Annotated in this window: 56 protein-coding genes; 27 read left to right on the forward strand and 29 right to left on the reverse strand. The window is 44.4% G+C overall.

The genetic code is table 11. From position 1 onward, the window contains the following. The 4 genes from ICN31_RS10280 to ICN31_RS10295 all read right to left on the reverse strand — a co-directional run. Nucleotides 1-568 (reverse strand): glycosyltransferase (locus tag ICN31_RS10280; RefSeq protein ID WP_216261194.1); only part of this gene is annotated, 568 nt, incomplete at its 3' end. Nucleotides 569-723: 155 nt separating this feature from the next. Next, on the reverse strand, nt 724-2,007 hold the full coding sequence (locus ICN31_RS10285) for a lipopolysaccharide biosynthesis protein (RefSeq protein WP_216261195.1): 1,284 nt from the start codon (nt 2,005-2,007) through the stop codon (nt 724-726). A 94-nt stretch (nt 2,008-2,101) separates the two neighbouring features. Next, nucleotides 2,102-3,187 carry an EpsG family protein gene (locus tag ICN31_RS10290; protein WP_216261197.1) on the reverse strand — a complete coding sequence of 362 codons (1,086 nt, stop codon included), beginning with the start codon at nt 3,185-3,187 and terminating at the stop codon, nt 2,102-2,104. Between the two features lie 93 nt (nt 3,188-3,280). Further along, a complete protein-coding gene (locus tag ICN31_RS10295) occupies nt 3,281-4,012 on the reverse strand; it encodes a bifunctional 2-polyprenyl-6-hydroxyphenol methylase/3-demethylubiquinol 3-O-methyltransferase UbiG (protein ID WP_216261199.1) in 732 nt (243 codons plus the stop codon). A gap of 210 nt (nt 4,013-4,222) precedes the next feature. Between ICN31_RS10295 and ICN31_RS10300 the strand changes: the two genes are divergently transcribed. Next, nucleotides 4,223-5,176 carry a UDP-glucuronic acid decarboxylase family protein gene (locus ICN31_RS10300; RefSeq protein ID WP_216261201.1) on the forward strand — a complete coding sequence of 318 codons (954 nt, stop codon included), beginning with the start codon at nt 4,223-4,225 and terminating at the stop codon, nt 5,174-5,176. A 1-nt stretch (nt 5,177) separates the two neighbouring features. Beyond that, the gene (trmB, locus tag ICN31_RS10305; protein WP_216261204.1) at nt 5,178-5,984 is read left to right on the forward strand and encodes a tRNA (guanosine(46)-N7)-methyltransferase TrmB; all 807 of its coding nucleotides are present in this window, start codon (nt 5,178-5,180) and stop codon (nt 5,982-5,984) included. 27 nt (nt 5,985-6,011) lie between these two features. Here trmB and nusB read toward each other — a convergent pair whose 3' ends face one another. The 3 genes from nusB to ribBA are packed head-to-tail and all read right to left on the reverse strand — an operon-like array spanning nt 6,012 to nt 8,219. Then, complete coding sequence (gene nusB, locus ICN31_RS10310) at nt 6,012-6,524, reverse strand: transcription antitermination factor NusB (RefSeq protein WP_216261205.1); 513 nt, start codon at nt 6,522-6,524, stop codon at nt 6,012-6,014. Nucleotides 6,525-6,532: 8 nt separating this feature from the next. Continuing rightward, nucleotides 6,533-7,048: a 6,7-dimethyl-8-ribityllumazine synthase gene (gene ribH / locus ICN31_RS10315; protein ID WP_088525808.1), complete on the reverse strand. Its 516-nt coding sequence runs from the start codon at nt 7,046-7,048 to the stop codon at nt 6,533-6,535. A gap of 31 nt (nt 7,049-7,079) precedes the next feature. Next, on the reverse strand, nt 7,080-8,219 hold the full coding sequence (ribBA, locus tag ICN31_RS10320) for a bifunctional 3,4-dihydroxy-2-butanone-4-phosphate synthase/GTP cyclohydrolase II (protein WP_216261207.1): 1,140 nt from the start codon (nt 8,217-8,219) through the stop codon (nt 7,080-7,082). 123 nt (nt 8,220-8,342) lie between these two features. On the opposite strand from ribBA, the gene ICN31_RS10325 reads away from it, so the two are divergent. From ICN31_RS10325 to ICN31_RS10350, 6 genes are read left to right on the forward strand one after another with little or no spacing between them, the layout of a single operon-like run. Further along, a complete protein-coding gene (locus tag ICN31_RS10325; protein ID WP_216261209.1) occupies nt 8,343-8,684 on the forward strand; it encodes a hypothetical protein in 342 nt (113 codons plus the stop codon). A gap of 1 nt (nt 8,685) precedes the next feature. Beyond that, nucleotides 8,686-9,234 carry a hypothetical protein gene (locus ICN31_RS10330; RefSeq protein ID WP_255531009.1) on the forward strand — a complete coding sequence of 183 codons (549 nt, stop codon included), beginning with the start codon at nt 8,686-8,688 and terminating at the stop codon, nt 9,232-9,234. Beyond that, the gene (locus tag ICN31_RS10335) at nt 9,231-9,560 is read left to right on the forward strand and encodes a hypothetical protein (protein WP_216261213.1); all 330 of its coding nucleotides are present in this window, start codon (nt 9,231-9,233) and stop codon (nt 9,558-9,560) included. The genes ICN31_RS10330 and ICN31_RS10335 overlap by 4 nt, the downstream gene beginning before the upstream one ends. Next, the gene (locus ICN31_RS10340) at nt 9,553-10,116 is read left to right on the forward strand and encodes a GspH/FimT family protein (protein ID WP_255531010.1); all 564 of its coding nucleotides are present in this window, start codon (nt 9,553-9,555) and stop codon (nt 10,114-10,116) included. Before ICN31_RS10335 ends, ICN31_RS10340 begins: the two co-directional genes overlap by 8 nt. Nucleotides 10,117-10,141: 25 nt before the next feature. Beyond that, a complete protein-coding gene (gene ribD, locus ICN31_RS10345) occupies nt 10,142-11,257 on the forward strand; it encodes a bifunctional diaminohydroxyphosphoribosylaminopyrimidine deaminase/5-amino-6-(5-phosphoribosylamino)uracil reductase RibD (RefSeq protein WP_216261285.1) in 1,116 nt (371 codons plus the stop codon). A 9-nt stretch (nt 11,258-11,266) separates the two neighbouring features. Then, nucleotides 11,267-11,878 carry a riboflavin synthase gene (locus ICN31_RS10350; protein ID WP_216261214.1) on the forward strand — a complete coding sequence of 204 codons (612 nt, stop codon included), beginning with the start codon at nt 11,267-11,269 and terminating at the stop codon, nt 11,876-11,878. Here ICN31_RS10350 and ICN31_RS10355 read toward each other — a convergent pair. After that, nucleotides 11,875-12,054, reverse strand: coding sequence for a hypothetical protein (locus ICN31_RS10355; RefSeq protein WP_088525814.1), 180 nt, complete (start codon nt 12,052-12,054; stop codon nt 11,875-11,877). The genes ICN31_RS10350 and ICN31_RS10355 overlap by 4 nt on opposite strands. 136 nt (nt 12,055-12,190) lie before the next feature. On the opposite strand from ICN31_RS10355, the gene ICN31_RS10360 reads away from it, so the two are divergent. Together ICN31_RS10360 and ICN31_RS10365 are read left to right on the forward strand one after the other, a co-directional pair. Then, a complete protein-coding gene (locus ICN31_RS10360) occupies nt 12,191-12,499 on the forward strand; it encodes a type II toxin-antitoxin system HigB family toxin (protein WP_088525905.1) in 309 nt (102 codons plus the stop codon). Then, nucleotides 12,496-12,879, forward strand: coding sequence for a type II toxin-antitoxin system HigA family antitoxin (locus ICN31_RS10365; RefSeq protein ID WP_088525815.1), 384 nt, complete (start codon nt 12,496-12,498; stop codon nt 12,877-12,879). Before ICN31_RS10360 ends, ICN31_RS10365 begins: the two co-directional genes overlap by 4 nt. A 1-nt stretch (nt 12,880) precedes the next feature. Here the strand turns inward: ICN31_RS10365 and queC are convergent, their stop codons facing one another. From queC to tolQ, 7 genes are all read right to left on the reverse strand, one after another. Further along, nucleotides 12,881-13,621, reverse strand: coding sequence for a 7-cyano-7-deazaguanine synthase QueC (gene queC / locus ICN31_RS10370; RefSeq protein ID WP_088525816.1), 741 nt, complete (start codon nt 13,619-13,621; stop codon nt 12,881-12,883). A gap of 13 nt (nt 13,622-13,634) precedes the next feature. Then, nucleotides 13,635-14,366, reverse strand: a complete 732-nt coding sequence (ybgF, locus tag ICN31_RS10375; RefSeq protein ID WP_216261215.1) for a tol-pal system protein YbgF — start codon at nt 14,364-14,366, stop codon at nt 13,635-13,637. After that, entirely contained in the window at nt 14,367-14,879 is a 513-nt protein-coding gene (gene pal / locus ICN31_RS10380; protein ID WP_216261217.1) for a peptidoglycan-associated lipoprotein Pal, read from the reverse strand. A gap of 149 nt (nt 14,880-15,028) precedes the next feature. Continuing rightward, nucleotides 15,029-16,339, reverse strand: coding sequence for a Tol-Pal system beta propeller repeat protein TolB (tolB, locus tag ICN31_RS10385; protein WP_216261219.1), 1,311 nt, complete (start codon nt 16,337-16,339; stop codon nt 15,029-15,031). Between the two features lie 3 nt (nt 16,340-16,342). After that, entirely contained in the window at nt 16,343-17,152 is an 810-nt protein-coding gene (tolA, locus tag ICN31_RS10390; RefSeq protein ID WP_216261222.1) for a cell envelope integrity protein TolA, read from the reverse strand. A 29-nt stretch (nt 17,153-17,181) separates the two neighbouring features. Then, nucleotides 17,182-17,604 carry an ExbD/TolR family protein gene (locus ICN31_RS10395; protein WP_216261223.1) on the reverse strand — a complete coding sequence of 141 codons (423 nt, stop codon included), beginning with the start codon at nt 17,602-17,604 and terminating at the stop codon, nt 17,182-17,184. A 2-nt stretch (nt 17,605-17,606) separates the two neighbouring features. Continuing rightward, nucleotides 17,607-18,263: a protein TolQ gene (gene tolQ / locus ICN31_RS10400; RefSeq protein WP_216261225.1), complete on the reverse strand. Its 657-nt coding sequence runs from the start codon at nt 18,261-18,263 to the stop codon at nt 17,607-17,609. A gap of 76 nt (nt 18,264-18,339) precedes the next feature. Here tolQ and glyA point away from each other — a divergent pair, with 76 nt between their 5' ends. Beyond that, nucleotides 18,340-19,584, forward strand: coding sequence for a serine hydroxymethyltransferase (glyA, locus tag ICN31_RS10405; protein ID WP_216261227.1), 1,245 nt, complete (start codon nt 18,340-18,342; stop codon nt 19,582-19,584). A gap of 28 nt (nt 19,585-19,612) precedes the next feature. Further along, nucleotides 19,613-20,059 (forward strand): transcriptional regulator NrdR, encoded by a 447-nt coding sequence (gene nrdR, locus ICN31_RS10410; RefSeq protein ID WP_216261229.1) that lies wholly within the window; start codon nt 19,613-19,615, stop codon nt 20,057-20,059. Between the two features lie 24 nt (nt 20,060-20,083). Here nrdR and ICN31_RS10415 read toward each other — a convergent pair whose 3' ends face one another. The 7 genes from ICN31_RS10415 to ICN31_RS10445 all read right to left on the reverse strand — a co-directional run bounded on the left by ICN31_RS10415 (nt 20,084) and on the right by ICN31_RS10445 (nt 25,092). After that, nucleotides 20,084-21,055: a GDP-mannose 4,6-dehydratase gene (locus ICN31_RS10415; protein ID WP_216261231.1), complete on the reverse strand. Its 972-nt coding sequence runs from the start codon at nt 21,053-21,055 to the stop codon at nt 20,084-20,086. A 1-nt stretch (nt 21,056) separates the two neighbouring features. Continuing rightward, the gene (adk, locus tag ICN31_RS10420) at nt 21,057-21,722 is read right to left on the reverse strand and encodes an adenylate kinase (protein WP_216261233.1); all 666 of its coding nucleotides are present in this window, start codon (nt 21,720-21,722) and stop codon (nt 21,057-21,059) included. A 120-nt stretch (nt 21,723-21,842) separates the two neighbouring features. Continuing rightward, entirely contained in the window at nt 21,843-22,601 is a 759-nt protein-coding gene (kdsB, locus tag ICN31_RS10425) for a 3-deoxy-manno-octulosonate cytidylyltransferase (protein ID WP_216261235.1), read from the reverse strand. Between the two features lie 24 nt (nt 22,602-22,625). Continuing rightward, nucleotides 22,626-22,805, reverse strand: a complete 180-nt coding sequence (locus tag ICN31_RS10430; protein ID WP_216261238.1) for a Trm112 family protein — start codon at nt 22,803-22,805, stop codon at nt 22,626-22,628. A gap of 87 nt (nt 22,806-22,892) precedes the next feature. After that, entirely contained in the window at nt 22,893-23,975 is a 1,083-nt protein-coding gene (gene lpxK, locus ICN31_RS10435; protein ID WP_216261240.1) for a tetraacyldisaccharide 4'-kinase, read from the reverse strand. A 20-nt stretch (nt 23,976-23,995) separates the two neighbouring features. After that, nucleotides 23,996-24,463 (reverse strand): biopolymer transporter ExbD, encoded by a 468-nt coding sequence (locus ICN31_RS10440; protein WP_216261242.1) that lies wholly within the window; start codon nt 24,461-24,463, stop codon nt 23,996-23,998. Then, nucleotides 24,460-25,092 (reverse strand): MotA/TolQ/ExbB proton channel family protein, encoded by a 633-nt coding sequence (locus ICN31_RS10445; protein WP_216261244.1) that lies wholly within the window; start codon nt 25,090-25,092, stop codon nt 24,460-24,462. Before ICN31_RS10445 ends, ICN31_RS10440 begins: the two co-directional genes overlap by 4 nt. A 314-nt stretch (nt 25,093-25,406) precedes the next feature. Between ICN31_RS10445 and xseA the strand changes: the two genes are divergently transcribed. The 3 genes from xseA to ICN31_RS10460 are packed head-to-tail and all read left to right on the forward strand — an operon-like array spanning nt 25,407 to nt 27,181. Further along, complete coding sequence (xseA, locus tag ICN31_RS10450) at nt 25,407-26,624, forward strand: exodeoxyribonuclease VII large subunit (protein WP_216261246.1); 1,218 nt, start codon at nt 25,407-25,409, stop codon at nt 26,622-26,624. A gap of 54 nt (nt 26,625-26,678) precedes the next feature. Then, on the forward strand, nt 26,679-26,921 hold the full coding sequence (locus tag ICN31_RS10455) for a type II toxin-antitoxin system Phd/YefM family antitoxin (RefSeq protein WP_216261248.1): 243 nt from the start codon (nt 26,679-26,681) through the stop codon (nt 26,919-26,921). Further along, a complete protein-coding gene (locus tag ICN31_RS10460; RefSeq protein WP_216261287.1) occupies nt 26,918-27,181 on the forward strand; it encodes a Txe/YoeB family addiction module toxin in 264 nt (87 codons plus the stop codon). The genes ICN31_RS10455 and ICN31_RS10460 overlap by 4 nt, the downstream gene beginning before the upstream one ends. 4 nt (nt 27,182-27,185) lie before the next feature. Here ICN31_RS10460 and murB read toward each other — a convergent pair whose 3' ends face one another. Further along, the gene (gene murB / locus ICN31_RS10465; protein WP_216261250.1) at nt 27,186-28,223 is read right to left on the reverse strand and encodes a UDP-N-acetylmuramate dehydrogenase; all 1,038 of its coding nucleotides are present in this window, start codon (nt 28,221-28,223) and stop codon (nt 27,186-27,188) included. A gap of 97 nt (nt 28,224-28,320) precedes the next feature. Here murB and ICN31_RS10470 point away from each other — a divergent pair, with 97 nt between their 5' ends. The 12 genes from ICN31_RS10470 (at nt 28,321) to galE (ending at nt 39,332) form a co-directional block, all read left to right on the forward strand. Next, nucleotides 28,321-28,806: a YajQ family cyclic di-GMP-binding protein gene (locus ICN31_RS10470; protein WP_088525834.1), complete on the forward strand. Its 486-nt coding sequence runs from the start codon at nt 28,321-28,323 to the stop codon at nt 28,804-28,806. Then, nucleotides 28,799-29,722 (forward strand): site-specific tyrosine recombinase XerD, encoded by a 924-nt coding sequence (gene xerD / locus ICN31_RS10475; protein WP_216261252.1) that lies wholly within the window; start codon nt 28,799-28,801, stop codon nt 29,720-29,722. Before ICN31_RS10470 ends, xerD begins: the two co-directional genes overlap by 8 nt. Nucleotides 29,723-29,776: 54 nt before the next feature. Further along, entirely contained in the window at nt 29,777-30,421 is a 645-nt protein-coding gene (gene plsY / locus ICN31_RS10480; protein ID WP_216261254.1) for a glycerol-3-phosphate 1-O-acyltransferase PlsY, read from the forward strand. A 5-nt stretch (nt 30,422-30,426) separates the two neighbouring features. Then, the gene (locus tag ICN31_RS10485; protein ID WP_216261256.1) at nt 30,427-30,798 is read left to right on the forward strand and encodes an MAPEG family protein; all 372 of its coding nucleotides are present in this window, start codon (nt 30,427-30,429) and stop codon (nt 30,796-30,798) included. 56 nt (nt 30,799-30,854) lie between these two features. Next, a complete protein-coding gene (gene folE / locus ICN31_RS10490) occupies nt 30,855-31,631 on the forward strand; it encodes a GTP cyclohydrolase I (protein WP_216261258.1) in 777 nt (258 codons plus the stop codon). A gap of 410 nt (nt 31,632-32,041) precedes the next feature. Further along, a complete protein-coding gene (locus ICN31_RS10495) occupies nt 32,042-32,326 on the forward strand; it encodes a high-potential iron-sulfur protein (RefSeq protein ID WP_216261260.1) in 285 nt (94 codons plus the stop codon). Nucleotides 32,327-32,543: 217 nt separating this feature from the next. Then, nucleotides 32,544-33,017: an HPP family protein gene (locus ICN31_RS10500; protein WP_370624338.1), complete on the forward strand. Its 474-nt coding sequence runs from the start codon at nt 32,544-32,546 to the stop codon at nt 33,015-33,017. Between the two features lie 196 nt (nt 33,018-33,213). After that, nucleotides 33,214-34,698 carry a mannose-1-phosphate guanylyltransferase/mannose-6-phosphate isomerase gene (locus tag ICN31_RS10505; protein ID WP_216261264.1) on the forward strand — a complete coding sequence of 495 codons (1,485 nt, stop codon included), beginning with the start codon at nt 33,214-33,216 and terminating at the stop codon, nt 34,696-34,698. A gap of 53 nt (nt 34,699-34,751) precedes the next feature. Continuing rightward, entirely contained in the window at nt 34,752-35,879 is a 1,128-nt protein-coding gene (gmd, locus tag ICN31_RS10510; RefSeq protein WP_216261266.1) for a GDP-mannose 4,6-dehydratase, read from the forward strand. A gap of 40 nt (nt 35,880-35,919) precedes the next feature. Then, nucleotides 35,920-36,906: a GDP-L-fucose synthase gene (locus ICN31_RS10515; protein ID WP_216261268.1), complete on the forward strand. Its 987-nt coding sequence runs from the start codon at nt 35,920-35,922 to the stop codon at nt 36,904-36,906. Nucleotides 36,907-36,916: 10 nt separating this feature from the next. Then, on the forward strand, nt 36,917-38,311 hold the full coding sequence (locus ICN31_RS10520) for a hypothetical protein (protein ID WP_216261271.1): 1,395 nt from the start codon (nt 36,917-36,919) through the stop codon (nt 38,309-38,311). A gap of 19 nt (nt 38,312-38,330) precedes the next feature. Further along, nucleotides 38,331-39,332 (forward strand): UDP-glucose 4-epimerase GalE, encoded by a 1,002-nt coding sequence (galE, locus tag ICN31_RS10525; protein ID WP_216261273.1) that lies wholly within the window; start codon nt 38,331-38,333, stop codon nt 39,330-39,332. A gap of 5 nt (nt 39,333-39,337) precedes the next feature. Here galE and ICN31_RS10530 read toward each other — a convergent pair whose 3' ends face one another. From ICN31_RS10530 to ICN31_RS10555, 6 genes are all read right to left on the reverse strand, one after another. After that, nucleotides 39,338-40,690 (reverse strand): undecaprenyl-phosphate glucose phosphotransferase, encoded by a 1,353-nt coding sequence (locus tag ICN31_RS10530; protein WP_216261275.1) that lies wholly within the window; start codon nt 40,688-40,690, stop codon nt 39,338-39,340. A 42-nt stretch (nt 40,691-40,732) separates the two neighbouring features. Beyond that, the gene (locus tag ICN31_RS10535; protein ID WP_216261277.1) at nt 40,733-41,902 is read right to left on the reverse strand and encodes a glycosyltransferase family 9 protein; all 1,170 of its coding nucleotides are present in this window, start codon (nt 41,900-41,902) and stop codon (nt 40,733-40,735) included. A 23-nt stretch (nt 41,903-41,925) separates the two neighbouring features. Further along, nucleotides 41,926-42,999, reverse strand: a complete 1,074-nt coding sequence (locus ICN31_RS10540; protein WP_216261279.1) for a glycosyltransferase family 9 protein — start codon at nt 42,997-42,999, stop codon at nt 41,926-41,928. Continuing rightward, nucleotides 42,996-44,162, reverse strand: a complete 1,167-nt coding sequence (locus ICN31_RS10545) for a glycosyltransferase family 9 protein (RefSeq protein ID WP_216261281.1) — start codon at nt 44,160-44,162, stop codon at nt 42,996-42,998. The genes ICN31_RS10540 and ICN31_RS10545 overlap by 4 nt, the downstream gene beginning before the upstream one ends. Further along, nucleotides 44,159-45,379 (reverse strand): glycosyltransferase family 4 protein, encoded by a 1,221-nt coding sequence (locus tag ICN31_RS10550; protein WP_216261282.1) that lies wholly within the window; start codon nt 45,377-45,379, stop codon nt 44,159-44,161. The genes ICN31_RS10545 and ICN31_RS10550 overlap by 4 nt, the downstream gene beginning before the upstream one ends. Then, a partial coding sequence (locus ICN31_RS10555) for a hypothetical protein (protein WP_216261283.1) occupies nt 45,376-45,631 on the reverse strand: 256 nt, incomplete at its 5' end. The genes ICN31_RS10550 and ICN31_RS10555, both read right to left, overlap by 4 nt.

Below are 45,631 nucleotides of genomic sequence, written 5' to 3' on the forward strand. Positions count from 1 at the left end.
TGGTTTTTACTAGAAATGGATGCTGTTTTTCAAAAGCAAATCCCCAATTTAAAACTGGGCGATCATCGTAAGTAATGAGCTTACGTGCTGATTCTGGAAAAATTAAAGGCAAGAGAGCATGAGGATCGGTAGCGCGTACATCTTTGAGAAGATTTGATTCGTAAGAAATTAAAGCGTGATCTGTAGGAGAAAGAATTTCTCGAATAGGTATGGACAATCCTTTGTTGATATCGAAATATAGGCCGCCTCGTTCACACAGAATGCAGTATCTCCAAATATCTACTTTCATGGCACCATATTGGGCGCCAAAATAAACATCTTTAATTGGATGGTTAGCGTAGTACTCGTTCATGTACTGATCCATCGCTTTGCCATCATAAAAATGAAAGTTGAAATCCTGATTCAGATCCCTGAGGTGACTTAGCCCAGCAGCATGCGTTTTACCAAAATGATTTTGATCCCAAGTTTGATAGACATCATTTGGAATAACGCCATGCCATTTGCTTAAGCCCTTGCAAGAAATTTCATTCACGGAAACTAAAGGCCATTCACCGCTGATTTTAGCCATGAGCCGTGGCATTCTAAAACGTGAGGAATTTAGCGCTTTAGTGAGAAATGACCTGATTGGCATGAATATTTAGTCTCAAAATTAATGTATTAAATAAACGCTAATTTTATACCCCTAAAAAATTTCTTATGGTATCAGCAATTTGAGTCTATAAATTACCACATTAACTCCCATTTGGTATTTTGACGTAGAAGTGAGCGTAGTTTAAAGATCATCAAAATGATTAAAGTGAGGTAGGCCAAGATGCTTGAAATGAAAATAGAGTACATGCCAAGAGATTCACTTCCAAGCCATAGAAATAATAATCTGATTGCGCAGGCTGCTAAGACAATTGGGAGTATTTGAAAATTGGTGCGAGGACCCTGAAAAAACAATTGCATATAGACTGCTAGGCACAAAATAATAGCTTGGCAACCAGCGAGACCATACAAAATAGGAGAATCAAGCGTAAATCCAGACCAATAAAAAACAAATACCTCTCCAAAGAGAAGCAATCCAGCCATATACGATAGGCCAATTAAGATAATAATTAAAAATGCTTTTTTCACATCACCAAATATCCAAGAATTATCCTCTTTCGTCATGCGGTGAATATAGAGCCCAAAATAAGGAAGCAGACCGGCGCTAAAAATTCCTACACTCAGTCCAACTAATTTGTTGAGGATAGTGACTGTTGAAACATCATCATTTGATAGTAGCAAGCCAGCATAAAAAATGTCTGGCGCAAGAATTAAAACAAAGGCCAACTGGTTAACCCATAATAGGGTGCCATTCCTAATTAAGGAGCCCATAGTGGTGAAAATTTCAGAAAACTTTGTCGTGATTAGGCCCCACAACTGAATTGGGCTCCATCGATGTAGATATAAAAAGATTATTGCGATGGCAGGAACATAGAGTATTAATAGCAAGTAGTACAGTAAAGCGCTTGAAATGATATCTAGGTCTAAAAAATAGATCAACCCAATAACAATGAGCTGGGCTAGCGATCTCGCAAATTCAATGGCACCTACAGCCCCGGAATTTAACATCGCTAGTAGTGCATTTGCGCAAACAGTTCCTAAAATTGAAAACGTAGAAGCGAAGATAACCCAAGCCACTAAAACAGTTTTTTCAGGAAGGGGGTCTACTTGCACAAGCCAATAGATGCCCATGAAAACAATGAGTAGCGTAAGGATTACAGCCATCCCCATTATTCCGGCCATAAAAATTGTTTGTTGCTTAATAAGTTGCTGTTGAGCGTATTCTTTTCCTAGCCATACCCGCATTGCGGAGAGAAGGCCAAAATCCTGAGAGGTGATGATTACAAAGATTGAAAAGAGCCAGTTCCAAAGGCTAAAATCATTAATATCAAATAGCCGGCTAAATACATAGACACTCAACAATCCGGAGCACATCTGCAGTATTCGGGCTGCAATATTGATGGCAGAAGGCCAATGCATTTTTCTTACCATGTAGCCTTAGATATAGTGAATGATTTGCAACTGTATTTCAAATATAAATTACCAAAATAGTAACTTCAAAGGATCAAATTGATTAACCTAAAATCCAATCATTCAGCCATTCTAATCGAAGGTAAAGAATTCCAGATAGCACAAGGGCGCCAACCAGTTTGGCTTTATTAGATCCGATATTTCCAGCCAACAGCACCAGTGGAGCGATATAAAATTCAAACATGCGTGTTTGAATGGTTGGGTTAAATGAGAAGAGCCAAGCTAAGAAAATTGCAAGCGAGATGCTGGCCCCAACAATTCTACTTAAGCGATCTTTTTGGAGATTATTACCCCAGCATAGCCAAAGCCCAAGCGCTAGTATTGGGAGATAGCCCAGTGGAAAAATTTTGACATTAATGTATTCACCGCTAGCATTCATTGCAAGATAGGCGCCAGCACCAGACTTGGTAATATTCAACTGCTGCATCAATTCAAAGCTTGGAAAGAAGCCGGTATAAATTAGCACCAAAAAACCCACTACAGTAATCGGCAAAACCCACTGACGTTGATTGAGCCATGTAAAAGGGATGAGGCCAATGCTTGGCGCTGCCTGAGCATGTAATGCAAAATTGCTCACTAGTAAGCTTCCTGCTATCCAATCCTTGTATCGATATAAAAGGAAGATCGCTAAAAAATACCAAGAGACAGCAAAGCCCGCTCTAAGCTGAGTGAAGTCATATTGAATGTAGGTAAGCGGTATTAAAAGAACGAGCGCTAGAAGGCGTTGCTTGCAGAGTTGATCAATGACTAACAGTTTGATGGCTACGCCAATACTCGCTAGAAGCATTAAAGACTGCTCATTGCTGAAAAAAGACTTCAAAAAAGATATGGCGAAGTACCAGCCCCAATCCCTTAATCCTTGGATGGAGAGCCCGCATTCTCTAATAGAGCAAATGGATTGGGCAATTTGAATGTAGGCCGCATCATCTCTAGATAAGGGTAGTGGGCGTAAGAATGTAAAGCCAATTAACCCCAAGCCGAATGCCCAAAACACTGCGCGATCTAAGCCAGGTTTTTGGTAGGCAATGTAAGTACTGGAAAGTGCTGCAAAGATAATAAAAGCAAAGCAAAAAATACTGTAAAAATGAGCCGAAAGGGCCGTAGGAAAAATGATATTGATATCAGGCATTTAGCGAGATTTTCTCATATTTTCCCATTATTTGGCTCATTGAAAGGCCTGGCCAAATAAATTAATCAACTGACCTTAATAGCTTGAAAATCGCTAAGCTCTAGTTTTCTTGAGGATCACCACTAGATTATCTGAGCAATAATTTCGTTTTTTATAAAACACCAAATATATAAAGCCATTAATTATTTTTTTGAAAATAATGGAGACCACTTTTCGTAGAGTTTTGCTTAAAGATTTCTCGAGCAGTGGTTCGCGCTCACCGCGGCAGGTTATAAGATCCAAAGATGCTTGACTTGCAAAAAACTTGATCTTTTCAGAGCCAATCGCGGTGACATGAGTTACATCACCGTTTTGATTTGCAAGTCCAAAGGGTGAATCACCATTTGGAAAGCGCAATAAACAAATACCATCTTGTTTTAAAACCCTTTTGATTTGGGTCAGAAAGAAAATAATCTTATCTTGGGGAATGTGTTCGAGAACATCAAAAGCAACCACTAAATCAAATTGCTCATCTGCTAGTTCAAGCAAATTTTCAGAGAGGACCGCATGAAATCCCTTTTCTTTAGCAATCTGGACCAGCAGAGGATTAATCTCTGTGCCGGTAATATTCCACCCAAGATCTACGCAGTATTGCAAAAACTTGCCGTTTCCAAAACCAATCTCGAGGATCTGAAGAGGAGGACTTCCATCCTCTATTGGCAAGCTCTTGAGTTCTGAATCAAAATAACGCTTATCGAATGCGCTTAGTTGAGCAAAATTATCAATGCTCCATTCTTTCCAGTTTAGGTAATCGCTATTAGAGTTATCTTCCGAAATAAGGGGCATGGATTTTAATTATTTATTAAACCAATAAAGAATTTCATATTTACTTTATCAGGTTTGCGGTCAAAAATGTATGGGTAAAAGCCTGAGAGATACGATCTTCTTATGCTAATTACCCGGCTATAATAATAGAATAGCTAGCTTTTCTTCTTTCAGAATTTCAATAATGATTGATATTTAATTAATTCAATAGTTGGATTGTGACTACGATATATGAATAATGCCGACCGTTACAACAAAATCCTCATCACTGGTGGCGCTGGTTTCTTAGGCTCTCATCTAACTGAGAAGCTTCTCAAAGAAGGTAATGATGTTTTGGTGGTAGATAACTATTTCACTGGCACAAAAGAGAACTTAGCGCATTTATTGCCTAATCCCCGTTTAGAGCTCATGCGCCATGATGTGACTTTCCCGCTTTATGTAGAAACCAATCAGATCTATAACTTGGCTTGCCCAGCCTCCCCGGTGCACTATCAATATGATCCAGTGCAAACTACCAAGACCAGTGTGCATGGCGCCATCAATATGCTCGGCCTTGCTAAAAGAACCCGGGCTCGCATTCTGCAAGCCTCTACGAGCGAAGTGTATGGTGATCCAGAGGTCCATCCTCAGCCAGAGGAGTATTGGGGCAAAGTAAACCCAATTGGCATTCGCTCATGCTATGACGAAGGTAAGCGCTGCGCTGAAACCCTCTTTTTTGATTACAACCGTCAGCACAACTTAGATATCAAAGTCGTGCGTATCTTTAATACCTATGGCCCCCGTATGCACCCCAATGATGGCCGGGTTGTGAGTAACTTCATTGTTCAGGCTTTACAAGGCAAAGACATCACCATTTATGGCGATGGCCAGCAGACCCGAAGCTTTTGCTATGTCGATGACTTAATTGATGCCATGGTGAAGATGATGAACTCAGAGCAAGGATTTACGGGCCCAGTTAATATTGGCAACCCTGGTGAGTTCACCATGCTCCAATTAGCAGAAACTGTGCTCAAGCTTTCCGGTAGTAAATCAAAAATCATTCATCAGCCATTACCTTCCGATGATCCGAAGCAGCGTCAACCCAATATCGAGCTAGCTAAGGCAAAACTGGGATGGCAGCCTAAGGTTAATCTAGAGGATGGCCTGAAAGAGACGATTGCTTACTTTAGGAAGGTCGTAGCTTAAGTTGACGCAGCAAGAATCACAAGCAACAGAAAAACGTTTTGACCGTATTCGTTCTTTTGTTCTGCGAGCTGGCAGAACAACTGTAGGGCAGCAACGCGCTATAGATGAGTTGGGCCCTCAGTTTCTACTACCTTTTCAAGATGCACCACTAGATTTAATTACTGCATTTCAGGGATCTACCAAGTCAAAGATTCTGGAAATTGGATTTGGGATGGGCGAGACAACCGCTAAGATTGCAGCTCTTCGAACGCAAGATGATTTTCTGGCAATCGAGGTTCATACCCCAGGTGTAGGAGCGCTTCTGAAGCTCATTGGTGAAAATCAGCTCACTAATTTGCGTCTCATACGTCATGATGCCGTTGAGGTCTTAGAAAAAATGATTCCTCCAAATTCTTTGGATGGCATTCATATTTATTTTGCCGACCCTTGGCATAAAAAGCGCCACCATAAGCGCCGCCTGATTCAGACACCATTTGTGGAATTATTAGTCACCAAATTAAAGCCAGGAGCTTATTTACATCTAGCAACCGATTGGCATAACTATGCAGAGCAGATGATCTTGGTCTTGAATGCCCAGACTGCTTTGCAAAATACTTCTACCAATAAAGTCAAAGTAGAAACTTTTACTAAGGAAGATGCGGCCAAACCAGATGAAATTGCCAATGAATTTAAGCCCTCTCTTGAGCAGCTGGGTTCGGAGCATCTGGGCTATGTTGAAAGACCGTCTTATCGGCCTATTACCAAGTTTGAGACACGTGGCATCAAGCTAGGACACGGTGTTTGGGATTTGGTCTACCGGAAAAAGTAAACCCGCACGTAATGTACGCTAAAGGCTTTAACTTGTCTTGGTCTCCGCGCTACGTAATGTTTGAGCGAGCAGATCAAGAACACCATTCACATACTTGTGGCCATCAGTACCGCCAAAGGTTTTAGCTAGCTCTACTGCTTCATTGATGGCAACCTTGTAAGGCACAGAAAGATCTACGGCTAATTCATAAGTGCCAATTAAGAGCGCAGCATGCTCTACAGGAGAGAGTTCATTGATTGGGCGATCCAGTGCTGGTGTGATGAGCGCTTCTAATTCATCTGTACGCTCTAAGACGCCTTCAAAGATGCCCTGAAATAAATCTTGCTGGCAGCGACGAAATGCTGGATCTTCAGCTAATTGTTTTGCAATAGCTGCACTATTTGGCAAGCTACCTGCGCGGCGCACTACAAGACTTTGATATACCCCTTGCAAAGCGTATTCACGAGCACGACGACGCGGGGTCAATGAGCGCTTAGGGGCTGCTGACTTCGCTTCTTTTGTGGCTGCAGGGCTAGAAGAGTTAAGACTGGAGTTCGGCATGAGAATAATTACTCTTCTTCGCTAGGATTGATTTCGATATCAATATCAGGGGTGAGCGCTAAAGCCAGGTTAGCCATTTCTACTACTGTTCTAGCACAATCTGCGCCTTTTACTTTCACGCGAGCTTGCGCTTGCTCATCGGTATCGCATGTCAAAACACCATTTGCAATTGGTAGACCTGAGTCAATAGAGATACGAGTAATACCTGCAGCAGATTCATTTGAGACGAGCTCAAAGTGATAGGTTTCACCACGGATCACGGCACCTAAAGCAACTAAGCCATCAAACTCGCCAGTCTCAACGAGTTTTTGTAGAGCAAATGGGATCTCTAGGGCGCCAGGTACAGTAACCAATTTGATATCAGCCTGCGCAACACCCAAAGTAATAAGTTCCTCAATACAAGCATTGGTGAGGGCCACACAATGATCTTCATTAAAGCGTGCTTGCACGATACCAATCCGAAGATCTTGACCATTGTGGTCTGCTTCCAGTACGCCTACAAAGTCATTATTAGAGCTGGTCATGATATTTTTTCTAGATGAATTGCTAAAGAGTTTATGGGGTAGCAGGTTTATAAGGTTGGTAGCCTGTCACTTCTAACTTATAACCAGATAGATTTGGAACTGGGCTTGGCTTAGAAAGCAAACGCATTTTGCCAACACCAATATCTTTCAGAATCTGGGCACCAATACCATAGCTTCTGAAATCCGTTTTACGCGCTAATGGCTTTTTTACTTCATCTTGGGATTGATTGAGCTTCTGAAACTGAGCTAACCAATCTTGATCATTCGGTGCTGCGATACCTGAAGCATTCAGTAGAACTGCAACGCCTACTGGAGCAGCTGCAATCTCTTTGAGTGCTTGCGCAAGTGGCCATGAGTGATTACTAACCTGTGAGTCCAAGAAATCCAATACTGTTACCGGTTCATGTACGCGCACTAATGTCTCTTGGTCTTCAGAGGGTTTGCCATGCACTAATGCGATATGCACACATGAGCTTGGAGTATCGCGATAAATAATGCCTGCGAACTTGCCCCAGGGGGTAATAAATTCACGGGTACCTTCGCGCACTACGATACTTTCGTTTTGACTACGGTATTTAATTAAGTCAGCAATGCTGCCGATCTTGAGTTGATGCTCTTTGGCAAAACTGAGAAGATCTGGTAGGCGAGCCATACTACCGTCATCTTTCATGATTTCGCAAATCACAGACGTTGGTGAGCATCCAGCTAGTGCAGCAAGATCGCAACCTGCTTCAGTATGACCAGAACGAATTAATACGCCACCGGGTTGAGCCATCAAAGGAAAGATGTGGCCCGGTTGCACTAAATCGCTTGGCTTAGCGTTAGGAGCAACAGCAGTTTTAATAGTTAAGGCGCGGTCAGCAGCAGAGATACCAGTAGTGACTCCGCTAGCAGCTTCAATTGAGACTGTGAAATTGGTACCCATCGAGGTGCCGTTATCGCGCACCATGAGTGGCAGATTTAATTGCTGACAGCGCTCGCGCGTTAGGGTGAGGCAAATAAGACCACGACCATGCTTTGCCATGAAGTTCACTGCCTCAGCAGTAACGTGATCTGCTGCTAGAACGAGATCCCCCTCATTTTCACGATCTTCTTCGTCAACGAGAACAACCATCTTGCCGGCGCGCAGGTCGGCAATAATTTCTTCTGTGGAGGCGAGAGTGTTTTGCATAGCCCACTATTTTAAGCTGAGCAGACAATTACTGTGAGCTACTACAAGAATATGGCAACTTTCGGACAGGAGGAGTGCGCATAAGGTCTTTTAAGGGCTCGCAGACCCCCTGAAAATGCTTCTATGCCCCAGCTACGCCAAGTTACCTATAAATACCTGTCAGATCATCAAATTGATGCTTCTCAAGGCTTTGTTTTATTAGAGGTCATCGTGGCGATGAGTCTGATCTTGGGTTCATGGATGGCTTTGGTCGGCACTTATCAAAACTTAGCCTTGCGCACTGCTGAAACAGAAAGCAAAAGAGTCCAGCTCAGAAGGGAGTTTGATGCTTTTGAAGTGAGTGAACAGGCCCGGGCAAGTGTCAGCACAAATACTAAAGGTCAAAACTATGAATCTTCTCGAGTGTCTCATCGCCATCGCACTCAGCATGCTACTGCTCAACCCCCTTCTAAAAACAAGCGCTGATTTGGCAGCTAAACAAATCGAATATGAAAAGAGACAATCACTCACTGCCGAGGCTGAGCGTGCATTTGAGCTCATTGGGCGCGCAATCAGAATGGCAGGATACCGCAATATCCATTCTACAGCGCGACGCAAGCAAGAAGACCAATGGATTCAAGTTTATAAAAAATCAGGATATCGAGGATCTGATTCTTTAACTGTTCAGCATGAGATTTCTGCTGCAATGGATTTTGATTGTATCGGTAATGCACTCAGTAAAGAGCGCAGTAAACACGGTTTAGCACGCCAAGGGTTTTTAGTAGATAGACAGGCTGGGATTGCTAAAGGCGCAAAAGTAAATGGTGGATCCCTGATTTGTCAATCACTTGACCGGCAAGGCCGTCTGCAAAACACGACTTTGATGAACGGTGTGAGCTACTTAGCAATCGAAGAGATGGCTACCCCAGAAAAAATACCTGCACAAAAACTCTTTAAGGTGAGATTGCAGATGACCGACGGAGCCCTATTAAACATAGATCTAGAGCGTATATTTAGCACTAGGAATCTGCCATGATTTTAGCTTGGGTACTTTCTTTATTGCTTTTGTGTGCCTCTCTCATAGCCCAACTAGAGCGCTTAACTGCACTGCATATCGTTGAAGTTAAAACGATTGCTCTCGCGCAGAAAAATTTTATTGCCGCAGAAAGAGCTGTATTAGATTGTGAGAAAAACCTTCCGACGCATTCAGTATTAACTGAGAATAATTGTTTGATTCAGCCGATTAATAAAAATATTTGGTTAATTAGTAGCAAACAAAAACCCGCAATTCAGGTTCATGTTCTCCTAGATGCAAAGTCTGGCACGACTACACGTTTAAATTGGCGCCAATCATTTGATTAATAAAAATCATCATCATCGATCCTATGGTGGCAGTTTGCTCGAGTTAATGGTGGTGATCTTGATCGTGGCTATTATTGTGATGATCACAATGCCGCTTTTACAAAATCAAATTGCTGCACGAGAAATAGATTCAGTTGCAAGGCGATTCATTACACATGCGCATTTTGCTCGGCAGCAGGCTTTGCATCTAGGTGAACAAGTATTGCTGGCACCAACAACGGACAGTGGCTGGGATGATGGCTGGATTGTGCAAAGTGGATGCATTGCTAAAGGAGTCAAATCAAGTTGCCGACCTCAGCATTGGTTTTCTCAGGGGGCGATAGATCCTATTTACTTTAAGGGCGGTGGCAAACAGTTTGTGGATCCCCATTCTCAAAAAAGAGGTATTTTGTTTACTGCTGCTGGGGCTGCTAAAACGGGGCAAGGCGGGTTTGTAGCTAATCGGCTTATTTTGGGTCACGATAGGGCCCCCAGTCTTGAGCGCCAACTGATTTTAGGCAGCGGGGGCCGCTGGAGAATCTGTGACCCAGCCAGAGATGCAAAGCGATGCCATTGAATGCATTGAATGGTTTAATAGAAGTATGTATAGCGCAGTTGACCACCAGTTTATGGGCGAGGCTTTGGCCGAGGCTCAAAAAGCACTTTATTTATCCAACCCTAACCCGCGGGTAGGCTGTGTCATCGTGAAAGACGGCGAAGCGATTGGTCGTGGCTTTACTCAAAAAGTGGGCGAGGCTCATGCAGAAATCCAAGCATTGGCTGATGCTAAATCTAAAGGCCAAGATATAGCGGGCTCAACCATCTATGTCACGCTCGAGCCTTGCAATCACACCGGTAAAACACCGCCTTGTATTGATGCCTTAATTGCTGCCAAGCCGGCTAAAGTCATTGCTGCTATGAGTGACCCCAATCCTTTGGTGGCTGGTAAGGGGTTAGAAAGATTAAAAGCAGCAGGCATTGAGGTGCATTGTGGTTTATTAGAGGCCCAGGCTCAGGAGCTTAATCGTGGATTTATTTCTAGGATGACAAGAGGCCTGCCTTGGGTGCGTATGAAAATCGCTGCTAGCTTAGATGGCAAGACCGCATTACCTGACGGTAAGAGCCAGTGGATTACTGGACCTCTGGCAAGAGCAGACGGTCATCACTGGCGCGCGCAAGCTTGTGCAATTATCACGGGCGTTGGTACCGTCAAAGAAGACGACCCTTCTTTAAATGTGAGAGAGGTCGCAACCCAGCGTCAGCCCTGGAGAATCATCGTTGACTCTAAATTAGAGACTCCGCTAAATTCTAAGATTCTCAATCAAGCTGATCAATCGGGTGTTCTGATTGTGTGTGCCGAGCTAGATTCTCCTGGTAATCGTGAGAAAGCTAAAGCTTTTACAGAGCGCGGTATTGAGGTGATTACTATGGCCAATGCATTTGGCAAGGTGGATTTACCAAAACTCTTTTCTTATTTAGCTAAAGAGCGACAAATGAATGAGATTCATATTGAGTCTGGTTTCAAGCTCAATGGATCGATGCTGCGGGAAAACTGTGTCGATGAGTTATTGCTCTATTACGCACCATTTTTTATGGGCGACGGTATTGGGATGGCAAATGTGTCCACTCTCCCCACATTAGATACGCCAAAGAATTGGAAAGTCATTGATCAGCGCTTAATTGGCCCTGATTTGAGGCTCAACCTGGTTAAGAACTAAAATCACCCTATGTTTACTGGAATTATTACTGCCGTTGGTCAAATTACAAGCGCTCAAGCCAAGGGCGATGGCCTGCAATTAATGGTTGAGGTACCAGCAGGCTACCTAGATGATGTTGCCTTAGGCGACAGTATTGCGATTCAGGGTGCTTGCATGACTGCAACGCAATTTAAAGACAATTCGTTTACTTTGGACATCTCTCGCGAGTCTCTCAATAAAACAGTAGGTCTGGATAAAGTAGGTCCTGTGAATCTTGAGAAGGCAATGCGTTTGAATGATCGCTTGGGCGGCCACTTGGTTAGCGGGCACGTAGATGGTGTTGGCAGGGTAGCGCATTTTTCGCAAGTGGCTAACGACGCCTATGGTTCTTGGCTGCTGCGCATTGAGGCCCCAAAAGAATTAGCCCAATTTCTAGCTTATAAGGGATCGATTGTTGTCAATGGCGTTTCACTGACAGTCAATAAAACAGAAGATAGTCTAAATGCTTGCATGGTAGACATCAACCTCATTCCGCACACGCTTCAAAGTACTACTCTAGGTCAGTTGCAGCAAGGCGATGCCGTGAATCTTGAGATTGATTTAATTGCGCGTTATGTGGCGCGCATGCTAAATAAACTCTAGAGCTTTTCTAATTCAACCTTAACTGTGAGCCCGCCTTTTCTGGAGCGCGCTATTTGGATAAGCAATGCATCATCTATAAAACCTTCGCTAGGTTTGGGTGTTTTTAAGGCTCTTAAACGCTTTACCGTTTTTAGATCATTATTCGGTGCGGAGGCTTTCTTATTAATTTGTTTCATTTTCTAGCCAAGCACTCTAAATGGTTAGCTATAGACTTCCTTAGCATCTATTAAGACTTTTAGATATTGACCATTTTCTTGTCTTGGGTAAATGCCCATGTTGACAATAGTCCCATTATGGGACTATAATTGCAAGATGAGGGTAATTGCTAGAAAGTACTTGGTAAAGTTTTGGGAAAGCCATCGAAATGCGGAGCAGCCTCTACGGGCTTGGTACGATGAGGCGCTAAATGCTAAATGGACTACACCTCAAGATATAAAAAATTCTTATAGAAATGCAAGCTTTATTGGAAACAATAGAGTGGTTTTTAATATTAAAGGTAATGATTACAGATTAATAGTAGCAGTTGCGTATCAGTATGGAGCTGTGTACGTAAAGTTTATAGGAACGCATGCAGCATATGATGGCGTTAATGCAAAAACAGTAAATATGGAGGGCATATGAAAGATTTGAAGCCCATTAGAAATAAAAGTGAATACAAGGCAGCGTTAGTTGAGGCCTCAATTTTTTTTGATGCTGAGCCAAAATTTGGCAGCAAAGAAGCTGATAGATTTGAAATTATATTAATGTTGATCGAGGCTTATGAGACCAAGCATTATCAAATTTCTCCACCCGATCCTGTAGAGGCCATTAAATTTAGAATGGAGCAAGCGGGGCTAAAGCCCAAGGACTTGCAACCAATGATTGGTGGATTAAATCGCGTCTATGAAATATTGAATCATAAGCGCCCACTAACACTAAGAATGATTTGGAACTTGCATTCTATGTTGGGTATTCCAGCTGAAAGCCTTATACGGCCAGATGATGAATTGCGAGCAGCCTAGTTTAATTCTTAAGATATCTAGTCGGATCGCTCACATTGGCTTGCTTAAAGCCCGCCTGTCTTAGGCGACAAGATTCACATTCTCCACAAGCTTCGCCTAAATCATTAGCTTGATAGCAAGAAACGGTTTGGGAATAATCTACCCCCATGGTGCTGCCAAGCTCAATGATTTGCGCTTTAGTCAAATTGATGATCGGCGCATGTACTCTGAAGCGATTCTCATCATTGATTGCTTCTACTCCAGCTTTAGTGGCCAAGTTAGCCATGTGCTCAAAAGAGGCAACATATTCAGGGCGGCAATCAGGGTAGCCTGAGTAATCAACAGCATTGGCACCGTAGAACACATCTAAGCCACCCAATGACTCAGCCCAACCTAAAGCTAGCGACAAAAGAATCGTATTGCGTGCAGGTACATAAGTAATTGGAATCTCTTGATCCTTGCCGAGAGTGGTTGGAACTGCAATGGAGGAGTCAGTTAATGCAGAACCGCCAAAGCGCGTGAGATCAAGGTTGACCACTTCATGGCGGATGACGCCAATTTGTTTTGCAATATGTTTGGCTGCTGCTAACTCAGAAGAATGGCGCTGACCATAAGCTACCGAAAGTGCGTAAGGCGAGTAGCCTAAGTCTTTGGCCAAAGCAAGAACAGTCGTGGAGTCTAGGCCGCCAGAGAATAAGATGACTGCAGGGGCGCCAGGTTTGCGTGGTGCTAGATTCTCAAATGCAGCAGAGAGCTTAGACATAAACTAGTTGATATTACTTAGTAGTAGCCAGAAGTTGCTGTGCATCTTTAGCCGCTTCAGTATCGGGATACTTGGAAACGATTTCAGCAAACGTTTTTCTAGCAGCTGTTTTATTGCCACTCTCTAGTTGAGAATTACCCAAGGTGACCATTGCCGCAGGAACGCGGGGGTGATCAGGATATTTTTTAATCAGGCTTTGCAATTGACTGATTGCACCAGCGTAATCTTTATTGGCATATTTACTATTTCCGCCCCAGTAAAGTGCTAATGGCAGGTAAGGACTTTTAGTGTACTTTGCCGCAAATGCAGAGAAAGCTTCACTCGCTTTTTTCAGATTACCCGCCTGAAATGCTTTTAAGGCATCGTCATAGGCTTTTTTCTCCTCAGGCTGGACTATCCCACTGACGCCTTCAATCGTGATTGAGCGTGGCTCAAAATTACCTAGGCGATTATCTAAATCTTGGTAGTAGGTTTTTTGACTGGAGTTGATGTCTTCGCCTTGCTTCTGAAGATCTTCAATTTTGCCGCGTAGTTCAGCGTTATCTGCTTTGAGCTTTTCAATTTGGCCTTGCAACTCCAGTTGGGTCGTGGCAAGTGTCTTACGTAGATCTAGGATGGCCTTACGCGCTTCATCATCCGAGAAGAGGGCCCAGGCGCTATTCGATGTGCTTAAGCAGATGAGGGCAGCACTTAAACAAAACGCTCGTGAGAGCGTTTGTTTTGTAGAAGTGAAAAGCATCTTCATTTAGTTGGTAATGTAAACAATGTCAGCGCGGCGGTTTTCTGACCAAGCTGCTTCGTTATCACCTTCTGCCTTTGACTTTTCTTTGCCAAAGCTGACAGCTTCCATTTGCTCATCCGATACGCCCATCAAGTTCAATGATTTACGTACTCCATCAGAACGACGTTGACCCAGTGCCAAGTTGTACTCAGCAGTGCCGCGCTCATCGGTATTACCTTGAATGATGATCTTCTGTTTTGGGTTCGCTTTTAAATAGCTTGCATGCGCAGACAACATTTTTTGGTATTTAGTCTGCACGGTGTACTCGTCAAAACCAAAGTAAACACTTTTCTCGAAGAGTGGGCTCTTTGGGTCATTCCATGGCTGTGAGCCAAAGTTGCCACTACCACCAGTACCACCACTGCCGCCAGCGCTATTAACGTCATCTAATTTCACGCTAGAACAAGCTGCTAGCAAAATTGCAGTTGCTCCGATCAAGATAAATGTGGCGGCACGGCGTGAGAGAGAAATCTTCATGGTCTTTCCTTTTCTTACAAGCTAATTCAATAACCCAGTCAATATCTGAGTCTATGGACAATATTATGCCTCTAAGAGTATGAAAAGTAACGATTTCACCCTAAAAAGGGGATGCTAGAAAGGTTTTATGGATTAGGGTCGAGTAAGACTTAATCCATGAAGGGCCCCCAGGATGGCTGACGGACATCTGAACCCGGAATGCTCAGAACTTGTTTGGAGTTTCCATCAACAGAGACAGCGGCTAGTACACGTTTGCCATTGACCTTAGTGGAGTACAGCACATAGTGACCATTGGCGGCAAAAGAGGGAGACTCATCGCTTGTGCCATCAGTTAAAGCTTGCGCATCACCAGTCGCTAAATTCAGAATGTAAAGGCGATAGGCGCCACCAATATTAGCGATATATGCCAAGAACTTTCCGTCTGGAGAGATGCGTGGTGACGTTATAAAACCTTGTTTGTAAGTAACTCTCTTGACACCTTCAGCTTGTTCGCCTTCAACACTCATGCGATAGATCTGTGGATTGCCACCGCGATCGCTTGTGAAGTAAATGTAACGACCATCGGCAGAGTACTGTGGCTCGGTATCAATAGTATTGCCACGAGTTAAGCGCTGTAAGCCTGTGCCATCTGCATTAATACTATAGATTTGGGTATTGCCATCTTTTGAAAGTGAGATAGCCAGTTTTCTACCATCAGGTGACCATGCTGGCGCGCTGTTATTTCCCTTTTGATTTGAAAGAGCGATGCGACGACCAGTTGCTAGCTCATGAACATAAATCACTGGCTTGCGATCTTCAAAAGATACATAAGCCACCTTCTTGCCATCAGGCGACCATGAAGGAGAAATGATTGGCTCGCCACTATTCATGGCATTGCGAATATTCTGGCCATCTGCATCGGAAATCACTAAGCGATAGCGCTTGCCATCCTTGATGACGTACGACAGGCGGGTTGAGAATATGCCGCGTTCACCCAATAATTTGAGAACAATATCATCAGCAATTTTGTGGGCTACCGCACGCAAATTGTCGGCGCTTGAGTTGAGCTTTAAGCCGCCCAAACTTTCAGATTTTCGAATATCAAATAATTTGTATTGAATCTCGAACTGCGATCCACTCGATTGCACAACCGAACCAACTACTAAAGCATCAGCACCACGTGCAGCCCAAGATTTGTAATTCGGTGTGCCTTCATCACCCTCAGTGGCGTTGCCATTTTCAGTATTCTTAAAGTAACCGCTACGTGCTAAATCTTGGCGAATGATTTCAGTAATACTGATCGGTAACTTTTGCTCATCTTTAAAGCGCATGACAGCGATGGGGTAGAGCGATTGACCAACACCAGTAATCTCGATATTCATCTGAGCAAATGCTGGGGCAGATGCGCCAATCATTACAGTAGCTACAACCGTAATGAGTAGTAGAGATCTCGAAACAATTCTTTTGATCAACTGCAGCATGCATTAGTCCTTAGGTTTAAAGGTCAGCTTTACTTCGCGTTGTGGAATTTTGCCATTGTCATCTTTTGGCAAGCTTTCTGCACGAGATAAGGCTAGCAAGACCGCACGATCCCAACTGGTATTGCCGCTCGATGTGAGGACGCTTGTACTCAAAATAGAACCATCTGGAGCTAGGGTCACCTGAATGACTGCCGCAGGATTGCCGCTGACTGATTCCGCATTAAACACAATCAATGGCTTTACTTTTTTAATGACCTTGTCAGTCCAGCCTGGGGGCGCATTACCACCTCCACCCACACCGCTGCCAACCGTACCTCCGCTGCCACCCTCAGCTCCTGCAGCTGCTCGTAGGCGGGCTAATTGATCAGCACGCACTTTTTCCGCTGCGGCATTGGCTTTCATTTCTGCAGGAGTAAGCGCTTTGGGAGCTTCAGCTTTTTTAGGCTGCTCTTTTTCCTTCTCCTTTGGCGGAGGAGGTTTAACTGTTTTTGGAGTCTCTTTCACTACTTCTTTTTTAGGAGGCTCTTTTTCCACTTTCTTTTTCTTTACTGCAATGTCAGCAGCCTCTTCTTTGGCTACCGTTTTCATTTCTGGTTCAGGTGTGCTTTGTACTTGTGGCACAGAATCCCATAACTCCACTTCAACTCCAGAAGGAGTGCTGTTATTCCAGCTAATACCGATGACCAAAAAAGCCAGCAGGCCTAAGTGCGCAACAAGTGAAAGACTGAAGGCGCGTTTAGTGCTTTCTGCTTTTGTGAGACGCCCCCGATTAAATGGAGAAAGGCCTGGCTGCAAACTTTGGGCGCTATTCATGGATAAATAAAGAGAGCTCTCAAATTACTTTATTGACTCTTGACTGCAAGACCAACGCGTTTGACACCGTTTTCTTTGAGCTTAGACATCACATCCATGACCACTTCGTACTTAATGGATTTGTCAGCTGCTAGCACAACAGGTTGCTCTGCAGACTTTTCTGCTTGTGTTCTAGCAAATGCTCCAAGCTCAAAGCGGTTAAGGGTTTGAACCGGCTCACCATCTTTGCGCACGATGACATTTTCATTGGCATCAATCGTTAAAAAGACAGGAGGTAATGCCTGCACCTTAGCTCCGCCAACAGTAGGCAAATTGACGACACCAGGATTGACCATCGGCGCTGTAACCATGAAGATCACCAGTAGTACCAACATCACGTCGATGTATGGAACGACATTAATGTCGGCCATGACTCTACGTTTTCTACTTCTCCCTAGTGATGATCCAGCCATGCTTATTTTCCTAAGCCTTGACGCTGCAAGATATTAGTAAATTCTTCGATAAAGGTTTCAAAGCGAATCGAGAGACGATCAACATCAGTAGCAGCGCGGTTATACGCAACCACTGCAGGAATCGCTGCGAATAAACCAATTGCTGTTGCAACCAGTGCTTCTGCAATACCAGGCGCTACAGCCGCTAAGGTAGCGTTCTGAACGTTTGCTAATCCACGGAAGGCATGCATGATTCCCCATACGGTTCCAAAGAGGCCAATGTAGGGTGACACAGAACCGACAGACGCTAAGAAAGGGAGGTTGGCCTCCAAAATATCCATCTCACGTTGGTAGGTCGCTTTCATGGCGCGACGGGCAGCATCGATTTCGCGAACTTTCATGAACTCTTGCATACCAGCTTCAAAGATATGTTCAAGGACGGCATCACTGCGAGTATTACGCTGGGCAGACTCTAAAAGGGTATTGAGGTCCCCACCAGCCCAAAAGTCACGCTCAAAGCGTTCAGTATCGTGTCTCACCCCTCTTAAAACAGCTGTTTTCTTGAAAATAATGGTCCAAGAGGCAATGGACATCCCTAGTAATAACAACATTACCAACTGGACTAATAGGCTGGCATTGAGGATAAGGGAGAGAAAGGAGAGGTCTTGTGTAGTGGTCATGGTGGATTTTGTATGATGTAGGTTGATTTTACTAAGTTAATTCACTCAGCAATCGAACTTCATCAGGATTATCACTATGTTTGACCGTCAAAACACTTTAGCCAAAACCGACCCAGACTTATGGGCAGCCATCCAGAAGGAAAATAAGCGCCAAGAAGACCATATTGAGCTTATTGCCTCTGAAAACTATGCCTCACCAGCAGTAATGCAGGCACAAGGCTCTCAGCTGACCAATAAGTATGCTGAAGGCTATCCAGGCAAGCGTTATTACGGCGGCTGTGAATTTGTAGACGTTGCTGAGCAATTGGCGATTGATCGCGTCAAGGCGCTGTATGGTGCTGAGGCAGCAAACGTGCAGCCCCATTGCGGTGCATCTGCGAATCAAGCCGTTTTCTTGGCATTCTTAAAACCCGGTGACACTTTCATGGGCATGAGTCTGGCAGAGGGCGGTCACTTGACTCACGGCATGGCCTTAAACATGAGTGGTAAATGGTTTAACCCAATTTCCTATGGCCTCGATAAAAATGAAGCGATTGATTACGAGCAAATGGAGCGTTTAGCTCGCGAGCACAAACCGAAATTGATTATTGCTGGTGCATCTGCATACTCTCTCGTGATTGACTGGGAGCGTATTGGTAAGTTGGCCAAAGAAGTTGGTGCCATTTTTATGGTGGATATGGCGCACTACTCTGGTCTGATTGCTGCTGGTGTTTATCCAAATCCAGTACCTCATGCTGACATCGTGACATCTACAACCCATAAGAGCTTGCGTGGCCCACGTGGTGGCATCATCTTGATGAAGGCTGAGCATGAGAAGGCGATTAACTCTGCGGTATTCCCAGGCTTACAAGGTGGCCCTTTGATGCATGTGATCGCTGCTAAAGCTACGGCATTTAAAGAAGCGCAAGAGCCAAGCTTTATCAATTATCAAAAACAGGTGATTGCGAATGCCAAAGCATTGGCTGAGACATTAATCTCACGTGGTCTACGAATTGTTTCTGGCGGCACAGATTCACATGTGATGTTGGTGGACTTACGCGCTAAGAAGATGACTGGTAAAGAAGCTGAGCGAGTTTTGGGTGATGCGCACATTACTTGTAATAAGAATGGCATTCCAAATGATCCAGAAAAACCAATGGTGACAAGCGGTATTCGTTTGGGTTCACCAGCAATGACAACACGTGGCTTTAAAGAAGCTGAGGCAAGACAAGTGGGTAACTTCATCGCTGATGTTTTGGATAACCCAAATGACGAAGCAAATATTGCTAAAGTGCGCGCGCAAGTAGCTGAGCTAACTAAACGTTTCCCGGTGTACGGTTAACCTAAAGTACTAAAGAAAAGAGCCCACATTGCGCTGCCCTTTTTGTCATAACGAAGATACCCAGGTTCTTGATACCCGGATGTCAGACGAAGGCGATACCATTCGTCGCCGTCGCCGTTGTGCCAAGTGTGACAAGCGCTTTACAACCTATGAGCGCGTTGAATTAGCCCTGCCAGCCATTGTAAAAAAGAATGGTAGCCGCGTTGAGTACAGTCATGACAAGTTAGCGGGCTCTATCAAACTGGCCCTCAGAAAACGCCCAGTCTCATCAGACTCTGTAGATGAATCCATTGCCAGGATTGAAGAGAAGCTATTGAGCCTTGGTGAAAAAGAAATCCCCAGTGAGCGCGTAGGTGAGCTGGTCATGCGAGAACTCAAGCGCTTAGATAAGGTGGCCTATATTCGCTTTGCTTCAGTCTATAGAAGCTTTGCAGATATCGAGTCTTTTGAGACCGCGCTCAAAGAGTTGAAGTAGCTTAGCTACTGCACTACTGATTTTTTAGCGCTGATATTTCTTGGCTTGCTCAGCACACATCATCTGAATTACCCCATCAATATCAGTTGGTTTTTTCCAGCCCAATACCTTGATTGCTTTTTCGGGGTTGCCAACGCTAGAAGCAATTTCATTGGGACGAAAGAAGCTCGGTTCAATCTCAATGTATTTTTGCCAATCTAAATCAAAATATTCAAAAGACTTAGCAACAAAATATTTCAGAGATTCTTTTCTACCAGTAGCAATAACAAAGTCATCTGGTGTATCGAGTTGCATCATGAGCCACATCGCCTCGACATATTCTGGTGCCCAACCCCAGTCACGTGAGATATCCAAGTTACCCAATTGCAGTTTGTCGAGTTGACCCGCTTTAATTTTGGCAGCACTGGTAATAATCTTTTGGGTTACAAAACGCTCAGGGCGTAAGGGTGACTCATGGTTGAACAAGATTCCAGTGCACGCGTGCAGACCATAGGATTCGCGATAGCTATTAATTAGCCACTTGGCAGTAGATTTAGCCACAGCATAAGGGCTGCGCGGTGCAAATGGAGTTTGTTCATTAGCAGGAGTATCGCCAGTATCACCGAAGCACTCGCTTGAGCCAGCATTGTAAAAACGGACTGGTTTATTCAGAAGGCGAATCACCTCCAAAATGTTGAGCGTACCAATGGCAATGCTCTCAATCGCTTCAACGGGTTGATCAAATGAGAGGCCTACTGAGGTTTGACCTGCCAGGTTATAAATCTCATTGGGATCAGCCTGCTGTATTGCATTAAACACGCTTCGAAAGTCGTTAATCGAAACAGAAATTAATTTGACTTGATTGCGGATGCCAAGAGTATTGAGATTATTGAAAGAAGAGGCCATCACATCGCGTGATGAGCCCGTTACCGCATATCCTTTGGATAAGAGATGCTTTGCTAAGTAAGCGCCATCTTGCCCTGTAATGCCGATGATTAATGCTTTTTTGACTGTCAATTTACTTGAGTACTGCAAAGATAGAAGCGGTGATGTTATCTACGCTACCGGTACCATTTACCTTGCAATAAGCAGGCGCTTTTACTTTATCAGCGGAATTGGCTTGCGCAGCCCAGGAGGAATAGTACTCAACCAATGGACGGGTTTGATCGTTGTATACCTGGAGACGTTTACGAACGGTTTCTTCTTTATCGTCATCACGCTGAATTAAATCATCGCCAGTCACATCATCCTTACCAGCCACTTTTGGTGGGTTGAACTTAATATGATAAGAGCGACCTGAAGCAGGATGAACGCGACGTCCACTCATGCGATCGATGATGGCATCAAATGGCACGTCGATTTCTAAAACAAAGTCGATTGGCACACCAGCATCTTTCATGGCTTGTGCTTGTGGAATGGTTCTTGGGAAACCGTCAAATAAATAACCCTTACTGCAATCGGGCTGCGTTAAGCGATCTTTGACCAAGCCAATGATGATGTCATCTGACACTAGACCGCCAGAATCCATAATTTTTTTGGCAGCAATGCCTAGCTCTGTTCCTGCTTTGACAGCGGCGCGCAACATGTCGCCGGTGGAGATTTGCGGAATGGCAAATTTTTCACAAATAAACTGAGCTTGAGTGCCCTTACCAGCACCTGGTGCTCCAAGCAGGATTAACCGCATTATTTTCCCCTTACAAGATCTGTCATTGTCCCGTGTTTTGTCGGGATCCTTTATCTTTGATAACTAGGATTATCCCCGAGAAACCCATCGAAAGATGGAGGTTGAACTTTAGCTGCTTCCCTAAGCCTCAAGTAGCCTTCTGACCCGCTCTAGGTCCTCTGGAGTGTCTACGCCTGCTGGAGGTGCCTCTGTGGCAGTGTGAACTGCAATCTTGTAACCATTCCAGAGGGCACGAAGCTGCTCTAAGGCCTCTGCTTGTTCTGGGGGTGCAGGCTCTAAGCGCATATAGGCCTGCAAAAAGTCAGCTCGGTAGGCATAAATACCCAGATGACGTAAATGCGCTATTTTCTGAGTGCTTTGCGAGTCTCTCACAAAGGGAATCGGCGCTCTTGAAAAATACAAGGCCTCACCAGCGCGATTAAGAACAACCTTGACCACATTAGGATTATTAATTTCAGATGCATCGCTAATCGGTACTGCAATAGTCGAGATAGCGCATTGGACATTGTTAGCTAAGGTTTGGGCAACTTGATTGATGAGTTCTGGTGGAACAAGTGGCTCATCACCTTGTACGTTGACAACCAAGGCATTGGCTGGCAGTTTAAGTAACTGCGCTACCTCAGCTAAGCGATCAGTGCCAGTAGGATGATCAGCGCTAGTCAGTAAACACTCAATCCGGTGCTCACGACAAGCCGCCTCAATCTCTGGCGAATCAGTTGCCACTACTACGCTTTGTGCAAGCGATTGCTGGGCGCGCTCTGCCACTCGAACCACCATGGGTTTGCCGCCAATATCAGCCAGTGGTTTGCGTGGCAATCTGGTAGAGCCCAGTCTTGCGGGTATGACTACCAAGAATTCTGGAGTTTTATGGGCGCTCATGCAAAAAAAGATTGAATCAATTATTTAGAGAACTTCATCGGCGCTAAGGGCGCGAGCTTCATCTACTAACATGACAGGCACATCATCACGAATAGGGTAAGCCAAGCGGTCAGCTTTACAAATGAGTTCGTTCTTGGCGGCATCGAGATGCAAAGGACTTTTGCATAGAGGGCAAACCAAAATTTCCAATAAACGTTTATCCATGATTTTCTAAAGTATTAAAAGTAAAAGCTTGGTGCAATAGGGTTTGCTCAGTTTAGCGCTTTAATGAATTTAACTTAGAAGAAGGTTTTATAAGTTATAGCGATGCGGGTCAGGCCGCTGCAAAATCGATTGCATCCAGTCTACCAAGTTATCTGGCAGATTCAGATTCATTGGCACTACCCAAATGCGCTGATCCTGAATAGCGGAGCACTTCACGGCGTCTTTTTCGGTGATGAGGATGCATTGACTCTGGATATCATTAAAAAACTCCGCGGTATAGCTTGCGTGATCTGGTAGTGGGATCGATTTGCCAGTAATGCCTTGTTTTTGGAGAGCATCAAAAAAACGTTTTGGGTTACCAAGTGCAGCTACCGCACTAATTTGGTTTGGCAAAAACTGTTCTGCAATTTGTGCAAGCGTTTGAGTATTAGCTAAATTATTGAGTTGATATGGGACCCCCAAAGTGCCTAGCAAAGTAAATGCACGTCGACCCACAAAATATTCTTCCAATAAGCCACTCTTATTGCCACCCATAGACTCGGTCAATAAAGTGGCATCACGTCCGCGATCGGCAGATTCACGAAGTGGCCCTGCTGGCAAGAGAAAGCTATTGCCTTCACCACGACTATCTCGTACTACCAATTCAATATCGCGACCACCTTCTCGTGCAGGCCAGCGCGACAGCCCGCTATGTTGTAAGCCATCGTCGCTAATGATGACGTTGACACCAGGTGAGTGCTTGAGTAATGCCTTGATACTTTGCCGACGTTTTGGAAATACCCAAATCGGAAATTGATCATGAGTACGTTTTGCAATCAGAACGGGCTCATCTCCCACTTGCATCGGATCTGAATCGCTCCGTACTTGAGTGGGGGATATTTGAGTAGACCCATAGCCTCTGCTGATAATTCCAGGGCTCCATCCTAGTTGCGCTAGGCGCTGCGCAATTGCAATCACAATAGGCGTCTTACCTGTGCCGCCCACCCGAATATTGCCGACGATGATGATGGGAACTGGTGAAGCTTGATGATTGCCCACCCCTAAGTCGTAAATGAGTTTGCGAATTCTCAAGACCAAACCGTAAACCCAGGATAGTGGCCAGAGCAATAGAGCCGTAGGCCCTCGTCTTTCCCAAAATCGGGGTGCTTTACGAAAAAAAGAAAGTGCCATAAAAGTATTATTCTCGAGACTTACTTTTTGGTTTGGCTGCTAAAAACAATATTAGATAGATTAGCATCACGCGCCGCTTCAAGAGCGCTCATGACAGCTTGATGCGGCGCCTTTGCATCCGCATCAATATTGATTTGAATATTGCTGATGCCATCTTTTGCAGTAGCGCCTTGATTACTCAGTTGCATTAATGCGTTAGTCAATTGACTACGATCAGTCACCCTGCCATTGATCGCAAAGCGACCGTCACGACTGACTGCAATGTGTACTTGTTTATTGTCTGCCGCACTCTCACTTCCGTTAGCAGTAGGTAGGGTAATGGCCAATTCTTGATAACGAGTAAAGGTGGTGGAGATCATCAAAAAGATCAGCACTACCAATAAAACGTCAATAAAGGGAATGAGATTGATTTCTGGTTCGGCAGAAACGGGAGCAGTCCCGAGAGAAAAACTTCTCTTAGACGGTGAGTGCAAACTTAACCAGCTCATTGAGGTGAAGCAGGATAGAGTTTTTTAAATAACTGGCGCGTGAACTCTTCGCACTCACGTTGACGCTGGTTCGCAATAGCTTTTAATCCACGCCATGCTGCAAGTGCTGGAATAGCAATGAGCAATCCAAAGGCAGTGTTGTAAAGCGCAACTGAAATTCCATGAGCCAATTGTTGTGGGCTACCGGCGCCACTGATGGCACCTTGACTACCAAAGATTTCGATCATGCCAACGACAGTGCCAAATAAACCTAATAAGGGAGCGATGGTGGCAATCGTTGCCAGAATCCCAAGGTAGCGATCCAGTTTGAACCAAGTCATTTGAGCTACTGCTTGGAGCTCTTCTAGGGCTACTTCAGAACTGCTGCCATTGAGCTTCTCTTTTAATACGCAGCTTAATAAGGGACTTGCTGGAGAGAGATTGGCTAGATCACCAATCTGCTCATCAGAGGGCTTATTGTCTTTAAGCAATTGATTGCAAAGACTAAAAGCAGTTTCTAGGCAACCTTTGGGGAAAATATGGATTTGGCGCAAATACCAGCTACGTTCTAGAACAATAGCTAAGCCAATAATCGAAATAATCAAAAGAGGCCAAATAGGCCAGCCAGCGGATAGTAAGATTGAGTACATAAGCTCAGTACTTTAGCTGAATTAAGAAGCCTGTTTCAGAAAGCTAGCCTGTGGATAACTCTGTGCAAAACTTTTTAGAGATAGCGCTCTAAGTCCTTGATTGATGGTACGAAGGGTAAGAATTGGCCTAAAAACATCGGGTTGAAGCCAAAAAATTCGCTATATAAATCAATGACTTATTTTTTAGCTGTTGGATTAATGAGACGTTTTGGGTCAGTAATTACTTACTTTTAGCTACTAGACTAAGGGCGTATATGCTTCTGTGGATATTTATTGCCGTCTAGACCAAGCGGCGCTGTGAATAAAGAGAAAAAATGTCTGAAATATCAAGGGAAATTCTGAGTGTTGGCGATCTAAACCGCGCCATTGCTGCTTCTTTAGAAGATCGATTCGATACCGTTTGGGTTAGCGGGGAGATTTCCAACTTCAAGGCTTATGACAGTGGGCACTGGTATTTTTCACTCAAGGATGAGGAAGGGCAGATTCGCTGCGTGATGTTCCGCGGTCGCAATGGTCAAGTTGGCTTTATGCCTCAGTCAGGCGATTTGGTGGAAGTGAGCGCCAGCTTGGGAATGTATGTTCCCAGAGGTGATATCCAGCTGACTATTCAAACGCTGCGTCGCGCTGGTATGGGCGGCTTGTATGAGGCCTTTTTAAAACTCAAAGCCAAATTAGCCAAAGAAGGTTTATTTGATGAAGAGCGTAAACGTGAAATTCCGACGCATCCTAGATCGATTGGCATCATCACTTCACCGCAAGCTGCTGCATTAAAAGATGTTCTTTCAACTTTAGCAAGACGCGCACCACATATTCCGATTGTGATTTATCCAACACTAGTGCAAGGACCTGATGCACCTGCCGGAATTATTGCGGCACTGAAAGCTGCACAAAAAGAAAATACTGTCGATGTCATTTTGCTGGTGCGCGGTGGAGGCAGTATTGAAGATCTATGGGCCTTTAACGATGAGCAACTTGCTTATGCTATTGCAGCTTCACCCATTCCGGTTGTGAGTGGTGTGGGTCATGAGACTGATTTCACGATTGCAGATTTTGTAGCAGACCTACGGGCGCCAACACCAACGGGCGCAGCAGAGTTAGCAGCCCCACGCAAAGATCAACTCTTGCAAGAATTAGATGCGATCAAGCAAGCTTTACTCCAGCGCGTGAATCAACGGGTAGAACGTGAAGCGCAAACACTTGATCAATTAGCGCTAAGACTGAGGCATGCCTTGCCAAATCCCGATCGGATGCGCGAGCAAATCACCAGTTGGCAACTACGCTTAAATCAAGCGTGGTCAGTACGCATGGAAAACTGGAAGCGCAATCAATCACACCATCAATCGCAACTGGAGATGCTCAATCCCCAAAGAACACTCGAGCGAGGTTATGCAGTAATCCTGAGTAAAGATAAGGAGAAATTGCAGGCAGTACGCAAGCCCAGTGAGCTTAATACCGAGCAGGGCTATCAAGTGCAATTAGCAGAAGGTCAGGCAGAGGTGACGTTTGCCGAGGTGACGGGTAAAGGGTTATAAATTCAAGTTTGACAAAACGTACGTTTTTACGTACTATAACACTTGGAGGGATTTATGACTACATTAACCGCAAGTGAAGCTAGGGCAGGTCTTTACCGCTTGATTGATCAGGCCGCCGAATCGCATAAGCCAGTCATCATTTCTGGAAAACGAGCTAACGCCGTACTAATTTCCGAAGAGGACTGGAGCGCAATTCAGGAGACGCTATATCTTATGGCGATACCTGGTATGCGAGAGTCAATTAAAGACGCTATGGCAGAACCTCTTGCCAAGAGTAAAAGGGCCTTGAAATGGTGACTTGGAAATTGGTATTTTCCAAGTACGCATTAAAGGATGCAAAAAAGTTATCAGCTGCTGGGTTAAAAGAAAAAGCGCAGGCTTTGCTGGATATTCTGGAATTGGATCCACTGCAAAAACCTCCACCCTATGAAAAATTAGTTGGAGATCTTAAGGGCGCATATTCCCGTCGGATAAATATCCAACATCGTTTAGTCTATGAAGTCTTCCGTAAAGAAAAGATGGTGAGAGTATTGCGCATGTGGACTCATTACGATTGATGCGCTAAAAAATATTGGGCTCAATCTCTAAGCTCACACCAAACTCTTTGTGTACTTTGTCTTGAATACATTTTGCAAGACCTAAGATATCTTGCGCAGTGCCATTGCCATGGTTTACTAAAACAAGGGCTTGGTTTTCATATACTCCAACATTACCCATGCGCTGACCTTTAAAACCGCATTGGTCAATCAGCCAGCCCGCAGCAAGCTTACGTTTACCAGAGACATCTGGATAAGACACTAAGGCTGCATATTTTTTTAGGAGTGTTTCGTATTGCTCATTCGGAATAACGGGGTTCTGGAAGAAGCTACCGGCATTACCAATCACCTTAGGGTCAGGTAATTTGTGCGTACGTATTTTGCATACCGCTAGAAAGATCTCTTCTGGGCTTGGATTAGGGTTGCTCTCAAACTGTGTTGCTAAATCTGCGTAATGAATCTTCGCTCGCCAGGACTTAGGTATTCTAAAGACGACCTTTGTCACGATAAAGCGTTGGGGATGCTGCTTGAAGTAGCTATCGCGATAGGCAAATTGGCATGCGTCTTTACTCAGAGTGACAAAGGCTTGCTTCTCTATATCAAACGCCTCAATGTGATCTATGTAATCGGCAATCTCAACACCATATGCCCCAATGTTCTGGATGGGTGCAGCGCCAACTGTTCCGGGAATAAGCGCTAAATTCTCTAGGCCCGGTAAATTATTTTCCAAAGTCCAAGCGACAAACTCATGCCAGTTCACTCCGCCACCCACTGCAATCACAGTAGCATTCTGCTCAGAAGAAATGATTTCTTGTCCAGCGATATTCATGAGTAAGGTAGCGCCAGGTAAGGCTTTGGGCAAAATCACATTACTACCACCCCCTAATACTCGCCATGGCAGATTTTGTTCATTAATTTCCTTCATCACCATCGCAATTTGCTCTGGGGCGGTAATTTCAAAAGCGATATCGGCTACAGCATCTAGACCAAAGGTATTGCGGTCCTTAAGACCCAAATTGGGCAGCGATTTTGCTGGTGCGGGAACATTTGGGGTCGAGTTCATGCCACAATCTTATTCGAATGTCTGCCAAATCCGCAGATAATTGCCAGAATAGTAATGAAATTACCCATAGCTCATAGAAATAGATAAGGAGTTAGAAATGCCCTCATTTGACGTAGTTTGCGAACCCGATATGGTGGAGCTTAAAAATGCCATCGAGCAGGCCAATAAAGAAATCAGCAATCGTTTCGACTTTAAGGGCTCTGATAGCCGCGTAGAGCAAAAAGATGAAACCTTGATTTTGTTTGGCGATGATGACTTTAAGTTAGGTCAAGTACGTGATGTACTTTTTGGCAAGATGGCCAAGCGTAATGTAGATGTGCGTTATCTCAAAGACGATAAAAAAGAGACTATCGGTAGCGACAAGCGTAAACAAACCATGAAGATTCAAAAGGGCATTACTCAAGAGCTCGCTAAAAAAGTGGTGCGTATCATTAAAGATAGCAAGGTCAAAGTGCAAGCTAGCATCCAAGGTGATGCCGTGCGTGTTACTGGTGGTAAGCGCGACGATTTACAAGAAACCATGGCTTTGCTGAAAAAAGAAGTAACAGAAGCGCCATTGGGCTTTAACAATTTCCGTGACTAATGCATCCTTAGCAATAGCCCCAGCAAGCCAGGAAGCCATTGAACGCTTTTGTGATGCTTGCTGGCTAGAGGATGGGCTGGCACAAAATAGTCTAGCCGCATACCGCAGAGACCTGTTGCTGCTAGCGCAGTGGCTCTACAAAAATCATTCTTCTGATCTATATGCGGTGACAGAAAAAGATCTCACTGCCTACATCGCGCATCGCCGTGCTGATAAAGCCACTACTGCTAATCGACGCTTAACCGTCTTCAAACGTTTTTATCGCCATGCTCTGCGCATTAATTTAGTTAAGAGTGATCCGTGTATTGGACTGCGCGCCGCTAAGCAAGCATTGCGCTTTCCGAAAACTTTAAGCGAAGATCAGGTGACTGCATTACTCAATGCTCCCGATATTGAGGCACCTTTGGGATTGCGCGATCGCACGATGTTAGAGCTCATGTATGCCAGTGGTTTGCGTGTTTCAGAAATCGTCTCCCTGAAAACGGTAGCGCTAGGTTTAAATGAAGGCGTTGTGAGGGTGGTAAACGGTAAGGGCGGCAAAGAGCGTCTTGTGCCATTTGGTGGTGAAGCGGGGCAGTGGTTACGACGTTATTTGGCAGAGGCGAGAACGCCCTTACTAGAAGGAAAAACGTCTGATGCGGTTTTTGTAGGACGCCATACTGGCACGGGATTAACTAGACAAGCTTTTTGGGCTTTGATTAAGCGCTATGCAACTCTTGCCGATATCTCGGTAGCTCTATCGCCTCACACTCTAAGGCATGCATTTGCTACCCATTTACTCAATCATGGGGCCGATTTAAGGGTAGTGCAGCTGCTTTTAGGACATGCTGATATCTCAACTACTCAGATCTATACCCACGTGGCTAGAGAGCGCCTTAAATCGATTCACCAGCAGCACCATCCGCGTGGCTCATGAGTGCGGATTCAAGCTGGCACTCAGTGATTGACGATAAGTGATTAAGATAGCGATATGACTTTTCATCCAAATGTATTGCTCATCCCCATTGCCTATCTCATAGGCTCTATCTCGTTTGCAGTGGTAGTGAGTAAATGCATGCGTTTACCAGATCCCCATACCTATGGTTCTGGCAACCCCGGCGCCACGAATGTATTGCGCACGGGCAATAAATTAGCAGCAGCACTTACCTTTCTTGGTGATGCACTAAAGGGTTATTTTGCTGTGATGTTGGCACGCATCATCTTGGGCGATCAATCCTTAACTTCGACGCTCAGCTCTTGGGTCTTATGTGGCGTTGTGATAGCCGTATTTCTAGGGCACCTCTTCCCCATCTTTCATGGCTTTAAGGGTGGCAAAGGTGTTGCAACTGCCTGTGGCATTTTATTTGGCGTCAATGTGATTTTGGGTATAGCCACTTTAAGCACTTGGGTCATCGTGGCAGTATTTTTGCGCTACTCCTCTTTAGCGGCCTTAGCGGCAGCAGTCTTTGGGCCAATCTATTTTGTATTTTTGTTTGGCTTTCAGCCGATGGGTATTGCGCTATTGGCAGTTTGTTTACTCCTCATTTGGCGTCACCGCAGCAATATTCGCAACCTCATGAATGGCACTGAGAGTCGCATTGGTTCTCAAAAAGATTCCAAACAGAAAGCACAGTAAAAACCATGACTATTGCTTATGCCTGCGTACTCTTGATGGGTTTATTTCCTTATGTGGCTGCTGGTATTGCCAAAAAAGGCTTTGAGAATTTTGACAACAGCATGCCAAGACAATGGCTTGCTCAGCAAACAGGCTTTAGAGCTAGAGCGAATGCAGCTCAAGCCAATCTTTTTGAATCGCTCCCCCTCTTTTTTGCAGCAGTGATTATCGCCAGCATAAACAATGCACCGCAAGCTAGAGTCGACCTGCTTGCTATCGGCTTTGTATTAGCACGCATCGCTTTTTTGATTTGCTATCTTGCCAATTGGCCAACGACCAGAACGATTGTTTGGGTCCTGGGATCGATTTGTGTAGTGAGCATTTTTTTTCAGATTTAACTAATTAATCACAATCAGCAAAATACGATTCAACAATACGAGACTACTAAGACACCATGCCAGCTAAAAAATTACCTATCAAAAAAGTAGCAACCAAGGTAGCAACTAAAGTAGCCACTCAGGCTGCTACCAAGGTTGCAAATAAAAAAGAGGATGTTGGTACGCCTTTGTCAGTTGTTATTCGCCGCCGCATTGAAGCCCAAAAAGCGCGCTTTCATGCCAATGACAATATTTCGGCATTTATTAAACCAGGCGAGCTTGAGGGCTTAGTTGATGAGGTTGCCCAAAAGATGCAGGCAGTGCTTGAGAGTTTGGTCATTGATACGCAGAGTGATCACAACACCAAAAATACTAGTCAGCGCGTAGCCAAGATGTTTGTAAAAGAAGTCTTCAATGGCCGCTATGTAGAGCAGCCTACACTTACCAAGTTTCCCAATGTCAGTCGCCTCAATGAGCTCATGATTATTGGCCCCATTACTGTGAGAAGTGCTTGTTCCCATCACCTTTGTCCTATCATGGGACGCGTTTGGATTGGGGTATTGCCTAGCAAAGCATCGGCCTTGATCGGCCTATCAAAGTATTCACGCTTAACTGAATGGGTAATGTGTAGACCACAAATTCAGGAAGAGGCAGTAGTAGAGTTAGCCGATATGCTAGAGAAAAAAATTAAGCCAACAGGTGTAGCCATTGTGATGGAAGCAGATCACTTTTGTATGCAATGGCGTGGTGTAAAAGATCGCGACTCAAAAATGATTAATAGTGTGATGCGTGGCGCATTCTTAAAAGATCCTAATTTGCGTCGCGAGTTTTTATCGCTACTAGAAAAACGTTGATTGCGTGTTGGGCATGTAAGCATTTAATTGGTTTGGCAAAGCAGGTGTCTATGTTTGCACATCCCTTTTAATCAGTTTGATGTTGGGGGCATGTGTTTCAGCACCTCCTGAAAATCAAGATCTCACCAAAAATAACCAAGCTACTTATCGCAAAGATTTGCGTGATTGTCGGGAAGTTTATCCAGAGACGGGGTCTGGGACGCACCTGCGGCAATGGGCAAGCTGCATGAATCTAAAAGGTTGGCGCTAAGTGCAGATCTGCCTGAGAATAATTCTCAACTATATTTCTATATAAATCATTGGCTTACGGGGTCCCTAGCAGCATTAATTCATCTCCACTATGATCACCTAAGTTTCTTAGAGGTGTGGATCGCTTGCACATCATTCGCTTTTTATTTTTTGGAGAATCCATGAAAAATAGTCGTCGTCAATTTATGATTTTGTCCGCTGCTGGTGCTTGCACCTTGGCATTGAACGGTAAGGTTCAAGCTCAAGCAATGGTTGCTGAAACTGATCCACAAGCCAAAGCTTTACAGTATGTTGCCGTCTCTAAAGTCGCTGGCAAGTATTGCAATAATTGCGCTCTCTACCAAGGCAAAGCAGATTCTGCTGCGGGCGGTTGCTCATTGTTTGCTGGTAAGCAAGTGGCTGCTAAAGGCCATTGCAGTGCTTGGGCCAAGATGGCTGGTAAGTAAAAGACTAGCAGGATATTTAGCATCACATGGACTGCTAGTTTCGAGCCCATTTGATTGCCTAGCCAAAAAAGCCACTCATGCATTGAGTGGCTTTTTCATTGGGTATACCCAAACTCTATAGCCGCAGTAAAGAAGGTAAAGTAATTCACTCATGAGGCACACCTTTAGATTCTGGATTAAGCGCTGCTCCTTTTATTTGGGAGGGGATCAACCCCCGGTGAGCTGGACTGAGCGTTTCAGAGCATGTGGCGGCGCCTTGATTGGCTTATTACTAGTCTTGAGTTTTGCCAAGTTTTTAGGTGAACTCAGTGGAATTGATGAGTGGCTCATAGCATCCTTAGGAGCCAGTGCTTTGTTAGTATTTGCCTTGCCGAGCAGCCCTATGGCTCAGCCTTGGGCTGTGATTGCGGGTAATACACTTTCGGCCTTGGTTGGGATTAGTGTCACGATTGTTATTCAGAATCCTATGCTGGCTATGCCGATTGCAGCCAGCTTAGCAATTTTGGGAATGTTCACTTTGCGCTGTTTACACCCACCAGCAGCAGCGGTTGCTCTGATCGCAGTCCTGGGAAATGTAATACATTACCGCTATGCATTTTTTCCGGTAATGATCGATTCAATCTTGCTTGTGATTGCGGGGGCGATTTACAGCAATGTCACCGGTAGGTCTTACCCAAATAGACTGCAGTAGAAATTTTGGTATTTGGACAGATATAGCACCCCCCTGGATAAGGCTATTTTTGGGAAAATATAGCCTTATATTGCACTTTTGCTAATGTGAAGCCACTTTATAAGAAGTTAGCCACTGATAAAGCGATAAAATCTAGGGTTAATTGCTTTAAAACCGTAAAATTACACAATACATTCAAAAGGTTAGCTATTTGCTTATGACGCAAGTTTTGCCCGTAATTCTCTGTGGGGGGTCTGGAACTCGTCTCTGGCCGCTTTCTCGCTCCGGATTTCCAAAACAGTTTTTGGTGCTCTCAGGTGACGGCTCAAATCAAAGCCTATTTCAGCAAGCCATTAGTCGAATTCATTCGGTAGCAAACCAACATGTTTCATTGGGCAAGACCATCATCGTTACCAACGAAGAACATCGCTTTTTAGCGCTTGATCAACTTCGTGAATTAAAGAGCGACTCCAAAAAGATGGAAGCCACTTTATTGCTCGAGCCTTCTGGTAGAAATACAGCCCCCGCAATTACTCTCGCAGCGCTCTATGCGCAGGATCTTGCAGCTGGTACTCATGAAGATCCAATCTTGGTAGTGACCCCTGCAGATCAAACAGTTGGCAACCCTGCGGCATTTACTAAGGCTCTGCAAGACGCTATTCAAATTGCACAAGAGGGCGCGATTGCCATCTTAGGTATTACACCAAATGCACCTGAAACAGGTTACGGTTACATCAAAGTACAGGGTGGCTTAAAAGATGGTGGTTTAGTAGTCGAGCGCTTTGTTGAAAAACCGAATGAAGCGACTGCCAAACAATACTTGTCTGAGGGTGGCTACTTTTGGAATGGTGGCATGTTTGTCCTAAAGGCCAGCGTATGGTTGGCTGCCTTAAAGGAATATCGCTCTGATATTTTGGCTGCAACTGAAAAAGCTTGGCATGCAAAATCCTTGGACGCTTCTGGTGATGTTGATTTCTTCCGCCCTGCTAAGGAATTATTTAATGCTATACCAAGCGAGTCGATTGACTATGCGGTTATTGAAAAGTGCCCTGGCTCAAAATATCCCATCAAGATGGTGGAGCTGAATGCCGGCTGGAATGATCTCGGTGCTTGGGATGCAGTATGGCAAGTGGGCAAGCAAGATCAAGCTGGAAATGTGACTAGTGGCGATACCTTGCTGACAAACTCCAAAAACTCATTAGTGCACGCTAGCAGTCGCTTGGTTAGTGCAGTGGGTGTTGAGAATCTCATCATTGTAGAAACTGCTGATGCGGTTTTAGTAGCGGATCGTAAAAATAGCCAAGATGTGAAAAATATCGTAGGTCAATTAGAGGCGCAAAAGCGTGAAGAGAAAAACCTGCACCGCAAAGTATCCCGCCCTTGGGGTTGGTATGACAGCGTAGATGAGGGTGAGCGCTTTAAGGTCAAGCGCATCCAGGTAAAACCAGGAGCCAGCTTATCCCTTCAAATGCACCACCATCGTGCTGAGCACTGGATAGTGGTGAAGGGCACCGCTGAAATTACCAATGGTGACCAAGTGCTGCTGCTTACTGAAAACCAAAGTACTTATATTCCACAGGGTCAAACGCATCGCTTGGCTAATCCTGGTAAGACCCCTCTAGAAATTATTGAAGTGCAGTCAGGTAGCTATTTGGGTGAAGACGATATTGTGCGTTTTGAAGATACCTACGGTAGAAGTTAAGTGCAGATTGTGAAGTACACATTAATAAACAGATCGTTTTAAAGAGAGATCCTATGAGTAAGCAAAAAGTTGCATTAGTTACTGGTATTACTGGTCAAGATGGTTCTTATTTGGCTGAGTTCTTATTAGAAAAAGGCTATATCGTGCATGGCATCAAGCGCCGCGCATCTTCCTTTAATACTGAGCGCATTGATCATATCTACCAAGACCCGCATATCAATCACCCAGACTTAATTCTTCACTATGGTGATTTAACTGACACGAGTAATCTCGTTCGTATTATCAAGCAGTGCCAGCCAGATGAGATCTATAACCTGGGCGCGCAAAGCCACGTGGCAGTTTCTTTTGAGTCTCCTGAATACACAGCTGACGTCGATGCAATGGGCCCACTACGCATGCTAGAAGCCATTCGGATTTTAGGTTTGGAGAAGAAAACCCGCTTCTACCAGGCATCTACCTCTGAGCTCTATGGCTTAGTCCAAGAGATTCCACAAAAAGAGACGACTCCGTTTTATCCAAGAAGCCCTTATGCAGTAGCTAAGATGTACGCTTACTGGATTACTGTGAACTACCGTGAAGCTTATGGCATTTATGCCTGTAACGGTATTTTGTTTAATCATGAGTCTAAGCGTCGCGGTGAAACCTTTGTGACTCGTAAAGTGACTCGTGGCTTAGCGAATATCGCTCAGGGTCTTGAGAAGTGTCTCTACATGGGTAATATTGATGCCTTACGTGACTGGGGTCATGCCAAAGACTACGTGCGTATGCAGTGGCTCATGCTGCAGCAAGAGCAGCCAGAAGACTTTGTGATTGCCACCGGTGTGCAGTTCACCGTACGTGAATTTATCATCCGCAGTGCTAAGCAACTGGGTATTACGCTCAAGTTTGAAGGCAAGGCAGAAAATGAAAAAGCGATCGTAGCTGCCATTGAGGGCGATAAAGCGCCTGCACTTAAAGTGGGTGATGTAGTGGTACAAATCGATCCACGCTACTACCGTCCTACGGAAGTAGAAACCCTCTTAGGCGATCCGACTAAGGCTAAAGAAAAGCTTGGTTGGGTTCCAGAAATTACCCTAGATGAAATGATTGTGGAGATGGTAGCAAATGATTTAGATCAAGCTAAGCAGCATGCTTTATTACAAAAGCATGGTTTCTCAGTTGCGGTTGGTAAAGAGAATTAAAAGTCTATTAAATTCAATAAAAGATAAAGAAGCCGTTTAGATGCCATCAGATTTGAACCAAAAGATCTATGTAGCAGGCCACCGCGGCATGGTGGGTTCTGCCATTGTGCGCAATCTGAAAGCTAAGGGTTACAAGAATATTGTGACTCGTACGCATGCGCAAATGGATTTAACCAATCAATCTGCAGTCAAAACATTTTTTGAACAAGAAAAGCCAGATCAGGTGTATTTGGCTGCTGCTAAGGTGGGCGGCATACATGCAAACAATACGCTTCCTGCAGAATTTATTTATGACAACTTGATGGTACAAAACAATGTGATCCATCAAGCTTTTGTGAATGGCGTCAAAAAACTGCTGTTTCTAGGTTCAAGCTGTATCTATCCAAGGCTAGCTCCTCAGCCTATGAGTGAGGATGCTCTGCTGACAGGTAAATTAGAGCCTACCAATGAGCCTTATGCGATTGCTAAGATTGCAGGCATCAAGATGTGTGAGAGCTATAACCGTCAATACGGCCAATCACACGGTGTGGACTATCGCTCTGTCATGCCTACTAATTTATATGGCCCAGGTGATAACTACCATCCAGAAAATAGCCACGTCATTCCGGCGCTGATTAGAAGATTTCATGAGGCTAAGCTAAGCAATGCTCCAGAAGTGGTCATTTGGGGTACAGGTACGCCTAAGCGCGAGTTTTTATACGTCGATGACATGGCTGCAGCCTCGGTGTTTGTGATGGAGTTGGATAAAAAAATCTACGATGAACAAACTGAGCCAATGCAAAGTCACATCAATGTCGGATTTGGTTCAGATGTCACTATTGCAGAATTAGCAGCTGCTGTCGCAAAGGCGACCGCTTATGAAGGTAAGGTTAGTTTTGATACTTCAAAGCTAGACGGCGCACCACGCAAGTGGATGAGTTCAACCCTTTTAAATCAATTGGGCTGGAAACCCCAAGTTCAGCTTGAGCAGGGCCTTGTAAATGCTTACGCCCAAATGTTGACCCAAGCAGAATTTTCAGCAAGCTAAATCAATCTCGATGAGACTGGCTTCTAGCGGCACCTCAAGCAAGCAAGATTACCTTGGTAATGGATTAATTTTCTTAAACGTCATCTTGCTAGCTATCTGGGCTATCAAAGATACGATTGCGCTACGCAATATTGTATTGGTCTTGGGGGCTATCATCTCAATCATCTACATTATTCACGATTGGCGCTTTGGCAAGCTAAAAAAGCAGTTGCACTCAATAAATGTTTTACCCATCATTTGCGTTATAACGATTTTTGCTTGGGTACTTATCCATTTTTTTTGCTTTTCACAAGATCCAGCCAATCAATTTCAGGAGTTAAAGAGCACTTGGTTGCGAGCGCTTCTCGGTTCAATCTTGGCTTGGGGTACAGGCTTGGCGATTTTGCGCAAGCCGCTGCTAATAAACTACCTCTGGCTCGGAATTCTGGCTGGAATTTTGGCAGTCTATGCACAGTACATTCCAAAAGCTTTAGCGGCTAAAGCGTTTTTTGTTCCTGATTACCATGGTTATCTTTTCGACGGCAAGATTAATGGCGTCTTAGTGGGTACTGTACTCATTGCTGGCTTAACAGGAACAGTATTGGATCTATTTAGGCGCCAGCAACTGAGCAAACATCTATGGGCGCTACTCTTTTGGTTTGTAGGCATTGTGCTCGTAATGTATTCGTACGTGTTTATTTACGATACGCGCAATGGTTTTGGTTTAGCTGCCATTCTATTTGCCGCTCTGATTATGGGTACATTGGTATGGGTTGTAAAACGCATCCTGACTCAAGGCGCTACAAAAGAGCTCAAGATTGTCATACTCTTTATTCTAGCGGCTGCAATTGTGGCATCACTGTTTGCCTATCAACAAATGCAGCGCAATCGCGGCTGGGTAACATTGATAGAAGATGCCAAAATTGCAGTACAGATAGATAAGTATCCTCACTGGCAGAAGTCAAATGATGGCGGTGCGTATCCTAAAACTGATGCTGGCCGCGAGGTAGTGGGTAATAACTATGAACGCGTGGCTTGGGCGGTGGTAGGGGTCAGGCTAATTGGACAGCATCCCATGGGCATCGGTATCTTATATAAGCCTTTTAATAGGCTTTTACAGATTGATTATCCAGGCGCCACGCCTTATGCAACCCACAGCGGGTGGATTGATTTGGGATTATCGTTTGGTATTCCAGCGCTATTACTCATGTGGATGGTTTTGGCTAGCGTGTTTTATTTTGGCCTGCAGTCAAATGGCCCATTTAAACTGACTGTGCCAATGATGGCGGGAATGATTTTCTTACTGTATCTGGTCGGTGAGCTCAACGGCAAGCATGCAGTAGAAATCTTGTTTTACTGGTTTGCGATGCTCACGGCTTTACAGCTCCCCCAGAAGCAGGAGTTACCTGAGGCAATCCATGACTAATTTGAAGGCATAAGTCATTATGAATATTCTCCTAACGGGTGGGCTAGGTTTTATTGGTAGTCATACTGCAGCAGTGCTAGCGGGCGAGGGCCACGAGGTCGTGATCATCGATAACTTATGCAATAGTCAAAGACAGACTTTGGGTAGCCTAGAAATGATTGCCGGTAAAAAATTCCCTTTTTATGAGGGTGATGTTCGAGATCTGACTTTAGTCAAAAGTATTTTGCAAGATCACCAGATTGAGTGCGTCATTCATTTTGCTGGTCTCAAATCTGTTGCTGAATCTGGCGTAGATCCACTCAAGTATTTTGACAATAATGTCGGTGGATCTATTACGCTCATGGAGGCGATGCAAGCTGCCAATGTAAAAAAGCTCATCTTTAGCTCTAGCGCTACCGTTTATGGCATACCGCAATATCTGCCTTACGATGAAGAGCACCCTTTATCACCCATGAATGTCTATGGTAGAACCAAGCTTCAAGTAGAAGAGATCTTGCAAGATCTTTCTAGATCCGATCCTGACTGGTCGATTGTTTGTTTACGTTATTTCAATCCCATTGGTGCGCACGAATCAGGTCTGATTGGTGAGCTGCCTCAAGGCATCCCCAACAACCTCATGCCCTATATCTGCCAGGTAGTTTCTGGAAAATTACCGCATCTCAACGTCTTTGGCGATGATTACGATACTAAAGATGGTACGGGTGAGCGTGACTACATTCACGTTATGGATTTGGCTGAAGGGCACGCTGCAGCGCTGGCTTTCACGAGGGATCACAAGGGCTGGGAAGCCATTAACCTAGGTACGGGTATTCCGTATAGTGTGTATGACCTGATTAATGCTTTTGAGAAGTCTGCCAAGCAGGCAATACCCAAGATGGTGAAAGAGCGCAGAAGTGGTGATTTGCCGATTTACTTTGCTAAAGTAGAAAAAGCTAAGAATCTACTGAATTGGGAGGCTAAGCGAGACTTGCAATTAATGTGCGATAGCTCTTGGAAGTATCAGCAGGGTGCTAAGCGCTGATTTGCTTAGTAAGCATTTTTACTAACAAATCCTTTGAAAACTGTTAGTAAGATAATTTTAAGATCGAGTCCAATAGACCAGTTTTCAATATAGTAAAGATCGTATTCGATCCGCGTGGCAAGATCGGTATCGCCTCGCCAGCCATTTACTTGGGCCCACCCTGTAATTCCGGCCTTCACTAAATGCTTTTTCATATAGTCCGGAATTTCTTCCTTAAATTGCTCTACGAACATGGGGCGCTCAGGGCGCGGCCCAACAATAGACATGTCGCCTGAGAGAACATTCAAAAATTGTGGCAACTCATCTAGGCTCGTTTTACGAATCAATTGGCCAAAACGGCTGGTTGCCTTTGCAGCAGAGCCGCCCCATTGCACCCCAAATTTTTCAGTATCTACTGGCATAGAGCGAAATTTGAGCATATTAAATGTTGCTCCATTTAACCCAATCCGTTCTTGCCTATAAAACACTGGGCCTGGAGAGCTTAACTTGACTCCAATAGCCAATATCAACATGATTGGACTGATGAGCAGAAGAATAAGACTTGAGAGTATTTTGTCTTCACACCACTTTAAGAATTGATTGACTCCAGTCATTGGCGAGGTTGATAGGTCATACATTGGTATGCCCAAGATATCGCTGACGCCGTGATTAACAAGTCTGAGGGTAAAAAGGTCAGGAGCAAAACGGATAGACGCTGTACTGTGGCGCAGTGCATGCAGGGTATCTCTAATGGCAGTCTCATTACCCAGGGGTAGGGCAAGCCAAATTTCATCAACTGAATCTTTAGCCAATTGTTCTAGCTCTGCTTTATCGGTATTAGCGATGACTTTTGAAAGACTGTATCCAGACCAGCCTGCAGAAGAAATTCGAGACTCTAGATTTTTAGCAGCCGATCCAGAGCCGATGATGGCGACATGGCGCAGATTAAATCCGCGACGGCGTAGGACTCTCAAGAATACATAGAGCGCAAGCCTCTCAATCCACAGCAAAATAACACCGAGCGATACCCAAACACCAAACCAAACCCGCGAAAATTCACTAGATGTTTTAAAGATAAACAACCAGAGCAAGATGATGCCAACCACCAATAGCCATCTTCCGGTAATGCGCGCAAGCATTGCAGGCATTAATGCCCCGCGCCAAGAGCGATATACCCCACCTGAAAGAGTTGAGAATAGAAGTGCTCCTACGGCGATTAAGCTGTAGTAGCCGGATAAATTTGAAGGAAATTCGATTGGTAAATTGAGTACTTGGCGAATATTTAGCGCAAGAAGGCCTGACACCAAAATAACAAGACCGTCTCCAAGACGAAGCATGTAAGAGGCTGCTGGAGAAGAGAGTCGTATATTTCTAGCCACAGCGTATATTAAATCAGTTATTTACGACTGGGTAGCATCTAATTACTGGGGATGATTTAAACGATTAATAGCATCGATTACCTGGGAAACGGCCAGCTTATCGAGAGAGTAGGCGGTTTGATCATCTTTTGGGTATTCAAAGCCATAGTGCAGGTACGCAGATAGACCTGAGCTAGGTAGTAGCGAGATCGATTTGGAGCCTAATGGGCCCCAGCGATTTGGGTTTGTAGGGCCATGTAAGCCGATTACAGGAACTCCTTGGCTCGCAGTTAAATGCAAAATTCCAGTATTTACACAAACAGCAAACTCGATATCGCGAGCAATCAACTTTTGAAGACCCAATAGATCATATTTACCAGCGATATTGACCAACGGTAGGTTTGATTGAGCAATAAACTGCTCGTTTCGCAATGCATCCGCAGGGCTTCCACTGAGATAGATACTGTAGCCCTGAGAAGAGAGGTGTTGCGCTAACTCTAGCCAATTGGCGATTGGCCATTCTTTTAAATAAGAGCGTGTGCCTGATGGCCAAAGATGAAACAGAATTTTTTTAGTACTGTTTAATGGTTTTTGTTCATAAAGCGTTGGTGCCAGTATTTGGATATCGGCATTTGATGAGATCAAAGGTTTTGGGGCTAAAAGATTGATAAAGTTCCCAATTTCGTGCAGCTTATTCGAATGCTCAACTACATACGTGTAGGCGCTGTTGCGTAAATAGCTTGCTGTATGAAAACCGATGGTTTGGATGTCGCTTCCAAGAAGTCGGGCAATGCCACTTTGGATCGGCCCAATATTTGCCCATTGTGTACTATCAAAGATCAATTTAATTTGATGTTTTTTGCAAACATTCAAAAGTGATATTGGCGAGCAGATATCAATGATTTCAATTCCAGCATAAAAATCTTGATATAGATCAGCGCAAGCTTTGTTTGAGCTTGTACAGGCTAAGTAAACCTTTTTACCCTGAAGTTGGATTTTAGCTGCTTGCGTGAGCAAAATCAGATCGCCAATTGCCCCAAAGCATACGAGGAGACAATTTTCTGTATTGGAGGATCTCTGCGAAGATTTGGATTGGCTAGATGAAAAAAGACTGTTAGTAATACTGCAAATAGCTTTATGGATAGTAAATGACAGTGATAAAAACAGTAAAAGAATACTGCCGATATATCGATCGATATTCTTGAGAAGACTGCTTCCTCGTTCTTTGCTCATTAATCGCCTATCGCTATTGCTCTTCAATGACTTTTATTGGGTGTCAATAAGAGCATATTCAATTTTTCTAGCACTTGATTGACCGAAGAATTTTGCATGCATATATTGTTATTGCATGCCGCATAATTTTTTCCGTCATAACATGGACTGCAAGAGATTTCCTTGCCTGGCTCTAATATAGCGGTCTTAATACGGGTGCTAGAAATGACTGCGCTAGCTGGGGTCGGCCCAAAAATCGTTATTAGCGGTGTATTAGTGATGCTAGCTAGATGCAATGGGCCGCTGTCATGACAAATTGTTGCTTGAGCTTTATCAAGCAAATGAACCATATCCAGAAGATTGGTTTTGCCAATCAAATTGCTCACGGGGAGATCCTCAAAATATTGATTAACCCATTGATCATCTGGGCCACCCAAAAGAAGTATATTTTTTCCGGATGAGATTAAAGCTCTTGCTAGCTCTACATAAGAGGCAATAGGCCAGCGCCTAAGAGGATCATCCCGTAAAGTATTCTTGGCTCCGCCCGGCACGATTGCAATATATTCCAATGGCAGGTTTGAGCTAAGCTGGCTAGAGTAAGCGCCACGGTAGCTTGAAAGAGCAACAAGACCCAGGTTTGCTATGGCTTTATCTACAGAAACATCGTCATTATTCTGAGAATTGAGAGGACTCGAAGAAGTGAGCTTAAGTAGACGAAGGTATTCTGAAGTGCGATTTTGGGTAGTGATAAAGCCGCGACCATTCTCTAAGTCTTGAGGGGTAATGCGTTTTTTGGTCCCAACAAATACGCTCAGTACGTTATAGCGCCAGTCGGGATGGGCAGTTACCAGTACATCATATTGAAGGCGAAATCCAAGCTTGAACTGAGCTTTGATTAAGCCAATACAGCGAGAGAAGATATTTCCTGTCAGAAAGGATTTGGAGTTAATGCCAATCACCTTATCGGCAACCCCGAAAGACTGAATTAACCCCACATAAGCTGAGTCGATGACCCAATCAATCGTGATATCGGGATGCCTATCTTTAAAAATACGTAAGGCAGCCGCCGCTTGAATGACGTCACCAATCGCTCCAAGTCGGACAAAAAGCATATTCATTGAGTCAGCATTCGATGGGTGGCTGTTAGAACATCTTTTGGCTCTATCTTAAGCAAACAAGGTCGTTCCATGCAAGGTCTAGTATGGCATGGTGAGCATGGCATGGCATGCGTCAGAACAAATGCTTTATTTCCGGAGGGCGTCCAGCGAGCCACTTCCCCAATCCCAGAATAGATGCCGATAAAAGGCTTTTCTAGCGCTGCTGCGATGTGACCAGCAGCAGAATCTACACCAATGATGACATCAGCCCTCTGAATGGCAAAACACCAGTCATTGAGATTGATCTGATTTGATAGATCAATACCATTTACTTCCGCTGCAATTCTTTTGCAAAGAGTGGACTCTCCATCTCCATGACCAGTCAGTACTAGGGTATGACCCTCCTCACTCAGCGTTTTTCCTAACGTAATCCAGCGCTCAATTGGCCATTCCTTATGTGGGTTTCCGGTGCCTGGGTGCAGCAAGATAAATTTCTGGGGCAGTTCATCTTGTATTACTTTGCTTAATTGAGCTTGGTTTATCTCAACCCAGCTACTTGAAGGGCCGTTCATATTAACTGCATTCAAAAGCTGTAGCTGATTTACTTGTTCAGATTGATTGGGCTTTGGAAGACAGATGTTTAGGAGTGGACCACCCCCAGAGCTGACATAACCTATGGTGAGTTTGCAATTGCTAGACCACAATAAGCTCGCGAAATTGGGAAAAAAGCTATTTAACAAGATGGCAACGTCATATTGCTCTTTACGAATGGCGTGATACGCAGCCCACCATTGTTGCCAGTAGAGAATCATCTTAGAGAGTTTTGAGGTTGCTGAGCGATTGAGGCGCCAGTGGTTCGCGGGGTAAAAATGATCGACGCCAGGATGCTTTTTGAGTAAGTCAGCGCCCCATGAGCCTGCTACAAATCCAATTTCTACTTGCGGGTTTACCTCTTTGATGCGCCTAATCACTGCTGTTGAAATGACTAGGTCGCCTAAATGCGCACCATTTACCAAGAGAATTTTCTTAGGAGCAGTTATATTTTCTAGATTTCGAGACAGTAGCGGTATTTTTAGACGGCAGAGTTTTTCAAGAGCCCACCAAAAACAATCGGCCAGACCAAGATATATCAGCGCAGCAGGGCGCCTTACTTCATAGCGATTTTTAAGGTATTGAAAAATCATGCCTTGACCAGCTCATCATAAAAGCCAATAAATCCTTGGGCAAATGTATTTGCATCACCCTGTTTGGCGCGATCATATAAGACTAATTTTTGGGTATCAGTTTTCGATTGTGCAGCCCGCACTGCAGAGCAGATGCCTTGAATGTCACCCTCTTCAAATGTGCAGTCATGCTCTTCTATCACATAGGGTATGGCACCAGAGCGGCTACCTATTACAGGAACTGTTGCTGCCATAGCCTCAACTAATACACGGCCATACTGTTCTTTCCAGAATGTTTCGGTATGCGAGGGGAGTGCTAATACATCCATAGCGGCTATGTGTGTTGCTAATTCATAGGCGGGCATAGGTGGCAAAATGATTAATTGCTCAGAAACTTTGCAATCTCTTGCCAATGCCTCATAAGCCGCTTGCTCTGGCCCAGCGCCAATACAAACGAGTAAATATTGACTACCCAAAACCTTTAGAGATTGAATAAGGTCGGCAACTCCCTTTTCAGGTACAAATCTTCCAACAAAGCCGATTACGGCTTGATTGCTTGAGGCCCCCCATACTGCTGGACGCGTCTTAAATTCTTTCTTTGCCCTTGAAAATAATTCAACATCAACTCCCCACCACTGCTCTTTGATTGGTAATAGTGGCCAGTGTGATTGATGAATGACTTTTGCACATTCTTTATAAGAGACAAGTGCCCCAGAAACTACTTTCTTGCGAATGGGGTGGAGTAGCCTATCCACCAGTAGGTATCGCAATGTTTTGCGCACAAAGATACGTAAACCACTCAACCCCTTTTTCTTTAGCCAGCCCCATGGTGGTATCTGATGAATATTTTCAAAACCATAACAAACTACGGGCGCCTTTAACTTTGCGAGCTTAACCGCAATGCCTGCAAATAGGGTGTTGAGGTAAAGGGCTTCATCGAGCACAATGACGTAGTCAGGTTTTTCGGATTTGATAGCCTGTAATAAAGCCATAAAAGAGGCCCATTTTGGTCTGAGCCACATGCTTTTAAGTGAGAGCATTTGATAGGGAAGCGAATCAAAATCTTTGTTGGTAGCTAAGGCGGGAGAGTTTGATTGAGCAGAAAAAATGACATCTTCCCCCCTTGCTTCCGGATAGCAAACTGTCAGCTGCGATACCCTAGGTTGATCGGAGAATGCTTTGAGTAAGTAGCGGGAATGGGGTAATGCAGCATCGTGAAAATAAAGAAGAATTTTCATTTAAGAATCATGCAGTTTTTAGCGCGAACATAGGAGCGTTTGCTTGCAAACCGAACCCAGGATCCTGGCATGTTAGGGATGCCATAGCCATTAAAATCAATACCTGCCTGAGTAAATGGGATGTCTGGATTCTCCTGGAGGCACTGGTATATGGAGCGCATGAGCATATAGGTGGTTAGCTCCAGAATGGCATCCCTTGCACGTACAAAGACCTTTCCTTTGTAATGACCTGCATTTTTTGCAATGTTATTG

Source organism: Polynucleobacter sp. UB-Piko-W3 (genome assembly GCF_018881635.1).
Lineage (GTDB): Bacteria > Pseudomonadota > Gammaproteobacteria > Burkholderiales > Burkholderiaceae > Polynucleobacter.

Excerpts from the sequence above, each read along its gene's own strand:
- ICN31_RS10285 (WP_216261195.1), bottom strand. The coding sequence starts at position 2,007 with ATGCATTGGCCTTCTGCCATCAATATTGCAGCCCGAATACTGCAGATG.
- pal (WP_216261217.1), bottom strand. The coding sequence starts at position 14,879 with ATGAAGATTTCTCTCTCACGCCGTGCCGCCACATTTATCTTGATCGGA.
- ICN31_RS10495 (WP_216261260.1), top strand. The coding sequence starts at position 32,042 with ATGAAAAATAGTCGTCGTCAATTTATGATTTTGTCCGCTGCTGGTGCT.
- plsY (WP_216261254.1), top strand. The coding sequence starts at position 29,777 with ATGACTTTTCATCCAAATGTATTGCTCATCCCCATTGCCTATCTCATA.
- ICN31_RS10540 (WP_216261279.1), bottom strand. The coding sequence starts at position 42,999 with ATGAATATGCTTTTTGTCCGACTTGGAGCGATTGGTGACGTCATTCAA.
- tolB (WP_216261219.1), bottom strand. The coding sequence starts at position 16,339 with ATGCTGCAGTTGATCAAAAGAATTGTTTCGAGATCTCTACTACTCATT.
- ICN31_RS10360 (WP_088525905.1), top strand. The coding sequence starts at position 12,191 with ATGAGGGTAATTGCTAGAAAGTACTTGGTAAAGTTTTGGGAAAGCCAT.
- ICN31_RS10535 (WP_216261277.1), bottom strand. The coding sequence starts at position 41,902 with ATGAGCAAAGAACGAGGAAGCAGTCTTCTCAAGAATATCGATCGATAT.
- ICN31_RS10505 (WP_216261264.1), top strand. The coding sequence starts at position 33,214 with ATGACGCAAGTTTTGCCCGTAATTCTCTGTGGGGGGTCTGGAACTCGT.
- ybgF (WP_216261215.1), bottom strand. The coding sequence starts at position 14,366 with ATGAAGATGCTTTTCACTTCTACAAAACAAACGCTCTCACGAGCGTTT.
- xseA (WP_216261246.1), top strand. The coding sequence starts at position 25,407 with ATGTCTGAAATATCAAGGGAAATTCTGAGTGTTGGCGATCTAAACCGC.
- ICN31_RS10300 (WP_216261201.1), top strand. The coding sequence starts at position 4,223 with ATGAATAATGCCGACCGTTACAACAAAATCCTCATCACTGGTGGCGCT.
- kdsB (WP_216261235.1), bottom strand. The coding sequence starts at position 22,601 with ATGAGCGCCCATAAAACTCCAGAATTCTTGGTAGTCATACCCGCAAGA.
- ICN31_RS10485 (WP_216261256.1), top strand. The coding sequence starts at position 30,427 with ATGACTATTGCTTATGCCTGCGTACTCTTGATGGGTTTATTTCCTTAT.
- tolA (WP_216261222.1), bottom strand. The coding sequence starts at position 17,152 with ATGAATAGCGCCCAAAGTTTGCAGCCAGGCCTTTCTCCATTTAATCGG.
- ICN31_RS10325 (WP_216261209.1), top strand. The coding sequence starts at position 8,343 with ATGCCCCAGCTACGCCAAGTTACCTATAAATACCTGTCAGATCATCAA.
- lpxK (WP_216261240.1), bottom strand. The coding sequence starts at position 23,975 with ATGGCACTTTCTTTTTTTCGTAAAGCACCCCGATTTTGGGAAAGACGA.
- ICN31_RS10350 (WP_216261214.1), top strand. The coding sequence starts at position 11,267 with ATGTTTACTGGAATTATTACTGCCGTTGGTCAAATTACAAGCGCTCAA.
- adk (WP_216261233.1), bottom strand. The coding sequence starts at position 21,722 with ATGCGGTTAATCCTGCTTGGAGCACCAGGTGCTGGTAAGGGCACTCAA.
- ICN31_RS10430 (WP_216261238.1), bottom strand. The coding sequence starts at position 22,805 with ATGGATAAACGTTTATTGGAAATTTTGGTTTGCCCTCTATGCAAAAGT.
- ICN31_RS10445 (WP_216261244.1), bottom strand. The coding sequence starts at position 25,092 with ATGTACTCAATCTTACTATCCGCTGGCTGGCCTATTTGGCCTCTTTTG.
- ribD (WP_216261285.1), top strand. The coding sequence starts at position 10,142 with ATGTATAGCGCAGTTGACCACCAGTTTATGGGCGAGGCTTTGGCCGAG.
- tolQ (WP_216261225.1), bottom strand. The coding sequence starts at position 18,263 with ATGACCACTACACAAGACCTCTCCTTTCTCTCCCTTATCCTCAATGCC.
- ICN31_RS10295 (WP_216261199.1), bottom strand. The coding sequence starts at position 4,012 with ATGCCCCTTATTTCGGAAGATAACTCTAATAGCGATTACCTAAACTGG.
- ribBA (WP_216261207.1), bottom strand. The coding sequence starts at position 8,219 with ATGCAAAACACTCTCGCCTCCACAGAAGAAATTATTGCCGACCTGCGC.
- ICN31_RS10335 (WP_216261213.1), top strand. The coding sequence starts at position 9,231 with ATGATTTTAGCTTGGGTACTTTCTTTATTGCTTTTGTGTGCCTCTCTC.
- ICN31_RS10395 (WP_216261223.1), bottom strand. The coding sequence starts at position 17,604 with ATGGCTGGATCATCACTAGGGAGAAGTAGAAAACGTAGAGTCATGGCC.
- queC (WP_088525816.1), bottom strand. The coding sequence starts at position 13,621 with ATGTCTAAGCTCTCTGCTGCATTTGAGAATCTAGCACCACGCAAACCT.
- ICN31_RS10290 (WP_216261197.1), bottom strand. The coding sequence starts at position 3,187 with ATGCCTGATATCAATATCATTTTTCCTACGGCCCTTTCGGCTCATTTT.
- folE (WP_216261258.1), top strand. The coding sequence starts at position 30,855 with ATGCCAGCTAAAAAATTACCTATCAAAAAAGTAGCAACCAAGGTAGCA.
- galE (WP_216261273.1), top strand. The coding sequence starts at position 38,331 with ATGAATATTCTCCTAACGGGTGGGCTAGGTTTTATTGGTAGTCATACT.
- ribH (WP_088525808.1), bottom strand. The coding sequence starts at position 7,048 with ATGACCAGCTCTAATAATGACTTTGTAGGCGTACTGGAAGCAGACCAC.
- ICN31_RS10545 (WP_216261281.1), bottom strand. The coding sequence starts at position 44,162 with ATGATTTTTCAATACCTTAAAAATCGCTATGAAGTAAGGCGCCCTGCT.
- ICN31_RS10365 (WP_088525815.1), top strand. The coding sequence starts at position 12,496 with ATGAAAGATTTGAAGCCCATTAGAAATAAAAGTGAATACAAGGCAGCG.
- ICN31_RS10515 (WP_216261268.1), top strand. The coding sequence starts at position 35,920 with ATGCCATCAGATTTGAACCAAAAGATCTATGTAGCAGGCCACCGCGGC.
- glyA (WP_216261227.1), top strand. The coding sequence starts at position 18,340 with ATGTTTGACCGTCAAAACACTTTAGCCAAAACCGACCCAGACTTATGG.
- gmd (WP_216261266.1), top strand. The coding sequence starts at position 34,752 with ATGAGTAAGCAAAAAGTTGCATTAGTTACTGGTATTACTGGTCAAGAT.
- ICN31_RS10550 (WP_216261282.1), bottom strand. The coding sequence starts at position 45,379 with ATGAAAATTCTTCTTTATTTTCACGATGCTGCATTACCCCATTCCCGC.
- nusB (WP_216261205.1), bottom strand. The coding sequence starts at position 6,524 with ATGCCGAACTCCAGTCTTAACTCTTCTAGCCCTGCAGCCACAAAAGAA.
- ICN31_RS10470 (WP_088525834.1), top strand. The coding sequence starts at position 28,321 with ATGCCCTCATTTGACGTAGTTTGCGAACCCGATATGGTGGAGCTTAAA.
- ICN31_RS10440 (WP_216261242.1), bottom strand. The coding sequence starts at position 24,463 with ATGAGCTGGTTAAGTTTGCACTCACCGTCTAAGAGAAGTTTTTCTCTC.
- murB (WP_216261250.1), bottom strand. The coding sequence starts at position 28,223 with ATGAACTCGACCCCAAATGTTCCCGCACCAGCAAAATCGCTGCCCAAT.
- ICN31_RS10355 (WP_088525814.1), bottom strand. The coding sequence starts at position 12,054 with ATGAAACAAATTAATAAGAAAGCCTCCGCACCGAATAATGATCTAAAA.
- ICN31_RS10520 (WP_216261271.1), top strand. The coding sequence starts at position 36,917 with ATGAGACTGGCTTCTAGCGGCACCTCAAGCAAGCAAGATTACCTTGGT.
- ICN31_RS10455 (WP_216261248.1), top strand. The coding sequence starts at position 26,679 with ATGACTACATTAACCGCAAGTGAAGCTAGGGCAGGTCTTTACCGCTTG.